Below are 55448 nucleotides of genomic sequence, written 5' to 3' on the forward strand. Positions count from 1 at the left end.
CAGGGCAGCTTTGCAATGGCGACGAGCAACGACCGCACGGGGCGAATTCCATCAATCAATCCCTCGCGGACCAGGGAGGCCCTGCTCGGTGGTTTGCGTTTCTGGGTTTCGGTGATCAAGGCTTCAAGACGGGCACGCAACTCAGCATCTGGCACCGCACCTTGCGCGCTCAAGGCAACAAGTTCGCCGAGCAGCGTTTTGTACATTGCGGCCCAATTGACGGTAGCGGGGACATCGGCGGCAGCCTGACGCCACAGATCGGCGATCCGGCGCTGCACCATAAGGATCAACTGGTCTGTGGTGGTGAACAGGCAATACCGAAGAAAGCATGCGACCTCCACGGTGCGCGCTGGCTCTTTGATCTTGGCTCCGGCTGAGGGCGGCCTGGAGACAAGTCGGCGCGCGTAGCGGCGCAAGATGAGATCGGGGATGTCTGCCAGGTGCTTATGAACGTCCAGCGTGTAAAGCAGGTCGATGCGCTCCAGTACCTCGCTGATTTGGCGGGTTGAGTGTTTCGCCGGTGCAGCCCATAGCCAACTCTGCTGGGTTTGTCCATCTGGGCGCAGCTCTGAAACTGAGGCTCGCCAGCGATCAAGTGTTGCTGGATCAACGCTGGCGGCGATGGCGGTGCCTGTTTCAACTTCAAGCTGGGCAAGTGCCGCCGCAATCAGTGTCCGAATTGCCCGCTCGTGCACGATCACCAGCTTGTTCTTGTACAGCCATTGACGCGCCCGCACGAGTAGCTGATCGCGGTCGGCGCAGCGCGCCACTTCGTCGCGCAGTTCACGTACCAGTGAGCGGCGCTGGTGCTCGCTCATCCACTGGAATCCAAGGACCGTGCAGGCTACTTGTTGGTGATCGAATAGCGTGCGCCCGCGTTCATACATGGCTCTCAGCGAGGCGACTTCTGGTGCTGCAATGCCAAGCTCGTTGCCAAGGTGGCGCCACAAGGCTACTGGAATTACCCGAAAGGCACCGAGCAAACGCCCACTCATGCGCAGGAAACCAATATGGAGCGCCAGACCAAGCTTGTGGGAATCACCTCGGCGTGCATTGATTGCGTCGCGCTCGGCACCATCGAAGGTGAAAAATGCCTTCATCTCGAAGTCGCTGATATCGCGGGGGAGCCCACGCATCCCCAAAAACGTTGTGTGCCAACCCTGCATCGTGAACCTCAAAAGTGGGAGGCCACCATACCCGTTTACAAAGCGAACAGGAAAGTCAATGAAATCAACGGTCTACCCAGACCACCCCCGCGCCAGTGCTAGCTTTGCGTACCGTCACTTATTGCACTGAAAACGAGGAGACCCCAAAGATCCGAGTTGGGGCACGGTGAGAGGTGAACCTGTCAGGCCCATGACCACGGTGAGGGGGGCATTGATCTCCCGGACGAGCGCTTCGATGGTCTTGGGGTCGGAAGCCCCCGGCACAAAGAGGCAATCCGCACCCGCCTCTCGGTACGCATTGCATCGCTCGACGGCCTCTGCAAAAACATTGCTCGCACCAGTCAGGTAGACATCGGATCGGGCCGTCAGAACAAAAGGAACTCCCGACGCGTCCGCGGCGCGTCTTGCTGCCCGAACGCGCGCGACAGCGTGCTCTCTGTCGAACAGGGCTTGCGCAGGATTGCCGCTGTAGTCCTCGATGTTCGCGCCCACCACACCAGCACGAATCGCAGCCGCGATGGTTTCTCCAACCTCTTCAGGGCTCGCACCGTAGCCCGACTGGAGATCGGCGGAGACAGGAAGTGGACTTGCCGCAGCAATGGACCCCACGCGATCCAGCATGGTCTCCCTGCTCACAGCAGCTTCTTGATCAGGGAATCCCAGCGAGAAAGCCACGCCTGCACTCGTAGTGGCGATAGCGGGAAAGCCGCAGGACGCGAGCATCAGCGCACTACCAACGTCCCAAGCGTTGGGCATCAGAAAGATGGCCTCGGCAGTGTGCAATTGCTGGAACCGTAGACCCCGTTGGATTTGGCTCATTATGGCCATCCTAGTCGCCGAAGTTGGTGGCGGGTACTTCAGTCGGTATCGTGCGTATGGGCAATCTCGCCCAGACACCGCATCAACTTGTCGTAAAGCGTGCGCCCTGTTGTCGGGGGAGGTATGCCACACACCCATGTACTTCCTGCCGTTTTTGCGATTTGGTAGAGCGCCTCACTTTTCGACCATAACCAGCGCATGCACAGATTCGTCGGTGTCGAAAAACGGCTCACGTTGCTTGCGTGGTTGCTTTAGGCAGCGCGTTCGAATCTCCTCGGGACGATTCAAGACAGGTTTACCGGGCAAACGCTCCGCAACTCCTATGTGGCCGTGTCAACCGCGCGTTGTTCCGGATCTGTTCACCTACTCGCCAAAACGGAGTAGATAGCTACCCCCAGATTCTGAGAGTGAAGTGGTGCAAGGCGATGTCTTCAACAAAGACGATTTGTACGAGGCATTAAGCAAGCACAGAGTGGGAATAGCGATCAATTCCAACGATCCTTCAACCCCGTCACCCGGTTGAACACCACTTTCCCGCCCACCCCGTGGTCCGCACGGTCGGCCACGAAGTAGCCGTGGCGCTCAAACTGGAATTTCTGGTCTGGCTTCGCTGCAGCCAGTGAAGGCTCCACAACCGCCGTCACCACCTTCAGGCTGTCGGGGTTCAGCGCGTCCAGGAAGTTCTTGCCGCCCGCGTCGGGTTGCGGGTCGGTGAACAGGCGGTCGTACAGGCGCACTTCGGCGCTCACCCCGTCGGCGTTGCCCACCCAGGTGATGGCGGCTTTGGCCTTGACGCTGTCGGCGCCGGGGGTGCCGCTCTTGGTGCCGGGGATGACCTTGGCGTGCACTTCGGTCACTTTGCCTTCGGCGTCTTTGGCGCAACCCGTGCATTCGATGACGTAGCCGCCTTTGAGGCGCACCACGTTGCCTGGGAACAGGCGCTTGTAGCCCTTGGGCGGCACTTCTTCAAAGTCTTCGCGTTCGATCCACACGTCCTTGCCGATCTTGAAGACGCGGTCAGGCGGCGGCGTCTGGCCTTCGGCAATGGTGCTGTGGGGCAGGGCGGGCTGGGTGCAGTCTTCGGTGTAGCCGTCAGAGCCGAACACTTCGGCCCAGTTGGTGAGCACCAGCTTGACGGGGTCAAGCACGGCCATGCCGCGGTGGGCCTTGTTTTCCAGGTCTTCGCGCAGGCAGCCGTCGAGCGTGCTGTAGTCGATCCAGGAGTCGCTCTTGGTCACGCCGATGCGTTCGGCAAACAGCTGGATGGCCTCGGGCGTGTAGCCGCGGCGGCGCAGGCCGACGATGGTGGGCATGCGCGGGTCGTCCCAGCCGCTGACTTTCTTCTCGTTCACCAGCTGCGCCAGCTTGCGCTTGCTGGTGATCACGTAGGTCAGGTTCAGGCGCGCAAATTCGTACTGCCGCGGCGGTGGGGCCTTGAGCAGGCCGCCTTCGCACAAACGCTCCAGCAACCAGTCGTAGAACGGGCGCTGGTCTTCAAATTCCAGCGTGGCGATGCTGTGGGTGATCTGCTCCAGCGCGTCCTCGATGGGGTGCGCGAAGGTGTACATGGGGTAGATGCACCAGGCGTCGCCCGTGTTGTGGTGCGTGGCGCGGCGGATGCGGTAGATGGCCGGGTCGCGCAGGTTGATGTTGGGCGAGGCCATGTCGATCTTGGCGCGCAGCACGGCGGCGCCGTCGGCCAGTTTGCCGTCGCGCATCTCGCGGAAGCGGGCCAGGTTCTCTTCCGGGCTGCGGCTGCGGAAGGGGCTGTCCACGCCGGGCTTGCCGAAGTCGCCGCGGTTGATGCGCATGTCTTCGGCTGTCTGCTCGTCCACATAGGCGTGGCCGGCGGTGATAAGGTATTCGGCCGCGCGGTACATGAAGTCGAAGTAGTTCGACGCGTAGTACAGGTGGCTTTCCTGCTTGCCGTTGAAGTTGGATTCCCAGTTGAAACCCAGCCACTGCACCGCGTCGAGGATGGAGTCCACGTACTCCTTTTCTTCCTTCTCGGGGTTGGTGTCGTCAAAGCGCATGTGGCAGACGCCGCCGTAGTCGCGCGCCAGGCCGAAGTTCAGGCAGATGCTCTTGGCGTGGCCCACGTGCAGGTAGCCGTTGGGTTCGGGCGGGAAGCGGGTGCGGATCTTGGCCGGGTCGGGCTGGCCGGCGTCGTGGAAGGCGGCATCACCCGGGCCGCCGCCCCATTGGCGCTGGGCGTAGGTGCCGGTGGCGAGGTCTTTTTCAATGACCTGGCGCAGGAAGTTTGACGTCCTGAGCGCCTGGCCCTCAATTTCTGCGGGAGCTTGGTGGTGTCGAGAGATGCTGGACGAAAGGGACGGGGGGGGCATGCAGTCATTCTAAGGAGAGGCGGAAGCTCCAAGATAATCAAGGTCTAACCCACAACAGGTGTCACGCGCTTGAACCAAAGCACTCCCTTGCCGAACGCCTCTCTGCTGAACCAGCTGTTACGGTTCACCCCCACGGCGCGCATGTTTTTCTCGGGAAATCTCTGTACCCTGACGCAGGGATCCGAGGCTGACGGCCTCAAGCAGGGGACGATGCACCTGCTGAGTCGCGGCGAGCTGCAACTGACGCGCAAGGGCTTTGCGCCGCTGAACGTGCGGGCGCCCAGCGTGCTGTTGCTTCCCCGCGCGTTGGAGCACTGGGTTCAGGGCTCAGGGCCGCAGGGGGTGGACCTGATGTGCGCCACCCTCAGTGAATTGGCGCCGCCGCTGGACATGATCTTGCCGGACGTCACGGTGATTGACTTGACCGCCACGTCATCGCTGCAGCGACCGGTAGAGCTGCTGTTCGAGGAGGCCGAGGCACGTGCTTTTGGTTATCGGGCAGCGATCGACCGCCTGCTGCAATACACCTTCGTGGTGCTTGTGCGTCACCTGATTGATCGGCAACTGCTGTCCGGCGGTGTGCTGGAGGCCATGGTCGACAGCCGTCTGGGTGTGGTGCTGTCCATGCTGCACGAATCGCCAGAGCACGACTGGACGCTTGACAGCATGGCGGAGCTGGCGCACCTGTCCCGGTCTGCCTTTGCCCTGCGCTTTGTCCAGGTGGTGGGCATACCGCCGTTGACCTACTTGACCCACTGGCGCATGGCGGTTGCCCGCAACCTACTCGCGCAAGGGCAGGCAGTGAAGGCGGTGGCCTCTCAGGTGGGCTACGGTAATGCCACCGCATTCGCGCGAGCGTTTCAACGGGCCTCGGGGCAATCGCCCAGCGCTTGGCAGATGGAGCATCTGAGTCAGCCGTAGGTCCATCGCGCCCTGGTTCTGGACGATCGGTGGCGTGATGCGGACGCCGAATGCCGTTGTGCTGTGCCGAACGGACCCGACTTCAGGTTCAATGCCTTGAGGCAGAACTTTGAAGGAGATCACGATGAACCCGAGCGAAAAAGCAGTCCTGGCCGGCGGTTGTTTCTGGGGCATGCAGGACCTGGTGCGCAAGCTGCCTGGCGTGTTGCGCACCCGTGTGGGCTACAGCGGCGGCGATGTGCCCAACGCCACCTACCGCAACCACGGCACCCACGCCGAGGCGTTGGAGGTGGAGTTCGACCCCACGCAGACGAGCTTTCGCGACCTGCTGGAGTTCTTCTTCCAGATCCACGATCCGAGCACCCCGGGGCGCCAGGGCAATGACCGCGGCAGTTCCTACCGGTCGGCCATTTTCTACACCTCGGACGAGCAGCTGGCCACGGCGCAGCAGACCATTGCCGATGTGAATGCCTCGGGTTTGTGGCCGGGCAAGGTGGTCACCGAGCTCGCGCCCGCGGGGCCGTTCTGGGAGGCCGAGCCCGAGCATCAGGACTACCTGGTCAAGCACCCCAACGGCTACACCTGCCACTACCCCCGTGCGGGCTGGAAGCTGCCGCGACGCGAGATCGGCTGACGGCCAACGCTCAAGAACGGTGGGGGTCGGCGCGCCAGTGGGCGGGCCGACCCGGTGTGTCTGTTTTTTTCCTGAGGAGATGGTGATGCAATCCCGGTGCATTCAACAGGCGCCCGAGCTGCGGGTGCCGTGGTGGATCGACGGCGAAGGGCGCAGCATGGCACCGCTGAAGCTGTCCGATCTGGGCGACGGGTTCAAAGTGATCTTCTGCTTCCAGCACTGGTGTCCGGGCTGCCACAGCCATGGCTTTCCGACCCTGCAGAAGCTGATCAAGGCGTTGGGCGATCGCGGCTTCGCGTTTGCCGCGGTGCAGACCGTGTTCGAGGGCGCCGAGTCCAACACCTTCGAGCGCCTGCGCGAGACGCAGTTGCGCTACGGCTTGAACATTCCGTTCGGACACGACCCTGCGATCGGACGCGCGTCGTCGCTCATGGCGGACTACGGGACGCGCGGCACGCCGTGGTTTTTGGTGATCGATCCGCTGGACGAGGTGCTCTACAGCGACTTCGAGCTCGACGAGCGGCAGCTGATCGGGGCGTTCGGCGCTTCGAACGATGGTCTCAAGGCGGCCTGAAGTCATGCGTGCGTCCACACCAAAGGCCGTGTCGGAGCCGAAGACGCCGGGGACGGGCCCGGCGTTTCGGCTGCCGTTTGACAACAGCTTCTTCCGGGACATGCAGGGGTTCTATGTGCCTTGGAAGCCCGAGCCGTCCCCGGCCCCGGCCTGGGTGCAGTTCAACGACGCCCTGGCGCTGGAGCTGGGGCTGGAGCCGGCGACGCTGAAGTCTGCGACCGGTCTGGCGTGGCTGTCCGGCGTGGAAATGCCGGCTGAGGCGGCGCCGCTGGCGCAGGCCTACGCGGGACACCAGTTCGGCCAGTTCTCGCCACACTTGGGGGATGGCCGCGCCTTGCTGCTCGGGGAACTCATCGACACGGCAGGACAGCGTCGGGACCTGGCCCTCAAGGGGTCGGGCCGTACGCCGTTTTCGCGCCGTGGCGATGGCAAGGCGGCACTGGGCCCGGCGCTGCGCGAGTACCTCATGGGCGAGGCCATGCACGCGTTGGGCATTCCCACGACGCGTGCGCTGGCGGTGATCCGGACCGGTGAGCGGGTGAACCGCGAGGGCTCGCCCCCCGGGGCGATCTTGGTGCGCGTGGCGGCCAGCCACTTGCGGGTGGGCACTTTTGAGTTCTTCGCGGCGCGGGAGGAGGAGGTGATGCTTCGGCGGCTGCTCGACTATGCCGTGGCGCGGCATGACCCCGCCCTCGCCAAGCTTTCCGACAAGCCCATTCCGATGCTGGAGGCCGTCTGTGAGCGGCAGGCGCAGCTGATTGCACGCTGGATGGGCGTGGGCTTCATCCACGGGGTGATGAACACCGACAACATGAGCATTTCGGGCGAGACCATCGACTATGGTCCGTGTGCGTTCATGGAGGGTTTCGATCCGGCCACGGTGTTCAGCTCGATCGACCGTCAGGGGCGATATGCCTACGGCCAGCAGCCGGCCATGGCGCAATGGAACCTGGCCCGTCTGGCCGAAGCGTTGCTGCCGGTTCTGGACGCCCGCGATATCGACGTCGTGGAACGGGTGGAACAGGTGGTGGCCGGGTTTGCCGTGCGCTTTGACCGGCATTGGACCGGGCAGCTGCGCGCCAAGCTGGGCTTGGCCGCTGAAGAGCCGGACGACCGCGCCCTGGCGGACGACTTCCTGCAGCTGCTGCAGCGGGAAAAGGTGGACTTCACGCTGGCGTTCCGCCTCCTGTCCGACGCCATCACGGGGCCGGATGCCGCACTGCACGACCTGTTCGGACGGGAGCGCCCGGCGCTCTCGGACTGGCTGGCGCGCTGGCGCCAGCGCATGGCCCGGGAGGGAAGGACCTTGCAGGACTGCGCCGCAACGGCGTGGTCGGTCAATCCCTTCGTGATCCCGCGCAATCACCAGGTGGAGGCGGCGCTGTCGAGTGCCGTGGACGAGGCCGACCTCGGTCCGTTCGAGCGCCTGCTGGCGGTGCTGGGGCGGCCGTACGAGACGGTGGAGTCCGCGCGGCCATTCACGCTGCCGGCCTCGCCCGAAGTGGCCGCAGCCCACCGCACCTTCTGCGGCACCTGATTGGGGTACCCAACGATTTCTGAAAGGAGACTTCGCATGACCACAACGAAACAGGAACCCGGTGTCCTTGGCGAAGCGGCCGCTCCCCTGGGTGTGACCCGGTGGGTGGACGCGTCGGGCCAGGCGCTGGAACACTTCGACCTGGACCGCATGCCCGGCCGGTTCAAGCTCATCTTCTGTTTTCAGGACGCCTGCCCGGGGTGCCATGCGACCGGCTTTCCGGCGCTTGCCCGGGTGGTCGACGCGTTTCGGGGGAGCGACTTCGTCGGGTTCGCCGCAGTCCAGACCGTGTTCGAGGACTTCGGTTCGAACACCTGGGAGCGCATGCTGGCCAATCACTCCCGCTACGCGCTGGGCATTCCCTTCGGGCACGACGCCGGTGACGAACAGGACGGCGCGGGTTCGGAGCTGATGCGCCGCTACCGCAACGGCGGCACACCCTGGTTCATCCTGATCGATCCCGATGGCAGAGTGGTCTACAACCATTTCCGAATCGACGCCGACAAGCTCGTCACCTTTCTCAAGCGGCTGGAAAACGAACCGGCGGCACCGGAGCCTGGGCCCGACATGTTGACTTGGAAAGGAGTGATTCAACTGGTGGAAACGGGCAACCCGACGCCACCGCGCCGAGTTGAGCGCAGCGAAGCCGAGTGGGCCCAACAGCTGACGCCCGAGCAGTTCCGAATCACGCGGCTCAAGGGCACCGAACGGGCGCACAGCTCCTCGATGTGTACGCTGTTTTCGCCCGGGATCTACCGGTGCGTGTGCTGCGGCACTGAACTATTCGATGCGTCGACCAAATATGACAGCCGCAGCGGCTGGCCCAGCTTCACGCAGGCCATTGCCCCGGGTCTGGTGGGCTATCACGGAGACAACAGCCACGGCATGGTGCGGGTGGAGACGACGTGCAACGTCTGCGACGCCCACCTGGGTCACGTGTTTCCCGACGGACCCAAGCCCAGCGGTCTGCGCTACTGCATCAACGCCCTGGCACTGGAGAAAGCATGAGCAGCGAAAAGGTAGGCTTCGCTGGCAGCAGCCAGGGTCTGCTGGTGGGTGTCTTGGAACGCCCGGACCATGCACCGTTACAAGCCCTGGCGGTGTTTGCCCACTGCTTTACCTGCGGAAAGAACTCTCTCGCCGCGACCCGCATCAGCCGGGCGCTGGCTCAGCAGGGCATCGCCACGCTGCGCTTTGATTTCACCGGTCTGGGCGAGAGCGAAGGCGACTTCGGGCGCGGTGGCTTTTCGTCCAGCGTGGCGGACATTGTGGCGGCGGTGCACTGGATGCAGAGCACGATCGGCATGCCTGCACTGTTGGTCGGACACAGCCTGGGGGGGACGGCGGCCATCGCGGCGGCTGCCCGCCTCGACGGCATACGGGCGGTTTGCACGCTGGGCGCACCCGCGACGGCCGACCATGTGCTTCGTCACTTCGGTCCGACCAAGTCCGAAGAGGATGGGCAGATCCAGGTCGACCTGGGCGGCCGGGCGTTCAGGATCGCGCCGGCCTTCATTGAAGAGCTCCAGGCCCAAGCCCACGAGAACCCGGTCAAGGGGCTTCGCGCGGCCTTGCTGGTTATGCACGCGCCAAGTGACGCGGTGGTGGACATCGGCGAGGCACAGGACCTGTTCAAGGCGGCCAGACATCCTAAGAGTTTCATCAGCCTGGACGATGCGGACCATCTGCTCACGCGCCCGGCCGATGCGCAGTATGCGGCTGACCTGATTGGCGCCTGGGCCTCGCGGTTTCTGCCGATGCGAGCCGAGCGAAACGATGCGCCGTCGGACCTTCGTGCGGGCGAGGTGTGGGTGGGGGAGCACGATCACGCCTTCTGGCGATCGATGCGAGCAGGTCCGCACCACCTCGACGCCGATGAGCCCAAGGAAGTGGGTGGTGGCGAACGCGGGCCCGATCCTTATGAACTTCTGCTGATGTCGCTGGGCGCCTGCACGTCCATGACATTGCGCCAGTACGCCAAGCGAAAAGGCTATGCGCTCAAGGATGTCCAGGTCAGGTTGCGTCATGAGCGCGCGCACGCGACCGATTGCCAGGAGTGCGGGGATCGCTCGGGACAGGTTGACCACGTCACGCGGCAGCTCCTGCTGAGCGGACCGTTGAGTGAAAGCCAGCGACAGGACCTGTTGCGCATCGCCGATCGTTGCCCCGTGCATCGAACGCTGGAGAACCATCCGGTGATCACCACCACACTGATTCGGGACTGATCCCAACCACACACAAACGAAGGAGACGGAGCATGAGAGCCATCTGGAAAGGCACCACCATCGCTGAGAGCGATGACATCGTGGAAGTTGAAGGCAACGCCTATTTCCCACACGACGCGTTGCGCCCGGAACATTTCAAACCAAGCGATACGCACACCACCTGTCCATGGAAGGGGCGGGCCAGCTACTACGACGTCGTGGTCGGCGAAGACGTGAACGCTGACGCGGCGTGGTACTACCCGTCGCCCAAGGCTGGTGCGGAGGCGGTGACCGGCAGGGTGGCGTTCTGGCGCGGTGTCGAGGTGCGGCCATGAGCGGGGAACAGAGGTTCGACGCGATCGTGATCGGAGCCGGTCAGGCCGGTCCCTTTCTGGGCGCGACACTCGTTGCCCGGGGTATGAAGGTGGCGCTCATCGAGGAGCGTGACCTGGGTGGTACCTGTGTCAATCGGGGCTGCACCCCAACCAAGACCCTACGCAAGTCGGCTCGTGTGGCTCACATGGCGCGCCGGGCCAGCGAATTCGGTGTGCAAACCGGGTCGGTCCAGGTCAACTTCAGGGCAGCGATGGAGCGCATGCAACGCCGGGTGGAGGAGGCTCGCTCTGGCCTGCAGGCCTGGCTGGGCCAGTTGGAAGGACTCACCATCATCAAGGCGCGCGGTCGCCTGGCGGGCCGTGAAGGCGAACAGTTCGTGGTGCTGGCCGGCGAGCATCAGCTGGTGGCGCCCAAGGTGGTGCTGAACACCGGCACACGTCCCTTTGTTCCGCCGGTGCCTGGGCTGGACGAGCTGCCGTTCCTGGACAACGAACGGCTGTTGGCGCTGCGTGAATTACCGTCCAGGCTGGTGATCATCGGCGGTGGATACATCAGCCTGGAGATGGCTCAGATCTTTCGGCGGCTGGGAAGTGAGGTTGCCATTCTGGAAACAGGGCCCCGCCTCACGGCCCGCGAGGACGAGGACATTGCAGCCGCTGTGACCGGAATGCTGACAGCGGAAGGCATCGAAGTGAACACCGGCGTGCGCATTGAGCGGGTCGGCAAGGCGGACAACGACGCTGGCGTGCGGGTGCAGTTGGCTGGTGGCCGCAGCGTGGATGGCAGCCACCTGCTGGTGGCCACCGGGCGAATACCGAACACCGACTGTCTGGGCCTGGAAACGGTGGGCCTGGAGGTCAGTGCGCGAGGCTACCTGGTCACCAACGACCGGCTCGAAACCGCGGTTCCCGGCATCTGGGCGCTGGGTGACATCAATCAGCGCGGGGCCTTTACCCACACCAGCTACCACGATCAGGACATCGTGGCGGAGAACCTGGCCGGAGGGCAACGCAGCGCCGCCGCGCGCGTCGGCATTTATGCCATGTTTACCGATCCTCCGCTGGCCCACGTCGGTCTTTATGAGGCCGACGCGCGAAAACTCGTGACCGAAGGGCGACGCATTTCCCAGGCGGTTCACGCCATGAAGGACGTCAGTCGCGCGAAGGAAGAAGGCGAAACCGTGGGCAAGATCAAGCTCCTCATCGATGAGGACAGTGGTCATTTCCTCGGAGCGACCATGCTCGGGATCCAGTCGGACGAGATCATTCAGGCGATCGGTCTGGTGATGGCCAGTGGCGGCACCTGGAAGTTGGTCCGGGATGCATTGCCCGTTCACCCGACGGTCACCGAGTTCCTGCCCACCATCATTGATCGACGCAAGCCCTTGACCGCAAGTTCTGGGTGAGCCGGAGGACCCACACCATGCCCATCAACCGCTCATTCAGCGGCCGCAATCGCGATGTCCACAACCACGGCGGTCGACTTCCGCCAGGACAGTCCCTGACGGAAGGTTTTCCCGTGCTGACTGCGGGCCCCACCCCAAAAGCCTTGGCGCTTGGCGATTGGCGCTTGACCTTGAAGGTCGGTGTGCGGCCGGTTCGCGTTTGGACCTGGAGCGAATTCCAGGCCCTGCCCCAGACCGAGCAGGTGGTCGATATCCATTGCGTTACCACCTGGTCGAAATTCGACACCCGCTGGCGCGGTGTGACGTTGGACACCTTGTTGCAGGCGGCCGGACTGGAAGCGCCCACGCCTTGGGTGTTGGCGCATTCTCAGGACGGCTACTCCACCAACGTGCCGTTGGCCGATCTGACACAAGGGCGCGCAATGATCGCAACGCACTACGACGACCGACCGCTCGCGCCCGAGCACGGGGGACCGGCACGCCTGTTGGTGCCGCATCTCTACTTCTGGAAGTCGGCCAAGTGGGTCAATGCGCTGCAGTTCAACGAGCGCGACGAGGCCGGGTTCTGGGAACTGCGGGGCTATCACATGCGAGGCGACCCTTTCAAGGAAGAGCGCTATGGATGAGGCTGTTGGTCAACACCGGCTGAGCTGGCAGACCGCACGCATCGATGCGTTGCAGGCACTGACTCCACGCGTCATGCGGGTGGTGCTGCGTCCTGACAGATGGGTTCGCCCGAGGCCGGGCCAGCATTTGGATGTCCGACTGACAGCGGAAGACGGCTATCAGGCACAACGGAGCTATTCACTCCTCTCACCTCCTCAACGTACCGGGCTCTATGAGCTTGGCATTGAGCGTTTGGACGATGGCGAAGTATCCACCTGGTTTCACGACAAGGCCCAGCACGGCGAAACGATTGAAGTCCTCGGACCGGTTGGAGGTCATTTTGTGCTTGACGAGTCGAACACACGACCAGCCTTGCTGATTGGGGGAGGATCTGGCGTCGTTCCCCTTTTGTCCATGGCAGCGCAACGCGTGGGTGCATACAGCCAAGCGCATACAACGCTGTTGGTTGCCGCACGCCATCTTGACGAAGTGTTGCTCTGGCCCACCCTGCAGCGATGGGAAGCGTTTACGCCGCGGTTTCGCAGCCGACTGGCGCTCTCGCGGGATACCTGTGCCCCGCGCGCACAGGACCACGTTGGCCGCATTGATGGAGCCGATGTTGCTTGGGCATTGCAGCAATTGGGTGATGTGGCGACCGAATCTGCGCAGGTTTTCATCTGCGGGCGTAATGACTTTGTCGAGTCCATCGTTCATATGGTCACCGGGCTAAATGTGCCCGAGGTCTCCATCCGCACCGAGCGCTTCGGAAGTTGACTCTCTTTTTTCTCATCTGCCGTGACACCTGAAGACATCCGCCTAACCCGATACGTCTCTGTCCGTTCGCGCAGCGAACGTCTGTGTGCCCCTCTGAGTGCCGAGGACCATGTTCCCCAACCGGTTTCCGACGTCAGTCCGCCGAAGTGGCACTTGGCCCACACCACGTGGTTCTTCGAGACTTTTGTCCTCGCGAAACAACAGCCGGACTATCGACTGTTCCATCCTCTGTATGGCTACCTGTTCAACAGCTACTACGAATCGGAGGGCGCTCACCTGGCACGCCCGCAGCGAGGGAGCTTGAGTCGCCCGACGGTGGCTGAGGTGATGGCGTATCGCGCGCATGTGGACGAGTCCATGCGCCGTATGCTGAAGGAACCACTGGAGCCCGCGGTCGCGGCCTTGGTAGAGCTGGGCATGCAGCATGAACAACAGCATCAGGAGTTGCTGATCACAGACATCAAGTACATCCTGGGCCACAACCCATTGCATCCGGCGTATGACCCTCTGGGCATCGGTCCCCAAGATGTGACGGCCGAACATGATGGAACCTGCCCACCACTGGACGATTGGCTTAGCGTCGAAGGGCAGACGATTCGCATGGGCCACCAGGGGCCAGGGTTCGCCTTCGACAACGAGTCGCCATCGCATTTGGCGCTCATTCAAGGAGTAGACATCCGTGTGGCGCTAGTCACCAATGATGAATACCTTCAGTTCATGCGCGACGGAGGATATCAGCGCCATTCGCTCTGGCATGCGGAAGGCTGGGACTGGGTGCAAACGCTTAAATTCCGTGCGCCGATGTACTGGCAGCCCGACCCTAACCAGCCTGACGGATGGGGTCATTACACGCTCCAGGGGGTGATGCCGCTGACCAGTCAGGCACCAGTCACGCATGTCAGTTACTACGAGGCACACGCTTTCTGCGATTGGGCGGGGTGGCGATTGCCCACCGAGTTCGAGTGGGAAGCAGCGGCAAGCCGGTTCGACTGGGGGCGTCGATGGGAATGGACGCGCAGTGCCTATCAGCCCTATCCCGGTTTTGCCCGCAGCGAGGGCGCAGTGGGCGAATACAACGGGAAGTTCATGGTGAACCAGCAGGTCTTGCGCGGAGCGTCCTGGGCCACATCGCCGGGCCACGCCCGTTTGACATACCGGAACTTCTTTCACGCTCCGTTGCGTTGGCAGTTCACGGGCATCCGTCCTGTTCGCTCGCGGGAGTCCGCATGACTGATCGGGACAGACTGACGGAGCATGTTCTGCAAGGGTTGACGCGACCACAGAAGGCGCTCTCATCCGCTTGGTTCTACGACGATGAGGGCTCGCGCCTGTTTCAGCAGATCATGGCGCTGCCCGAGTACTACCTCACACGCCTTGAGCACGAGCTGCTGCGCTCACGCGCGGATGAGCTTTCCCGGTGGATAGATCCTCGGTGCAGCCCGATCGATCTGATTGAACTGGGCAGCGGCGACGGGGCCAAAACGCTGTCGCTGTGCCAGGCACTGGCGCAACGTGAAGTGGATTGCATCTACAGGCCTATGGATGTGTCCGCACACGCCCTAGCGGATCTGAGCCGCCGCTTTGACACGTACCTCCCCCGCATGGCCATCGAACCGGTGCTGGGAGACTATTTCGAGCATTGGCCTCAGATTGCCGAAGGGCGACGCCAGGTTGCAATGTTGCTGGGCAGCAATCTGGGCAACCTCGACGAACACGGTGCCGTCAAGCTGCTGCAGCGGGTGCATTCGCATTTGCGCCCGGGTGACCTTGTGCTGCTTGGTCTGGATCTGGTCAAGGACCCGGCCATGTTGCGCGCAGCATACGACGATTCACAGGGCGTGACCGCTGCGTTCAATTTGAATCTGCTGACGCGGTTGAATCGCGAGTTGGGCATGGACTTCGATCTGACGAAATTTCGGCACTACGCCAGCTACTGTCCGCTGGAACACGTGGCCAGAAGCTTTCTGGTGAGCCAAGTTGACCAGGTGGTCCACAGCAGAACCCTTGACCGAGGGTTTGTATTCCATGCCGGGGAGACCATCTATACAGAGCAATCCCAGAAATACTCCCTGGCTTCAATCGAACACCTCGCACGCCGAAGCGGGTTTGACAACACCTGCACCCTGACCGACCCCCGAGGCTGGTACGCCATCACCGTCTGGCACCGGCTACCGTTCACCCCAACGCAACAAACGTCGACCTGAAAAAGGAGTCCTAATGAGCAACAAGACCCATCTGCGCCAGACCATGCTGGACCTTGCCGAAGGGCGCCTGCGGTTTGCTGAACAGACCTATGCGCAATACCTGGTCGGTGCGGCGGGCCGCGGAGATGAACCCAGTGAAAGCGATGCGGCGTCGCGGGCCGTCAACAATGCCGCTCTGGCGCAGGCGTTCGAATGCCCCATTCACGATCATCAGGAGGCCCTGGAAGTCTTACGTCAGATCGATTTCGGTCCCCGGGATTCGGTGGAGACAGGCGCCGTGGTTCGCATCGACGGGCGTTGGTTCGTGATTGCGGTTGCTAGCGATGCCTTCCAGTGCGACGGCAACACCTACATGGGAATTTCCACCCAGGCGCCCATCTACGCAGCGATCGCAGATGCCCGAGCCGGTGATGTTGTCAGCTTCCGGCAACGCGAACTGCACATAGAGGAAGTCTTGTGATGCACCTCATTCGAGTCTGAACGATGGGCGGCACGCTGCGCGACTTGGTCCGGCGCTTTCATGGCACAGGTCGACTTGGTGCCATCGTTCTGCGCCCGGATCGCCTCAAGGACGCTGTGTCCGTGCAGGAGGCCAGGGCCGAACCGGGTCTCGGGCTGATTGGCGATCACCGCTCCCTGCGGCTTCGTCAGTCGGATGCGCAACGCCATCGCGAGCTGAGTCTGATCCAGGCTGAGCACCTCAGCTTGCTCGGGGTCTGGACGGGGCAAGCCCCAATTGCCCCGGAGCGTTTGCGGCGCAACCTCGTGATCTCGGGGATCAACATCGCCGCGATGCATTCACCTTTCCGGGAAGAGCGCTTTGTCTGGCGAATTGGCGGTTCGGTCCGCATTGAAATCACGGGGCCATGTCCTCCTTGTTCACGCATGGAGGACGAGCTCGGTGAAGGCGGTTACGCCGCGCTGCGTGGTCACGGGGGCGCCACGGCACGGATCGTCGTAGGTGGCGTGCTACGGGTTGGAGATACCGTTAACCTTGACGTTGAATCCACCGTGGGCTGAGAGCCATGATCGAAGCAGAGCGTACGCCTGGGTTCCTCCATCTTCTCCAGATGACCGGCGGTGCGTCGTGGTTGCACATGTGCATCCACCACCGCGAGACGGAAGGTTTTCTCTCGAGCGCGACCGGCCTGGACAAGCTGATCGCCGCAGCGATGGTCTCTGAAGATACCCGGTCGCGGTTGCGCGTCCACGGGCAGGGTGTGATGGTTCTGCTCAAAGCGATGCATCTGAGAGCTGATGGAGTGGGGCATCCAGAGGACATGGTGTCCATGCGAATCTGGATTGATGAGCGTCGGGTTATCACGACCCGCGAGGAGGATGTGGATCCCATCCTCGAACTTGCAGAAGACATCTCTCAGGGGCGCGGCCCTGCAACGCCAGGTGACTTCCTTTGCGATCTCATCGAAGAGCACCTCGCGGAAGTTTCCGAGCAGGTCGAGATGCTGGAGGATGGGGTGGATCTGATCGGCGGCCTTCTGGTTCAGCACCAGACGGAAGCGGCATGCCCGAGCATGGCCAATACCCAGACCGCGATCTCTGGCTTTCTTCGTCATCTTGGCCCCCAGCGAGCCGTTCTTCAAACGTTGACAACTCTCGTCGTCCCGCCGCTGAATATAAATCACCGAGGCCGACTGGAGGAGCACCTGAACCAGCTGTTGCGGTTGCTCGAAACGCTGGAGAATTTGCGTGACCGTATCGATATCCTCAGTGACCAGGCAAACCGCATTCAGGAGCGACAGCTGAATCAAAGCTCTTATGTTTTTGCCGTGGTATCCACAATCTTCTTGCCCTTGAACTTTGTCACTGGCCTGTTTGGCGCCAATCTTCTGGGACTGCCGTTCGCAGATGCCACCAATGGCTTCTGGGTGTTGGTAGGTCTTTGCTTACTAATGAGTGTTGGGTTGGTAGCGGTCTTTCGCTGGTTCAAATGGCTTTAGTAGACGGTTTGTGGACTGTTTGAGATGTATCTTCGGAGCCGTCCATCAAGGACGGGTGCGCTGTTAGGAAAAACGATACGTGCCTGTTGATTCATCAGCACAACTGAGCCAGTGATCACGTCGAATACTGAGCCACTGGGTTGATGGATGTTCTGGCTACTCGGTTGTGGATAAGTCTATCGGGTCTGCTGCTTTTCGATCTCCTTTCTGAGCTTTTGCACGTGGCTTGGACGGTGCCGCGCCAGCGGCACTGGAGTGCTTGAATCGCCAGCTCTCATTGCCTGTCTCCACGATGTGGCAGTGGTGCGTGAGGCGGTCGAGCAAGGCGGTTGTCATCTTGGCGTCGCCGAAGACGCTGCTCCATTCCGAGAAGGTGAGGTTGGTGGTGATCACCACGCTCGTTCGCTCGTAGAGCTTGGAGAGCAGGTGGAACAGCATCGCACCGCCCGACTGCGTGAACGGCAGGTAGCCCAGTTCATCCAGGATCACCAGATCGACGTACATCAGCCGGTGTGCCAACTGCCCGGACTTGTTGGGGTCTCCTCGTTTTCAGTGCAATAAGTGACGGTACGAAAAGCTAGCACTGGCGCGGAGGTGGTGTTGGTAGATCGTTGATTTCATTGACTTTCCTGTTCACTTTCAAATCTGCGATTCGTGGCGTCAAACCGTGGTCGGTTTCATCCATTGGTGCCAGTTATCGATGCATTTGGCCGCGAAGGCAGGATTTGGTCAGCATAGCGGTCAACCGGGAAGCGAAACACACCCCGCAAGTTGATGCTCTCCAGCCTGGTGGGCGCAATCTTCCCGATCAGTTCCGGTGGAATGACCTGGCGGCGGTTCGACCAGCGATCCAGGACCGCCTGCATCTGTGAGGTATTCCACGCCATCACGATGTTGGCCATCAGGCTCAACGCATCGGCCACAGCCTGCATTTCATCGACACGTTTGGCCTGCGCCGGGCTGATCCGGCCGGTATAAATGGCGCGCTTGAGGGCGTTAACAGCCTCGCCCCGATTGAGCACCCGGCGCAACTCGTTCCTGAAAGCGTCCTTGACAAAGTAGTCAGCCAAAAACGCCGTACGCAGCAACCGCCCCAATTGCACGCCAGCCTCATAGATTGGATCGCCCTGGGCGGCAGAACCGAACCGCGCAAGAGCTGCCACCGCACTGGCATGTCCGCTCATGACCGAGGCTGCCAGGTGCACCAGACTATCCCAATGCTTTTCGATCAAAGCGACGTCGACATTGGCTTCGCACACCGCAGCGATTTCTGCGGGCACTTTGGTGCCGCGTGGCACAAAGAGGTGGCGCTGTTTGAGTTCCTTCAACCGCGGGCAAAGATCAAAACCAAGCAAACGGGCATGTGACATGGCAAAGTCGGTGTAGCCATGGGTATCCACAGCAAGCTGGCTGGTCTCCAGCTTTTCTTGGCGGATGACACCTTCAATGGCCACGCCCGCCTGGCGCTCATTGAGCACAAAGGGCTGCGCATGGAAGATGCCCCACCGGTCTTTTACATGGGAGTAGATTCCAATGGAAGGTGTGTTGCGCCGAGGATCAAGCCGGGCTTGCCACACCCGTTTGGTGGTCTCCATGCTCATCATGTCAGAAGATGCCAAATCGGACCGCCCCCAGGTGGCGGCAATCGGGTGTCGCTGCATGAATTCCAGCACAGCCTGGCAGGCCTGGCTCAGACGCCGTTCGTCCCGCGCCCAGCGCATGGCCTGGCGAATGCTGGTGGCAGACAATTGCGGAATCATGCGCGCGCATTCGACCGCAGTCAGACTGGTGCCGTGGGCCATGATGCCGGCATAGACCATCAGCAGCTCGTCGGTAGAGCGCGGCTCACGTCCGAGCATGATCCAGCTAAAGCGCACCTGGGCGTCAACGGCCAGAATCACTTCCGGCAATTGAACCTCACCGATGCGGTGATCCAAAGCCGCGCGCAGCTTGGTCACTTCTGGGTCTTCGTCCTCTGCGGGCAATGGCGACAAATGGAGTTCATCATCCACGCGCAGTACGCCACTGCGGGCTGCAGCGGCCACCGCATCGACACCGGCAGTTACTCTGGCCAGCAAAGGCTTCAAGAAAGTGGCAGCCTTGCTGGGTAACGATAGACGGGCATAGTGTTTCTTGGACTCTGCCTGCCAACGCTCGTCCGTGAAGAACAAGCGCGCACGACCCCGAAAGCTCAGGCTGTGCTCAATCCAGACCGAGCCATTGCGCACCGCGCGGCGCAGGGCAAACAGGGTGGCCACCTCCAACGCCTGAAACGCCCGTTCCCGGTCTGGGCTGGAGATCGAAACCTGCCAGATCATTCCCAGACTTGGTGCCACCACTTCAACTGGCAGCTTTCTGGATCCTTTGAGATATAAAGCTTGCAGCTTGGCAAGGTACTCGATGGCAGGATGCTCGCCGGTGGCCTGCCAGGGCAGCTTTGCAATGGCGACGAGCAACGACCGCACGGGGCGAATTCCATCAATCAATCCCTCGCGGACCAGGGAGGCCCTGCTCGGTGGTTTGCGTTTCTGGGTTTCGGTGATCAAGGCTTCAAGACGGGCACGCAACTCAGCATCTGGCACCGCACCTTGCGCGCTCAAGGCAACAAGTTCGCCGAGCAGCGTTTTGTACATTGCGGCCCAATTGACGGTAGCGGGGACATCGGCGGCAGCCTGACGCCACAGATCGGCGATCCGGCGCTGCACCATAAGGATCAACTGGTCTGTGGTGGTGAACAGGCAATACCGAAGAAAGCATGCGACCTCCACGGTGCGCGCTGGCTCTTTGATCTTGGCTCCGGCTGAGGGCGGCCTGGAGACAAGTCGGCGCGCGTAGCGGCGCAAGATGAGATCGGGGATGTCTGCCAGGTGCTTATGAACGTCCAGCGTGTAAAGCAGGTCGATGCGCTCCAGTACCTCGCTGATTTGGCGGGTTGAGTGTTTCGCCGGTGCAGCCCATAGCCAACTCTGCTGGGTTTGTCCATCTGGGCGCAGCTCTGAAACTGAGGCTCGCCAGCGATCAAGTGTTGCTGGATCAACGCTGGCGGCGATGGCGGTGCCTGTTTCAACTTCAAGCTGGGCAAGTGCCGCCGCAATCAGTGTCCGAATTGCCCGCTCGTGCACGATCACCAGCTTGTTCTTGTACAGCCATTGACGCGCCCGCACGAGTAGCTGATCGCGGTCGGCGCAGCGCGCCACTTCGTCGCGCAGTTCACGTACCAGTGAGCGGCGCTGGTGCTCGCTCATCCACTGGAATCCAAGGACCGTGCAGGCTACTTGTTGGTGATCGAATAGCGTGCGCCCGCGTTCATACATGGCTCTCAGCGAGGCGACTTCTGGTGCTGCAATGCCAAGCTCGTTGCCAAGGTGGCGCCACAAGGCTACTGGAATTACCCGAAAGGCACCGAGCAAACGCCCACTCATGCGCAGGAAACCAATATGGAGCGCCAGACCAAGCTTGTGGGAATCACCTCGGCGTGCATTGATTGCGTCGCGCTCGGCACCATCGAAGGTGAAAAATGCCTTCATCTCGAAGTCGCTGATATCGCGGGGGAGCCCACGCATCCCCAAAAACGTTGTGTGCCAACCCTGCATCGTGAACCTCAAAAGTGGGAGGCCACCATACCCGTTTACAAAGCGAACAGGAAAGTCAATGAAATCAACGGTCTACCCAGACCACCCCCGCGCCAGTGCTAGCTTTGCGTACCGTCACTTATTGCACTGAAAACGAGGAGACCCCAACCAGCTTTGGGTTGCAGACTTTACCTATGTGTAGCGGCTTGCAATCGTGGCGGTCCCGGCTTGCAATCCAGGCCCGTTTCCGGCTCAGATTATCTGCAACTGACCAGGCCGCCGGGCTCACATTCCCTGCAACCCGGCCTGCAATCCATCCGGCGGGCTCACAATCCAGCGCCGCCGGCTCACGCTTTCTGCAATTGATCCCGACCGTTACTCAGGGGTCTGCCCCAACCGTTTGATGGCTGTGGCACTGAGCAAGGATCGCATCTGCGTGATGGCGATGCCGTTGAGCTGCGCCAGCCGCTCGGAGGCCGGTAGCCCCTGATGGATCAGAACCGCGTTGATACTCTCAAGGTTCGAGAGCACGACCAGTTGCTCCAGGGTGGCGGCATCGCGCATGTTGCCAGGCTGACCAGGATTAGCCTGCCGCCACTGCGCGGCGGTCATGCCGAACAACGCGACGTTGAGCAAGTCGGCTTCACTGGCGTAGACAGTGACGGTCTGGGCCTTGGTCAGTTGCGGCGGTATCAGCCGCTCCTTGATGGCGTCGGTGTGGATGCGGTAGTTGACCTTGGCCAGCGTGCGCTGGAAGTTCCATTCCAGTGACGTGGCGCGGGCCTCGTCGTCCTTGAGGCGCTGAAACTCCTTGATCAGGTACAGCTTGAACTCGGGGCTGAGCCAGGAGCCGAATTCGAATGCGATGTCGCGGTGCGCGTAGGTGCCGCCGTAGCGCCCGGCCTTGGCGTACAGCCCGATGGCGCCGGTCGCGTTGATCCACTTCTTGGCCGACAGGTAGAAGCTGTTGCGTCCGGCCTCATTCCTAATTCCCTCGAATTCGAGGGAATTGAAGCCGCGGTTGTTGATCTGCTCCCACACCCCCAGAAACAGCACCGTGTCCTTGTTCTTCAGCCACTGCTCGATGAGCGCACTGCCGCCGTCGAAGTTCTTCACCATGTCGGTGAGCGAGATGTAATCCTGCTCATGGCGCGAGGTGATGGCGACATCGGTGCCTTGCACGGTGATGCTGCGATTCTTCATGTCGATCCGATGGTGTCGGGAAACAGTTGTTTGGCGTTAGGTGGGTTATGGCCACCGATCCGACACACGCACCCCCCGAAATTCTGTGCGGAAAACCATACCGCAATGGTATAGGATACGAGAACCTTGATCCACCGGTTTTCCGCACATGCTCGTCGGCTACATGCGCATCTCCACCGACAATGATCGCCAGTCCACCGACCTGCAGCGTGATGCGTTGCTGGCAGCCGGCGTCGATGCGCGCCATCTGTTCGAGGACCACGCTTCTGGCACCAGGGATGACCGGCCCGGCCTGACAAAGGCGCTGGAATTCTTGCAGCCGGGCGACGTGCTGGTGGTCTGGAAGCTGGACCGGCTCGGTCGCTCGCTGTCGCACCTGCTCACCATCGTGAACGCCCTCAAGGAGAAGCGGGTAGCGTTCCGCTCGCTGACCGAGAACCTGGACACCACGACGCCCTCGGGCGAGTTTCTGTTCCAAGTGTTCGGTGCCCTCGCGCAGTATGAGCGCGCGCTCACGCGCGAGCGCGTCATGGCCGGGCTCGCTGCCGCCAAGCGGCGCGGCCGTCGCGGCGGTCGGCCGCCGGCGATCACCGGCGAGAAGCTCGATGCCATTCTCTCCGCGCTCGATGGCCGCATGTCCAAGGCGGCCGTGTGCCGCAACTTCGGCGTCAAGCGCACCACCTTGATCGAGACGCTAGCCCGGATCGGCTGGCCAGAGGGCCTCGCCAAGCAGCCACGTCGCGACACGACAGACAGTGGCAACCCGAAAGATTCGCGGCGGTTGTAGGACACCAACGATGGGGCGGAAGCAGATTCCCTACGACTCGCTCCTGCAGCTCCGCCAGCGGCTCGACCGCCTGCCGCACAAAAGTCCGGAGCGGGCTGCCCAGGTCGCTGCGATGGCCACGCTGTACGGTGTCTCCACCGATTCCGTCTACCGCGCGTTGCGCGAGTTCAATCGACCGAAGGCGGCGCATCGCGCCGATCAAGGCAGGCCGCGCGTGCTGCAGCAGGCCGAGTTGGAGCGCTACTGCGAGTTGGTGGCTGCACTCAAGCTGCGCACCACCAACAAGAACGGCCGCCACCTGTCCACGAAGCGCGCAATCGAGCTGCTGGAGGACTATGGCGTGGAAACGGCGCGGGGGTTGGTCAAGGCGCCGAAGGGGGTGCTGACCAAAGCCACGGTCAACCGCTATCTATCGCTCTGGCACGTGGACCAGACGCGCCTGCTGCGCGAGCCGCCGGCCGTGCGCTTCCAAGCGGAGCACAGCAACGACTGCTGGCAGTTCGACATTTCACCGTCCGACCTCAAGCATATCGACAAGCCCGACTGGATCGACCCGGCCAAGGGCGAGCCCACGCTGTCGCTGTTCAGCGTGGTGGATGATCGCAGCGGCGTCGCCTACCAGGAATACCGCTGCATTTACGGCGAGGACGCCGAATCGGCGCTGCGCTTCCTGTTCGATGCGATGGCGCCGAAAGCCGACCCGGCCTTCCCGTTCCAAGGCCGGCCCAAGATGATCTACCTGGACAATGGCCCGGTCGCCAAGAGCCGGGTGTTCCAGAACGTGATGCTCGCGCTGGGCATCGAGTGGCAAACCCACATTCCGGCCGGCAAGGACGGCACACGCACCACCGCGCGCGCCAAGGGCAAGGTGGAACGACCGTTTCGCACGGTCAAGGAGCTGCACGAGACGCTGTACCACTTCCACAGGCCGGAGACTGAGAAGCAGGCCAACGAATGGCTGCACCGCTTCCTGATCCACAAATACAACCAAGGTGACCACCGCAGCGAGCCCCATTCGCGCATCGAGGACTGGATCGCCAACCTGCCGGCCGACGGCGTGCGTGAGATGTGCTCCTGGCAGCAGTTCTGCCGCTTTGCGCGCGAGCCCGAGCGTCGCAAGGTCGGCATCGACGCGCGTTTCGGCATCGACGGCACGCAGTACGAAGTCGAGCCTTACATGGCCGGCGAGCACGTCATCTTGCTGTGGGGCCTGTTCGATGACGAGATGTTCGTCGAGTACGATGGCCAGCGCACTGGTCCCTACCACCCGGTGAATGGGCCGATTCCGCTGCATCGCTATCGTGCGTTCAAACGCAGCAAGGTGGATGAGCGCGCCGACCGCATCCGCGCCTTGGCCGACCAGCTCGGCCTACCGATCGCGGCGCTCGCCGGCGACAACCTGCAGTTCTCGGCCCCGCCGGTACTGGCGACCATCCCGCGCCAGCCGTTCGACGCCGAGGCCCTGGAGTTCAAATTCCCAACGGCGATCGCCGCGAAACTGGCCATCGCCGCAGACTTGGCGATGCCGCTGGCCAAGCTGCCGTCGGAAGACCGTGCCTTCATCGACCAGGTGCTCGCCGAGACGTTGATCCGGCGTGTGCTCCTGGAACGGATTCGTGGATATTTCAGACACAGGAAGGGGAAGGAACATGCGGGTTGAGGTGATGGACTATTACGGCTTGGTCAAGCCGCTGAACCAGGCGGGCTACTACGAAACCACCCATCATAAGGAACTGATGAAGGACGTGAGAGGGGCGATCATCGAAGGTCGCCTGATCGCCGTCTGTGGCGTGATCGGCAGTGGCAAGACGCTGATGCTGCGTCGGCTTGAGCAGCAACTCTCGGAGGAGAAGAAGGTCCTCGTCTCCAAGTCGGTCGCGGTCGAGAAGCACAGCATCCGCCTGGCCACGCTGATCGAGGCCCTGTTCTACGATCTGGTGCCCGACAAGCAGGTACAAATTCCCAAGAAGATCGAGCGGCGAGACCGCCAGCTGCGCGAGCTAATCCAGAAGAGCAAGCGCCCGATCGCGTTGTTCGTGGACGAGGCGCACGACCTGCACGGTAACACGCTGATCGGCCTCAAGCGCCTGTTGGAGCTGGCCGAGGACGGCGGCGGACGCCTGTCGGTCGTGCTCGCCGGCCATCCCAAGCTGCACAACGACCTGCGCCGGGAAACCATGGAGGAAATCGGCTACCGTACCGACGTGTTCTCGCTCGACGGCATTGCCGGCAGCCAGCGGGAGTACATCGAGTGGCTGCTGACCAATTGCACCGGTGGCAAGGCCCATCCCGCCGAAGTCCTGACGCCGGAATCCATCGACCTGCTGGCCGAGAGCCTGCGCACACCGCTGCAGATCCAGTTGCACCTGATGCTGGCCCTGGATGCCGGCTACCAGTCCGGTGCCAAACCGGTGACGGCCGACGTGGTGGAGTCGGTGCTGTCGCGCCACATCGACGATCTGGAGCCCACCCTGACCCGTCACGGTTACAGGCCGAAAGACCTGGTGGAGCAGTTCGGCGCGAAGCCGGCCGAGATCAAGGCACTGTTCAACAACACGCTCGACCCGGAGCGCACCACCGAACTGCGCGAGAAGATGCTGCGCGCGGGGCTTCCCATCTGAAGCCGATACAGTGACACATGGAACGATGACGATGAACGACTATTGAGGGTAGACCGATCAGTGGCCTGACCGGACGGCCAGCATCGGCTCGCCTTACTTCTTCGTCAAGTCCGCTTCGGCGCTGTGCGCCAGACGGCAGTCGACCCACAAGGGACAGATGACGTAGCCATCGCCATTGGCGACTAAGCAATTGCAAACCTGCTGTTCGAGATTCTGGGATAGCTGTCAATCTGGGACAGGCATGCAATCAAACGCACTCCGGTGTTGCTGCTGTCCATTCACGACAGATGCGAATAGTTTGCTCGGTGACGAGCGGCTCGTGAGTCAGTCCGCAGCGTGCGCCACTTTCCTCGGTCAGAAAGTGAGCGCACTGGTGACATAGGCCGAAGGCACGCTGTCCATTCACGCGCTGCATGGCTGAAAGCAGTTTGCGCAGCGTGCTTTCAAGTGCATCAGCCTCACGCGTTCGTTCGCAGAGTAACTGCTCCACACGCTCGACCCAACTCTCGCTTGATACAGACTCGCCGGCGGGGGTCAGTTTCAGGTGCACGCGCTTGCCGTGACGGGCGTCCGGTTCCTTGGTCAGCAATCCCTTGCGTTCAAGCACAGCGAGCGTCTGCGACACCGTCCCGCGGGTGATGCCGAAATACTCCGCAATGGCGATGGGCAGGTCGCTATACCGATTGGCCAGTTTGAGGTAGTGCAACACCTGAATGTGGATGGGCAGCAGCCCGTGCCGTGCCGCATCGTCGCGGACGGACTGCTGAACTAGTGCCCCTAGGCGCTCGAGTAGGAGAGAGGTTTGGTTCATGATTTCAATGTATCGCCTCGATGCATCTGTTGACAAGCATGATGTAGTGACTCTAATCTTGATATGCATCGAGTCGATGCATATATTCGTTAGTCCTGAGGAGTCAATCATGAGCGAAGCCTTGTTTTTCCATGCTGGTTGCCCAGTGTGCACATCTGCCGAGCAGCACTTCATCCAGGCACTCGATCCGAAGCGGTACGCGGTAGAGGTTGTCCATCTGGGCGAGCAAAAGGATCGTATCGCTCAGGCTGAGCGCTACGGCGTGACGTCGGTACCCGCGCTGGTCATCGACGGGCAGCCGTTCCACATCAACTTTGGCGCTGCGCTGGCCGATCTGAAATAGGAGGGGTCCAAGATGAAACGCATCCTGACTTTGCTATCTTCGATGGCGCTCGTTTTTCCGGCTGTCGCGGCCGATCCGCTGGTGCCATACCCGGAGGAGTATCGCGGCTGGCATCACGTCAAGACCATGGTCATCGATAAAGGCCATCCGCTCTATGAGGCCTTTGGTGGCATCCATCACCTCTACGCGAACCCAAAAGCAGTGGCGGGCTATCAGTCCGGGAAGTTCCCTGATGGCGCAATCATCGTGTTCGATCTTCTGGAAGCTATCTCAGCCGACAATGCCGTCACTGAGGGGACGCGAAAGATCGTCGGTGTGATGCACAAGGACGCGAGGGAGTATGCGGCGACAGGCGGTTGGGGGTTCGAGGGCTTTGGCGGTGGCGACAAAGCAAATCGGGTCGTGGGGGGCAACGCGGCCAGCGCCTGCTTTGCTTGCCACGAGCCGCAGAAGGACCACGACTACGTGTTCAGTCGCCTACGAGATTGAGGTGCCGTGTTGATGAAAGCTCCGATGGCACCCGAGTGTCTGGTAGAGGTCTGGTTGGACACTCGGGTGCCATTGGAGCTGCCGCAGCGTCGGGCAGTCGCGGCCGCACGAACTCGGGCGTATTGATTGGGCACGATCACGATTCTTGATGGTCTATTGGTCACGAAAGATAAGTTCCGTTCCATGCGTGATCCGGAAGTTCGACCACCTTGGGGCTCTGCCCCAAACCCCGCACTCGCCGCGGGGCAGCCGTCCGGGCCGTCGCGACCGCTGACCAGAAATAGAAATGGCGGCTGATGACACGAGTGTTGGGTCTACGCCCTGTTCAGAAAGAGCAAGTCTGGTCAGTTGCAGATAATCTGAGCCGGAAACGGGCCTGGATCGCGGGCCGGGACCGCTACGATGGCAAGCCGCTACATGTACCGGCACACGATCCACGGCCCGCGTCAAGGGCTCACTGCGACATTTGCCTCCATAGGCGTGGCTCAATCGACGCAGCGGCCATGAACCCGCCCATGAAGGCGCCCTGGATTCCTGGGCTGACTGCATCCTGGCCGGCCAACAACAACCCGGGCACCGGTGTGACGACTCGCAGCGCCCTGTGGCTCATATGTTCGGCGGACATCTCGAGCCCGTACATGGCGCCGTGATCCGCCAGAACGAACGACGCCTGCGACAGTGGTGTCGAGAGTTCATGGAAATCGATCAACGGGGCGAGTCTCGGAAAATGGCGTTTGAACTGCGCCAGTAAATTCTCGCTGATCCAAGCCTTGGTTGCCTCATAGTCCTCGGGGCGGCGTCCCGCCTTACTGGCTGACCAGGCGGCGAAGGGCTCCCAGCGGCAGATCGCCACAACTTCGGCCGTGTGGTGTGCGGGGTCCTGGTGTGCCGAATCCTTAAGGGAAGGAAACGATACGAAGAGGGAGGGGGCGTCTTCGTCGGTCGGGCGCTCCCACATCCGACCGATGTCGTCGCTTTCGTACACCCAAACGTTCGCGGTCGTTGCGCCGTGCGCGCGAATGTCGCCGCGGAAGCCCAAATACAGCGTCACGTAGGACACACCGGACCTGAGCGCCTGGATGTCCCGGCGCCATTCAGGCGACACTTCTCCGGGGAGCGCGGCGATCGTATTGCACGCGCCCATTGCCGAGATGACGACAGGTGCAGCGATCGCCTCGCCGTCTTCGAGGCGCACGCCACATACGCGCCCGCCAACAACGCGGATCTCAGAAACGGTGGCTCGTGTGCGTAATTCGCCACCGGCAGCACAGATCGTTTCCCCAAGCGCCATGGCGAACTGCGCCGGACCGCCAATCGGGTAATAGGCACCGCTGAAATAACTCCCTGTGACCAAGGCGTGGATCCCGAAAGGTGACCGCGCGGGGGGAACGCCGTAATCGCCCCAGCGCGCGGCAAGGACAGCGGCAAGGAGGACATCGCGGACATCACGCACTGCCTCCTCGGTAGTCGTGCCGAGCGCGCGGCGAATGCGTTTCGCGTTGAACCAGCGCACGAGCGCTGCAATCGGCGCGGGGGCAGCCTTCGCTGCAAACAGGGCCAAGATCGCCTTCTGTGTGTCGTCGCAGGCGGTGAAGTACCGGTCGATCACGCCGGTCTCTTCTGGAAAGGCAGTCTTAAGCCGTTCGACGTAGGCAGCGCGCGGCGACTCGATGGGGAACTCGAACCCTGGCAGCCGCACGATATCGTACGGCGAACCGAGAGAGGCAAAACGCAATCGCCCCTCGGTCAGCCATCGAAGCATCCGCCCGAACTGGTTCTCGGCCCCCGGCGCTTCGCCGACACCCCCGATGTAATGCAAGCCCGTCGCAAACACGTATTCGCGTCGGCGAAAAGTCTGGGTGAGGCCACCAAGTTGAAAATGCTGCTCAAGGACTAGAACGCGGCGTCCGCATTTTGCAAGCGCCGCGGCTGCGGTAAGCCCGCCTATCCCTGAGCCGATGACGATCGTATCGAATCCGCGCGCACCTGAACTCATCTCACTCCACGGCCGGCGATTCAAGCCTCCCAAGAACCGAGCTTAGACCGGAAATGGGACGAGAGCCATGATCTAAACGGGTACATAGGCATTCAGATGAGCGTCAAGCACATACGCCAGTCCATCGACGACAAGGCACCCGCCAGGCGCGTGCGCGTCCGCCAGGCGCGGCCATGCACGCGCGCGGGCGTCCGGGTGCCGACCATCGAACGCGCCGACGCGCACCGCAACGATCAGGTCGAACGGCGCCTCTCCGGGTGCCAAGACGAAGTCCTCGGCGGCGACCTGGCGGAAGGACACATGGCCTGCGGCAATCGCCTCGGCGGACGCCGCCATCGCCTGCGCAACGGCGCGGGCCGAGCGGTCGATGCCGAGCACCTGTCCGGGCGCCACGCGCATAGCGATCGCGCGCGCAAGCGCGCCTGGGCCGCAGCCGATTTCGAGTACGCGCAAACCGGGCTGCAGAGGCAGCGCGTCGAGTATCTTCTGCAGGCGAGGAGAAAGCGCGGGCATGGCGTGAGTGATGGTCACCGCTGCTCAAGGAATGCGATTACGTATCGCCGCGGTCAAACCCGTGCAGTCTTCCAGCGCCCACGGCTGAACAGCCACAGCGTGAACAGGCCGACCGCAGTCTCGGAGATGAACACGCCCCAGAACACGCCGGAGTGCGCCCAGCCCAGGGGCAGCGCAAGCGCCCAGGCGAGCGGGATCTGGATCAGCCAGAAGAACACCAGGTTGATCCAGGTTGGCGTCATCGTGTCGCCGGCGCCGTTGAAGGCCTGCACCGACACCATCCACCAGCCGTAGACGAAGTAGGAATACGACAGGATGGCGAGCCACTCGCCGCCGATGGCGATAACTTGCGCGTCGTCGGTGAACAGGGCGATGAGCTCGTCATGCAGGAAGAAGAACGCCACCGACACCGCCAGGGTGAAGGCCATGTTCATCCAGCCGATGCGCCACACGGCGGCCTCGGCCCGCTCGGGCTGGCTCGCGCCGAGGTTCTGCCCGACCAGCGTGGCGGCGGCGTTGGACATCCCCCAGGCGGGCATCAGCGTGAACATCATGATGCGTATCGTGATCGTCGCCCCGGCCACGGCTTCGGTCGACACGCTGGCGAGGATCCGCATCAGGAAGATCCAGGCGGTCATCGACACGATCATCTGGCCGATGCCGCCGAGCGAGGTACGCACAATCTGCAGCAGCGTCGCACCATGCCAGCGCAGGCTGGCGCGGCGGATCCGCAGGTGTTCGCTGCCGCGAACCAGGATCCAGACCTGCATCAGCACGCCCGCGCCGCGCCCGATGTTGGTCGCGATCGCCGCGCCCTCGATGCCGAGCGCCGGGATCGGCCCGAGGCCGAAGATCAGGATGGGATCGAGCACGATATTGAGCGCATTGGCGACCCATAGCACGCGCATCGCCGCCGCTGCGTCACCCGCGCCACGGAAGATGGCGTTGATGACGAAAAGCAGCAGGATCACCGCGTTGCCACCAAGCATCCACTGGGTGTAGCGGTAGCCGTGCTCGATGGCCCAGGCGTCTGCACCCATCAATCGCAGCAGGTCCTGCGCCCAGACGATGCCCGCCACGGTGAAGGGCAGCGAGACCAGCAGCGCCAGCACGATGGCCTGCACGGCCGACAGCGAGGCCTCCTCGCCGCGCTGCTCGCCGATGCGCCGGGCGACGATCGCGGTGACCGCCATTGCCAGGCCCATCGCGATCGAATACAGCAGGAACAGATAGGTTTCGGTCAGGCCGACAGTGGCCACCGCCGACGATCCGAGCTTGGCGACGAAGAAGATGTCGACCACCGCGAAGGTCGACTCGAGCACCAGCTCCAGCATCATCGGCACGGCGAGCAGAAACACCGCGCGCTTCAGTGGAATGCGCGTGTAGTCGGCGTTCGTGCCGCGCAGCGCGGCGCGCAGGTCGGCCCACAGGCCGGTGGAGGCATTGCCCGACGTCGCATGCGCATCCGCCACGGACGCCGTGTCGCGGACTGTCATGTCCCGACCCGCTGGACCACATCGACCCCGATCCACATCGCGCCCGCCTTCTGCGCAAGTACGCGATAGGCGTTCAGTTGGGCGCGGGGCATCGGTAAAACGAATCCATCAAAGTAGTCCATGAGGAACTGGTTAGTTGGGAATCTCGGGCTCCACCAGGCTGGCGAGCTGGAACAGAGATTCCTGCCAGCCGAGGTAGCACGCCTCGACAGGAATGGCCTCTGGAATGCCGGCCTGCTCGATGTGGACGTCGGTGCCACACGACACCTCGCGCAGCTTCACCGTCACGCGCATCTCGCCTGGCAGGTTGGGATCGTCGAAGCGGTCGGTGTACTCGACCACTTCGCCGGGTGTCAGCTTCACGTACTCGCCGCCGAAAGAATGGCGGTGGCCGGTCGAGAAGTTCTCGAACGACATCTTGAAAGTGCCCCCGACCTTGCCATCGAAATGGTGGACGTGGCAGATGAAGCCATGGGGCGGCAACCACTTGGCCAAGGCCGCGCCATGGGTGAAGGCTCGGTAGACCTTGTCGGGCGTGGTGCGCAGGACACGGTGCAGGTGGACGGTGCCGGTGGGCATGCTGGGCTCTCCAGTGGTGGGGGTTCTACTTTGGGGGGCGGCGTCTGGTCGACGGATTCAGGCCATCGAATGCAGGCCGATGCAGTTGCCCTCGGTGTCCGTCACCAGCGCGCAGTAGCCGTACTCGCCGATCGAGAACTTGGGCTTGAACACCTTGCCTCCGGCTATTTCGACACGCGCTTGTTCAACAGCGCAATCCTCGCAGCCAAAGTACACCAGCGTGCCACCGCCGCCAGAGGTCACCCCGTCCATCTTGGCCAACATGCCGCCGGCGCCCGGGCCTGACATGTCCATCGGAAAGGACAGCATCTGCATGTCCTGGGCTTCGCCCTCGGGCGACTTCAGCTCAGCGAGCTGGCACTGGAACACCGTTTCGTAGAACTTGCGCGCGCGCGACATGTCCTGCACGTAGATCTCAAACCAGACGACGGGATTGGGTTTCATGGGATGCTCCTCGGGGGTTGAGGCATGTGGGTTCCGACTGGAACAGGGTGGGTCAAGGGCAGTGTGCTCAGCGCCCCGCCAAGGCTGCCTCGATGGCGGCGACGTCGATCTTGCACATCGTCATCATGGCTACGAAGGCACGCCTGGCCTCCTCGCCCCCCCGCGGCCATCGCCTCGGTGAGCACGCGCGGGATGATCTGCCAGGAAACGCCCCAGCGGTCCTGGCACCAGCCGCAGGCGTTCTCGGCACCGCCGTTATCGACGATGGCGTTCCAGTAGCGGTCGGTCTCTGCCTGGTCGTCGGTCGCGATCTGGAACGAGAAGGCCGCGGTGTGCGGGTACGCCGGGCCACCGTTGAGGCCGAGGCAAGGGATGCCTGCGACCGTGAACTGCACGGTCAGCACGTCGCCGGCCTTGCCGGACGGGTGATCGGCGGGCGCGCGATGGACGGCGGTGACCCGGCTGTCGGGGAAGGTCGCAGCGTAGAAGCGGGCGGCCTCCTCGGCGTCCTTGTCGAACCAGAGGCAGATCGTGTTCTTGTGCATGGTCTCTCCTCGCGTCTCGGATCCGTAAGTGTGGGACAAGCCGGTCAAGCCTGCGCCGCGGGTTGCAGGATGGCCCACTTGAGGCCGAACGGGTCTTCCAGCAGCCCCCAGTCGTCACCCCAGAACTGGCGCTCGTAAGGAGCGAGAACCTTGCAGCCGGCGGCGACCGCCCGATCCCACCAGGCGTGGCCGTCGGCCACCACGAGTTGCAGGTGGCCGAAACCGCCGCGCTGCGCCGCCTGATTGCTACCGTCTGCGCATCCCGCGTGATCGGTCATCATCAGCGCGCCGCGATTGATCTCGACCTGCGCGTGGATCAGTCCCGGTTGGCCGTCGGGGAAGGGCATGCGGCCCAGTTCCTTCGCACCGAAGGCACGGGCGTAGAAATCACAGGCTTCGGCCGTACGGCCAGCCATGGTCATGTAGGGAATCACGCCGTTCATCACGGCGGGGTCGGTGGGGTGCGGTGCATCGCTCATGGTGCTCTTCTCCAGGTGAGTGAAACGGTTGCGTGTACCTGCTGGTCGATCGGCGGGTGGCCAGATCGACGGCTCACACCCAGCCTTCGATCTTGAGACCGGAGGCCTTCTCGGCCTCTTCGCGCGTCACCGCCTTCACCGTCTGCGCGAAGGTCCAGATGTGCCCTTCGGGATCGAGCGCGCGATAGGTCCGATCGCCGTAGAACTGGGTCTGGGGGGCCTGCAGGATGACGGCGCCGGCCGCCTTCGCTCGCGCGCAGTGCGTGTCGATATCCTCGGTCAAGTGAACGTGAGTGGTCTGCGTGTTCTTGCCGGCGATCGACGCCGGGCTTCTTTGGTCGGCCGTCCACTCGGTGCCGACCATGATGATGCCGTCGCCGAAGCGCATCTCCGAATGCTCGAGATTGCCCTCGGCGTCCATGATCACCATGACGGTCTCGAACCCGAACGCGGCTTCGAGCCATTTCAAGGCCGCCTTCGGATCGCGGTAACAGAGGGCAGACGACAGCGTCGGGCGCGGCGCGCTCATGGTCTGGGACCCTTCCTTGCTGCATGAGAAAGTTTGCACGGGGCGGCACTCACGGCAGGACTCCTTGGATCGGGACAAGAACGATGGACAGCACCAGCGCTGTCATTGCGGGGACGACTGTGGCTCGAGCGGATGCGGTGCCGAGTGATGTTCGTGAACGATAGACCAGCGCCCATGACGTCGTTGCAGCCCCAGCGTCAGGCGGCATACCGGCGCTGTCGAGCCGCCGATACGCAGCAACCCCGAAGCAAAGGCTACGTCGTCGCCAGCAGCGATGCGCAAGTCGTCAATGACGAACGCAGTCGGACCCGGCGGGTTGTAGCGAAAAAAGAGCTCCCACGTCTGGCGGTAAGCGCTCAGGCCGAGAGACTGCATCGGCTCGGGCACATCGAACATCAGCACGTCATCCGTGTGACGATCGAGAATGCCGGCCATGTCGCCGGACTGGATCGCACCCTCCCAGGCGCGAATCAGGTCGCGGACCTGCGCTTCGGGTGGGATCGTCGAGGTGATGCCGGTCATGGTGTTCTCCTCGGGCTGGACGGCGTCAGGGTTCCAGCCACAGCGCCTTGTCGCTCTGCGGGTCGAACGGGGCGGAGAAATGTTCGTGCACGACCCGCCACTTGCCGTGCTGCTTGCGGAAGCAGGCGGTCATCCGCATCCAGCCGGACATCTCCTTGCCGTCCGGTCCGGTGCCGCCGCAACGGTTGAGGCCGTGGACGAAGGCCAGTTCGTCGCCCGCGCTGACCTGCAGCTCGTGGAGTTCGAAGATCATCGGACCGGAGCACATCGTCATGCAGGTTTCCCAGTGCTTGCGATAGGCGTCGGCGCCCTTGAACTGCAGTTGCGCGATGGCATCGAAGGCGACAATGTCCGGCGCGTAGTGGGCAACGATGCGGTCGATGTCCCTGGCGCGAACCGCGTGCGCCCAGTCTTCCAGTTGGCTGCGAAGCTCGGTTTCAGTGCGTGCGAGGGTGGATGGGGTGTCCATGATGGGGCTCCTTGGTGTGGGTGAAACGGTTGTGTGTACGTGCTAGTCGATTGGCAGGCGGCCAGATCGACATCGGTTCGCCGGTTCAGCGGGCGGCGTCCGGCACAACGAAACCCAGCGCCTGCAGCGTCTGCAGATCCTCGGCGACCGGCCGCACCTCGACGCAGCCGAACTTCGCTCCGGGGATGCGGGACGCCACCTGGATCGCCTCGTTCAGATCGCGGGCCTCGATGAGGTAGTAGCCGCCGAGCTGGTCCTTGGTCTCGATCCAGGGCCCGTCGGTGACCGAAACCCGGCCGTTGCGCACCCGGACGGTGGTGGCCGCATCGGGCGGCAGCAGGCGGTTGCAGCCGAGGTAATGCCCGCTTTGCCGGATCGCGTCGGTGAACTCGCGGTACTCCTCGAAGTGCTTGTCCGCATCGGCGCGGGGCATCTGCTCCATCACCTTCTCGGCACAGATCAGGCAGAGGTATTTCATGACCAGTTCTCCTTTTAAGTCGTAGATGAGGGCCGATATCGGCCCCGCGACGCTCAACAGTCTTCAGGGTTCGCGTTCCGCAGCGCGTCGCCGCTGGCGACGATCTCGCGGATCGGCCGGATCGGCCGCACTTCGATGCTGCCGACACGCGCAGGCGGGCTCCCTGCCGCGATATGGATCGCCTCGTCGATGTTCTTTGCCTCAATCATGTAGAACCCGGCAAGCTGCTCCTTGGTCTCGGCGAAGGGGCCATCGGTCACCGACACCTTGCCGCTGCGCACGCGCACGGTGGTGGCGGTATGGACCGATTGCAGCGCTTCCGAGGCGAGACAGTGACCGCTTGACCGGATCGCCGTGTCGTAGACGACGCAATCCTCATCGGGCAATTCGTCGAGGCGTTGTTCATCGAGATAGACGAGGCACAGGTATTTCATTGCTTTGCTCCATCGAGGGTCGTCTTCATTGCGGCTTCCGTACCCCTAGTCGAACGGCGCGCGGCGAGATCGACATGGGGTCGGCGATATCACGCTGGCGACCTCACGCCGGCAGTTCCGCGAGCCGCCGCTCGAGAAAGCGCCGTTCGGGCGCCTGGCGGACCAGCTCGAGCGCGCGCCGGTAGGCCGCCCGCGCCTCCTCGGTTCGGCCCAGGCGCCGGCACAAATCGGCGCGGGCGGCATGCGCGAAGTGGTAGTCGGGGAGTTCGCCGCGCGATAGGATCGCGTCGACCGCGGCCAGCCCGGCCCCGGGCCCGTCGCGCATCGCCACCGCAACGGCACGGTTCAGTTCCACCACTGGCGACGGGTCGAGACGCAGCAACACGTCGTAGAGACCGACGATCTGGGCCCAGTCGGTCGCGGCGGCAGTGGGCGCCTCGGCATGCACCGCGGCGATGGCCGCCTGCAACGCATAGGGGCCGGCGCGGCCCGCAACCAGTGCGTGCTCGACCAGCGCAGTGCCTTCGGCGATCAGCGTCCGGTTCCAACGCGAGCGGTCCTGTTCGTCGAGCAGCACCAGATCGCCTTCTGCGGTCGTGCGTGTTTCGCGGCGCGACTCCTGCAACAACATCAGCGCGAGCAACCCGATCGACTCCGGCTCGGGGAGCAGTTGGGCGAGCAACCGGCCAAGCCGGATCGCCTCGCCCGACAGCTCTGCGCGTGTCAGCGACTCACCAGCCGATGCCGAGTAGCCTTCGTTGAACACCAGATAGATCACCCGCAGGACACTGTCGAGGCGGCCCGGAAGCTCGGCCTGAGACGGCACTTCATTGGGGACGCGCGCGTCGCGGATCTTGCCCTTGGCGCGCACGATGCGTTGCGCGAGCGCGGGCGGGGCGACGAGGAAGGCGCGCGCGATCTCCTCGGTGGTGAGGGCGCACACCTCGCGCAGCGTCAGCGCCACCTGCGCCTCCGGCGACAGCACGGGGTGGCAGCACGTGAAGATCAGCCGCAGGCGATCGTCCTCGACGCTGTCCTCGTCGATCGCCCCTTCGGCCGCGTCTACGCTCGCCGGGTCGAGCCGGTCATCGAGGTCGTCGACGAAATCGAACCGTGCCCGCCGCCGCAGGCCGTCGATCGCCTTGAAGCGGCCGGTGGACACCAGCCAGGCGCGCGGGTTGTCCGGCACGCCCTCGCTCGGCCAGTGCTCGAGCGCGGCGCGAAAGGCATCGTGCAGCGCTTCTTCGGCGACGTCGAAGTCGCCGAGCAGCCGAACCAGCGTCGCGAACATCCGGCGCGAGTCGGTACGGTAGAGCAACTCCAGCCGCTCACGCACGTCCGTGGTCGCTCCAGCAGGTGCGTCCGGAACGAGCTGGTGAGATTGGTCCGATGAAACGTTGCGCTCGCCCATTCGCGTCTCCCGTGAGCGTCTCGGCATTCAGAGACGACCGTGCGCCAGACAGTCGGCGTGTCCGGTGCGCCTGCAAACGGTTGTTCCTTCTCAACCTGTTGGCGGTGGCCCTTGTGTTGTGGAACACCGTCTAACTGGAGCGGGTTTCCACGCCCTGCGCAGCAGCGCCGAGATCGGCGCAGGTAAGTTCATGCCGCAACGGCCGCTGAATGCAGCTTAGCGTACGATTCTTTCCGTTTTCTGAGACGACCCAGGTGGGGATGTGCCGCCAGATCGAACAAAGATGCACCTCCTTGTCTGATTGATGTCCTGGGGAGGCCTCGGCAACAGCGCGGCCTTGCGTCCCTTCGTCGCACTCTCCTCCAGACACAACGGCGCCGAACAACCCGAATGGCAACAGTCTACGTGAAGTCGCCATTCGATCCGCCTGCCTGCGGACAGAACGGCGGGTTGTGATCAGCTCATCGCCCTGAGCTTCGTTGCCGTCACCTGCCGTTCTCGGCTGGGTTGCAGTCGGGGCAGCCATCCGCTCTGGGACGAACGCTGGCAAGAGATTGAAATGGCGGCTGGTGCCACGAATGCTGAATCTATCCAGCGTTGATGCTCAGAAGGGACACGTTTGTTCAATTGCAGAAAGCGTGAGCCGGCGGCGCTGGATTGCGAGCCCGCCGAATGGATTGCAAGCCGGGTTGCAAGGAATGTGAGCCCGGCGGTCTGGTCAGTTGCAGATAATCTGAGCCGGAAACGGGCCTGGATTGCGAGCCGGGGCCGCTACGATTGCAAGCCGCTACACATAGACGTCCTCGCGAAACCCCATCAGGCGTTCGAACCAATCCATCGGCGTCACCTTGTCACGACCCAGCGCCGCGTCGGCGCGGCAGGTTCAGGACATATTGTTCCTGTTCAGCAGTCTCGATCGCCCCGGGTCGCGCCGACCGGACGCGCCCGATCGCTTCGACCGCTGGCATTCCCAGTTCGACCAGGAGACGGGCCGCGACCGTCCCCGCACGCCCGAGTCCGCCCCGGCAGTGCACCAGCACCCGGTGCCCGGCGAGCAACGCATTGCACAGCACCGGGCCGCTCGTCTGCCAGCCCGCCTCGAATTGCGCACCGGGCGGCTGAACGTCCGGGATCGGCAGGTGGTGCCAATCGAGGCCGCGAGAACGGACCTGGGCACCGAGCTCGGGCACACCAAGCAGCGCAAGTTCATGCTCCTCGAGAAGAGTCACCACCGCGCGCGCGCCCCACCCGACGATCACACCCAGGTCGACCGCGAGATCCCGCTCCCAGCGGAAGTCGTACAGGCTGGGGCCGGTCTTGCCCGGGCAAAACGTGATCCCGATGCGGCCGCCTTGCTCGCCGGCAATCACCTCGTCAATGTGAAGCGGATCGCTGCGGCTCGTCCGCACGGGGGCGGCCTTTTCCTTCATGCGCTCACCATACGCTCACCAAATGCCTGTCGGTCAGCACGGACTCGCCGTCTCAGCGGTACGCGACCAGCGGGCCCCGTTGCCGGCCGACCAATCGACGCACGCCGCGTGCGCCCGCGAAAACCGCGATGCGCCCTGGATGGTGCCAGCCGGCGACGGTGTGCCGATAGCCGACCCTGGCCAGCAGGGCGTCGAGCTTGTCCGCCTGCCCGCGGATGTCGCCGATGACGTAGTAGCCCATGGTGTCGACCAGTGAAACGTTGCGTCTTCCACTACACGATGCCTGCGTCGAACGGCTCGCCCGCGCGCGTTTTCGGGAAGGTTGTGGTGAGAAAGCATGCCATGCCAGTGCGGCGCTTGCAGGGCCCGTTGCCTACCACCACCCGCCGATCGGGCCGCCAGGATGACCGGGTCTCTCGAGCGCAGCCCAGACGCGGCTTGCCGCGGCAACGCCCTCTGCACCGCCGCGCCGCAGCGGAATCGATCATCACCTGACATCCCTGAAGCCCCGCGGCCGGAATCGCCCCGGATCACGCACCGCCCGCGCCCCGGGCGCCCATCGCCTCGAGCAGCGCCGCGTTCTGCGCCTGCAGCGCCTCGAGCTGACCGGCGAGCCGGGCGGTGTGCTCCCGGGCGGCCGCAGCGTCTTTCGCCTGCTCGTCGCGCGCCTTCTCCACCGCGACCACCTTGTCCGCGCAGCGCTGCGCTTCCCGGGCCGCGTCCTTTCGGTGCTCCTGGTGTGATTTCTCCGCGGCCTCGGCCGTCGCCTTCACCGTCACCAGTTCGGCGCGCAGACCCTCCGCAGTCACCGTCGCCCGCTTGAGTTCCTGGCGAACCTCGTCGAGTTGGGCGCCGGCCGCCTTCAACGCCTCGGCGTGCTGTTCCGCCTCGGCCTGCGCCGCCCTCTCCGCCGCCGTCAGACGCTCGCGCAACTGAGCGAGTTCGACCTTGTGCCGCTGGGACTCAGCCGACACCTGGTCAAGGCGCTGCTGCAGCGCCTCGCGCTCGGCTCTGCAGGTTTCGAGCCGGTCCTCGAGGTCGTCGACCGTTTGCGCCGCGTCGGCGAGTTCGCGCTCGGCCTGTTCGCGCTGTTCGCCGGCGGCACGAACGATCTCCGCCACCCGGCGCTCGGCCGCCTTCACAGCCTTGTCATTGAGCTCGACTGCCAGCGCGGCGATCCGCTCGGTCAGCGCCCTGGTGACCTGAGCGACGGTCTCGGCGACTTCGACCGGCAGCTCGGCGACGGGCTCCGCCTGTGCGACCTGCTTGCTCGCCAGATGCTCTTCCCACACCTGGCGCAGGCGCGACGGGTTGCCGCCACCGACCCTCTGACGGAGAGCGAAACCGGTGACATTGCGGCCGGCAGCCTGGATGGCCTCGCCGGCGGCGACGATCTCTTCGGCGGTGTATTCGGCTGGACGCATGACGGGGCCTCCTCAACAGGGGCTCGATTATAAAAGAAACAAAGTAATAAACAAACAAACTGCTTAAATAGAGCTCTCGACCGGCGGCGATCCAGCGCCGCGCCGCGGCGAGAATCAGCAGAAAAGAGGGGGGTTTCGCCCGAGAAATCGGACGCCGTGCCGCAAACTGACGTTCGAAGCGGGGAGAGATGGGTAGGCGAGGCCCGGAAAACCGCTCAGATCGCCTGGATCAGCGTCGGCGAGTCGTTCCGCACGCTCCCCACCGCCCGCGAAACCGGATACGCCGCGAGCCCTGCCTCCGGACACGGCCTCATTAGCCCCTGCACCTGGTCGGCCGGCGTGGCCCCGCTCAACCACGCCGCGTAATCCCCCGGCGCCAGGATCACCGGCATCCGATCGTGCAGCGGCCGCATCGCCGCATTGGCCTCGGTGGTGACGATCGTGAACGTGTCGAGCTCCTCGCCGTCGGCCGGGCGCGTCCAGCGCTCCCACAGCCCTGCCAGCCCGAAGAACTCGCCCTCGACCGGGTGGATGTAGAACGGCTGCTTTTCGCCGGCGATCTGCTGCCACTCGTAGAAGCCGTTGGCCGGCACGATGCAGCGGCGGCGGCGAAACGCCGCCCGAAAGGACGGCTTCTCGGCAACCGACTCGCCGCGCGCGTTGATCAGCTTGGTCGCGATCGCCTCATCCTTCGCCCACGACGGCACCAGCCCCCAGCGCAACAAATGGATCACCCGCTCGCCGCTCGGGCGCTGGCGCACCACCGGCAGCCACTGCATCGGAGCCGCGTTGTAACGCGGCTCGAACTCGAAGTCTTCGGGATCGGCCTCGAAGCGTTCGCGCAGGCGCGAGACCGGACCATAGAGCGCGTAACGACCGCACATTGCTGAAGCCTCCTGCCGACGGGCTCGAGCAGCGCCCCAAACCCGACACAATGAGCGAAAATAGACTGTATTTTTTTACAGTCTTTCCATGTACGTCAGAGTCGTCCAACTGATGGCCGAAGGAGTACGCCGCCCGCGCGACACGTGCCTGGCCGACCCCGGCATCACCGGCACCCTCAGCATAGGCGACATCCCGATCGGCACCGCGGAGAAGCGCCCGCTGCGCGCCGCGCAGCTCTGGGAACAGTGGGGCTCGGCGGCCAAGCGCCCACTGCTGCCGCCACTCTTCGACGTCCAGGTGCTGCGCATCACCCCGCGCGGGCTGCTGCTGCGCGGCTTCCAGATCGACAGCCGCAACCTCAAGGCCATCGCGCAGCACGCGCAGGAATGGTGGGCCGTGCCGATCCGCGACCGGGAATGAAACCTAGTGCAGCGTCCCGGAAGGCCCGCCCTCGCCTTCCTTCACCGGCAGCAGATCCGTGAACCGCCCCTGCACCTCGGTGTAATGCCGGAACTCCGGCACCCCGATCGTGCGCTTCTTCTTGCTGATGCCTTTCGGCTTGATCGGCACCTGGGCGACCCACACGCCGTGGCGCGTCTCGAGCGCCAGGCTCACCACCTCGATCCGCCAGCTCGCCGGGCAGTCGGCGAGCGACCCGTACTCGTCGAGGATCTCCTCGTAGCGGGCGACCTTGTCCGCCCGCAGGCTGTAGGCCTCCATCAGCACGAAGACGAAGTCGGCGTCGAGCTGCTCGGCGAGCATCTTCACCGCGTGCGCCGCGACATCCTTGTCAGCCGGCGCGCGCCCGAAGAGCGGCGTCGGGATCGTGGCGCCGGTGGTGAAGTTGCCGACGAAGGCCATCGCTGCGAGTTCCTCGCCCTTCTCGAGAAACTCGCGCGCCTTGTCGATCAGCGGCGCGATCGCCGTCCGGTAGCGTTCGGGAAGCTGGCTCATGTCGGGATCCTCGCCGGGCTCAGCGCTTGCGCTGCATCTTCACCGCAGCCTCGTACTCGCGATCGAGCCCGGTCCCAGCGTCGCCCTTGGGGTCGAACATGCGGAACCCCACGTGCATGTATGCCAGCAGGGCAAGCCCCGAGAACTCGCCTTCGAGGTTCTGCAGCGTGTAGCGCACCGCCGGCTTGTTGATCTCGAGCCCGTTGCGCCCGAGCAGTGCGATCTCCATCACGATCTGCCCGACCTTCGCCTGCTCGAGCTTGGCGAAGCGATCGAGCGCAGCCTGCATGTACATCACCGCGTCCATGCGCAGGCCGCCGTCGACTGCCGAGCGCAGCTCGTCCTGCCCGATGCGCGTGAGCGCCTCCTCGGCCATCTCTCCCGCCTGGTGATCGGGGAAGCGCTTCACCACCGCCTTGTACTGCTCGGAAGCCTCCTTCCGATACTCCGGCCCGAGCGCCTCCAGGCACTGCGCGAGCCCGAGCTGCGCCCCGGGATCCGCCGGCGCCAAACTCGCCGCCTGACGGAAGTACGGCAGCGCCTCAGCCGCCCGACCGGACCGCATCAGCACCGCCGCCAGGTTGCGCTTGGCGAAGGCGTTCCCGGGCTCAAGCTTCACCGCATCGGTCAGCACCCGGGCCGCCTCGTCGGGGCGCCCGGTACGCTCGAACGCCACGCCGAGCGCGATCATCGCGTTCGCATTCGCCGGGTCGAGCGCCACCGCCCGCTGCAGCGGCGCCACCGCGTCGCCCGCCTGGCCCAGCTCGGACAGACACAAGCCGTGGTTGTAGGCGATCTCGGCGTCGTCGAGCATCCCGTCGAGCGCCTCGAGCACCGGCAGCGCATCCGCGAGGAAGCCGTGCTCCAGCAGCCCCAGCACATAGGCCTTCGGCTCGACCCCACGCTCGGGCACGGCGACCACGCGCACGAACGCATCGTCGACCGTCACGACGGCCTGCCAGCCCCGCGCCGCGTAGTCGAGCGCATAGCGCCCGATCACCGCCTGCTCGAATTCTGGCGTGCCGCGCGGGGACAGGCCTGCCGGATCGAGGTCGTCGAGCGGGATCTAGAAGATTTCCGGGGCTTGGTGCGTAGTCATTCGGGGCGGTTCCGATCGCTGAAACGGAGGCCAGATTGTCGCACAGCCGATCCCCCCACCTGACGCCGCCCGCGCGTGCATCAAGCCGCCTCGAGGTGCTGAACAGGATCCCAGATGTCCGATGACATCCGTCCTGAGGTCGGGCCCGAGGCCCGTGGTGTCGCCTTCGCGTGCCCGCTGCGAACCACGGACACGCCTTCGTCGTGATCGCCATGCAACCGAGCCCCGACTCGAGGAGAGGTTATCCACAAAAACTGTGGATAAGTCCTGGGGTGAGGGCGCCAGCGAGCTGATTTTTCAGGGGCTTAAGGACCGAGCAGTCCTTGAGCAGATTCCCTTGCATCCTTGAGGGACGCCAGACTCATCGGTTCCTCGACGCCACCCAGGCGCAGGAGACGGCGGGGCTTCGCGCTCCCGGTCAACAAGACATCAAGCCTTTGGGCGTTGTCCGAGAAATCACCGGGAGGCCCCCGCGGGCGGGTATTCGGCTGCGCGGCACCCGCGCCGCTGGTGGGCCGGCTGGCCCACTGCGGGGTGTGCACGCGAAACAGCGTGGTTCCGGGCGGCAGGTCGTGGAGGATCATCCGACGAACCCGGCGCCGATCGACTCCAGGTAGTCGATCGCATCCTCAGTCCGTCCTTCCTGCACCAACTGCAGAAGGGTCTTGTGACGGAACGCAGGGATCGGTTCGTTCTTGATCAGGAAGATGGCGCGCTGGGTGTCGGGTTGCACCGCTGTGGCGGCCGACAGCACCCGCATCAGGTCGCGTAGTGCGGCTTGCAGCCGGGGCGATTGGGGGTGGGTACGCAGGGTGTTGCGATGCACCCCCGCCAGTACGGCCAGATCCTGCTGCTGCAGGCCAAGGACGTCGGCGACGCCCGAGGCGGAAAGACGCGACGTGCCAGGCTCGCGTGCGGAATGCAGTACGTCGGAGAAGACCGTCGCAGTCATGGTCGTGCTCCTGAAGCAACAAGATAATACGCACACTATATGCACACTTATTGCACAGTTCAAGGCCGGCGCGTCCAGGGTGAGGGTCGGCCTCGCCCGATGGATCACCCCAGATTCATCCTCGGTGAGGGGTAACCCTCCCACGTCCGCCTGCTTGCGCTCGCCGGCTGACATGCGCGCCTGCCAAACCGGAGACGATGACCCGCCGGGCGCTTCTGCTGACGCCTCTTACACCACTCCCGGGACACGATCGGAGGCAAACCCCGCGGCAGCCGTGGGGGGCGGGACCGACGCGCAAAGCGCCACCCATGTCTTCCCCCGTGACCCTGGGTCACCCTGCGTGGCATCATGCTCCACTTTCGTCATACCACGACCCCCGGCCGCCCGAATGAAAGACTTCGACGAACTTACCCTCCCGCAACTCAGGCAGCTTCACGTGCGGATTTCGAAGGAAATCGACAAGCGCGCTTCAGCTACGAAGGCCGACCTCCTCAAGCGGATGCGCAAGCTCGCCGAACAGGAAGGCGTCACCCTCGAAGACCTGCTCGGCAGAGCCACCATCGACGCGCCCGCCCAGGCCCGGGGCGCACGCCGGCGCACTGAAGCTGCCCCGACGCCGAATCAGAAGGCGCCGTTGCCCTTGAAGTACCGGAACCCGGACAATCCCGCGCAAGGCTGGTCCGGCCGCGGCCGCAAGCCCGGTTGGGTGGTAGCGTGGCTCGCCAACGGCGGCGCCTTGTCGGCGCTCGAGCACACCGGCGCGCTGAAAAAGTCCCGACGTCATGCGCCGGCGCCTGCAGAGATCGCGCCAGCCATCATGGCCTCGGACATCGACGCCGCTCCGGCCACCGCGTCCTCCGACGCATCCGCCGAGGCCACCTGACGGAACGTCCCGGCTCGCTTGCCCACCGCGCAAGTGTGCTTGTCGAGCGCCGGGAGCCCAAGGCTTTCCATGCAGGCCTCCGCCATCGCGCCCAAGGGCCACGCGTCCTCGAATTCGGCTTCCGCGTAAGCCTCGGGTCAGCCTGCGAGGGCCCCGTCGAAGTCAGCCTGCGTCTGGCAGTTGCCGTCATCGCGCAGACAGGCGAGATCGGCCAGTAGCGCACGCTGGCGTGGCCGGGGCGCGCCTGTCGGCGTGCCAGCGGATCAGGGGTTCGACCAGGCAGGCACTGCGCCTGGCCTTACGCCTTCTCGCGCGATCAGCGGCCCATTCAGGTCCGCCCGCCCCGCGTGTCGGCGGCAGGCCGCGCAGTGCGCAGCACCAGGATGTTGCCGCGCTGGGCGAAATCCAGATGCTTCAGGACACTCATCCCCAGCAGCACTTCGTCATCTTTCATGCCGGGGTTCAGGTGGCCGCGGACGCCCGTCAGCCGGAACGGACCAAAGGCAAGTTCGCCGATTGAGGTTTCGCGCACGGCGACTGGGCCGTTTGCGGTCATCGCTGTGCCGCAGGCACCGGGCACCAACTGCAGCGCTTCAACGAGGTGCGCGGGCACCGCGACGTGCGTGGCGCCGGTGTCGAGCAGGAAACGCACTGGCCGACCATTGATCAGGCCCGGAAAGCGGTAATGCCCGGCACGATCGCGCCTGAGCACCAGCTCCGTGGCGCCGGGATCGACCACCAGGTTCCGATTGGGGTGATCGCGCCGCTCGAGCACGCCGTGGAAACTGACCCAGCCCAGCCCCAGAAAAGCCACTGTGGCCAGCAAGCCCATCGTTCGGCCCAGGCGGCGGGTGTCGGCATCGTGTCGGCTGGTCATCGGGGGTGGATCTCCTCGTCGTCGGCCGGGGCCACGCAGGTCAGGGGCGCGAGGTGCTTTGGCTCAGCCGGCGCCGGTTTCGTTCCGGAATCCGAATTTCACCAGGATCTGGACCGTCCGGAGGCAACACAGGGACAGCCATCACGGTGCCAACCCACAGCAGCCATTCGATGATGAATGGGTGCGTTGTGCCGCGCCGGGCACAACACGCGCACGATTCTTTCCGCTTCGCGAGCTGACCCCAACGCCAGCGTCCAGACTTTCAAGCCTTTGCGCCGTTCAACCGCAGCATCAGCGTCATCGTGTGCTGTGGCGATTCCTGAAAGCCGTAGTACTCGTAGAACTGCTTTGCGCGCTCGTGCAAGGCGTGAACGAGCAAGGCTCGTACGCCCGCGCTCTGTGACACGGTCACCGCCCGTTTGACTGCGTCCTGAAGCAGGGCAGCCCCAAGCTTCATCCCTTGGGCGCGACGATCAACCGCGAGTCGGGGCAGCACCATCACCGGGATCGGGTCGGGCATGTTTCGTCGAACGCTGCTCGTGGCCATCTGGTGCGAAACCGCACCCGCTGCCATCGCGTAGTAGCCGAATACGCGGCCCTGGCTGTCTGCGACGACGAAAGTTCGGCTGACGCCGCTCAACTGGTTTGCCATTGCCCGGCGCTTGAGCCACTCATCGAGACTGGTCTCCCCGCAGGCGAATTCGTCCAGAAGATTGGCGGCTTCGAGAGTTCGCGGCGCGTTCAGCGCCAAGCTCATGCGGCGCCAGTACTCCAGGGTGCCTCGACGGCCATCAGGCGTTCAAGTCCGGGGTTGGGGCCAGGCGGAGCGTCAAGCATCGCGGTGAACTGCTTGAACTTGCCGGCATCCAGGCTAAAAAAAACCTGATCCAGCACCACGGACCGGGCACGGTCGCAGGCCGCTTCGAGCATGAAGTCCGAGCGGTTCTTACCCAGCAGGCTGGCAGCGTGATCGATCAGGTCACGCTGCTCGGGCAGTGCCCGCAGGTTGATGGCGGCATCACGCATGGAGATGCTCCTTGTTTGCATATACGTTAGATACACGATTTCTGCGCAATTGTATATCTTCCGTCAATACATTGGATGTCCTGGGCTGACGCCAACTCTGTGCCAATTTCGTGCGCAGCCGAGCCGGCCTGGTCGGATCCAAAACCGGCATTCTTCTTGCGCTCCGACCGAAATTGGGTTTATACGGGGGTGTCTTTGGGAGGAGACGCCCCCATGTACGCCGCTGACGACCTCGACGTTCAGATCGAACGCATTGACAAGGAGATCGAGCTCGCGCGCAAGCGGCAGGAGCTGGCCGAACTCCTCGTAAACGCCGGGTTCTCGGACATGGAGCACGACAGCATGTCGTCGCTTCAGGACATGCTCCACGTTGCGCTTGAGGCGCAGATCAAGAAGATCCGCGGCGTGCAACCCACTGACCCGTCAGCAAGCGACTTCGCGCGTGACTGGATTACCGACAACTGGCGCAGTCGCTTCCGTCACATGGAGGTAGTGGCGGGCGTCTTTCCGCATGCTGTCGTTCAGGAAGCGCTACATGATCTGTACGCTCTGAATGCGCACAACATCGAAAAGCGTGGCGCAATCGCCGAGCTGAACGACAGCTTGCGCTGGGCGGTCGAGCGGACGACCCATCCATGGTGGCGCCGGTGGCCCGCCGGGTTGCAGCGACTGCTGAGGCGGCCAGCCGGCGTGGGCAAGAAGGCAAGCGAGTTGCGCACCGAACGCCGTCAGGACGGGATCCAGCGCTGGTTCTCGGCGCTCGCGGTCGTGTTCACGCTGACGACGGCGCTGTTCATGACGGCAATGCTCGTCGTCGGCATGCTGCAACTCTACAACGCGGTCGCGCAGGGTATCGGGATCCCGTTACAGGTGGCAGTGCTGCATCCAGTCAGCGACAACCACACCGTCACCCCATCTCATACGGCCGAGTCTCAACCCCCCGCAGGCCACTGGATGGTGCGCGAGGACGCGGTCACGGCCGACCCGCACAAGGCGATGCAGACTAGCCTTCTCGCCCTCGAGATCATCCTAGTGGCACCGCTGCCCTACCTTCTGGTGCTGGGCCTGACGCGCTACATCAAGGCACTGGCCTACCAGGAACGCGCCGATGAGTTTCGGCGTGAACTGCTCGAGTTCAAGGCATTCGAGGTGGCGTTATTCATCGCAATCATTGCCGCGGCCGTCGTTGAGCGCGTGCTGCGCACCGACCTAACCTACGAGTTTTCAATCTCCGTGGCGCTGGTGATGGGCGTGCTGGCGGCCTACTATTTCCTCATTGAGCATGCGAGCAAGGCCGCCGGCGAAAAATCAACATCCTGAATTGTGGGAGCAGTCATGCCACACATTGTTCTACGCCCGTGGGTGATCGATGCTCGTGACAATGAGACCGGGGTCGCTGGTGTGTTTGTGCGCGGCTCTGAGGCGCAAGAGTTCGAGACAGATCCCGGCAAGAACATCGTGGTCGGTGCCAAGGGAATGGGTAAGTCGCTGCTGCTGCAGAAAAAATATCTGCACCTTGTATCGACGATCCAGGACAAAACCAACCACGTCTTTCTGCCAGGTGGAGGCGACAAAATCGAGCTTATGAGCCGCGTGGCCTTCTCGTTTTCACATCGGTCGCTGCGCGAACGCGCCCACATACTCGACTCGTCGGACTGGTGGGAACTCGTCTGGACGGTGGCGATTGCAGCGGTCGTGGTCTACCACGTTATTGAGCGGCACGTAGTGAGTGACATTTGGCAGGTTCTTGACCTGCCTGATGATCTTCGCAAGCGTCCGTTGGACAAAAGGGCTCCGCTTTACGTACATAAAGCCGTACAAGCGCTAGTAAGGGCCCAGATCAGTGCCGAGGCGCTGGCTGTAGCGTTTTCACAGCTGCGTCCCGCGCTTGGCAACATGAGCAAGACGGTCATCGTGTTCCTCGACAACGTCGACGAAGCATTCCAGTCGGCCACGATTACCACGAATGGCAACGCGTGTCTCGACACCACCGTGTTAGAGGCAGGAGACGATACGAGCGAATTCGAGTTCCTGGGGCCTGAGTTCTCGCTCACCGCGCAGATCGGCCTGCTCGCTGCGGTCCGCGTCTTGCGCTCATGCAAGCGGCTGCAAGTCTATGCCTCGCTACGGATTGAGGCGCTCGATAAACGACAAGCCCACCCCATGTGGCAACAAGAGCGCGCGCTGTGCGTTGAGCTTACTTGCACGAAGGACTTCGCGCGCGAGATCTTCGAGGCCAACATCGACGCGACACCAGATGAAAACTGTGCGCGGCCTGACGTTCGGGACGACCGTTACGTGCGCTTTCTCGGCTTCAACACGATTCCATTCCTCACTGATCACGGCGTGCCGGAGCCGGCATTCGATTTCTTCTATCGCCACACGCTGGGCCGGCCACGTGACCTGATGCAACTTGGTGCGGACGTGCTGAAGCTCGACGTCAAGGACCGCACCCCCGAGGCCGTGCGTACTGCGACCCTGCGCTGCGCAGGAAAGTGCCTAAAGGCCTACGAAGGGGCAATCCTGCCCGCTTGGGATTGGCGCTGGAAATCGGCTTTTGGTGAGTTCGACACCAACGTGCTGAGCGAGGGCGACATTGTCGCAATCTCTGACCGCATCGTGAGCCGTCATCATATTCCAGAGCCGATCACCTACCTTGTCGACCGCGGACTACTCGGCACCTTGCAAGGCGCCGACGGCAAGGGCAAGCGTTTGATCCATTTTCGCGAACCTTCACGGTACATTCGAAAAGGTAATGTTCGCTACAAACACAGTCCCTATTACTTTCTGCACCCCGTTGTGCTCGGCGACGTGCGCAAGGCCAACCAGTCGTTCCAGGTCGACCGGGTCACGATTGTTGGAAATGGATACGCGTTCGACCGGCCTATCGACGAGCCGGTCGTAAGAATCGACGGGCTTGAAGAATCAGGCATTACGGTTCTGATCGACAGCCGCACAGTGCTCGCACTACGCAATGAGCACAGCATCTCGCCGCCGGTGTTCGCTGCAATCACGTCGGCAGCGTGGCGGCTGGGCCAGCAGCGGGTCGAATACGATGCCTTCGCACGCGAACTCAAGCGCATCCTCGCTGCACGCATCTGCGCCGTGAACGTGCACGACCGCGCACTACAGGACATCGTCGACGACTGGCCCAACGACGAGGCTCTGCGCAGCGATATCGAGGAGGTCATCGCCGATCTCAACTGGATTATCAGCAAGCACCTGCGCGACCAACCATTGCGTACTGACTACCTTCACTGGGACGGCATCGCGTTCACGCTCGCGCTACCGGGCAAGGTCGACTGCAGCCCCCTCGCGGACGAGCTGGCGAGACTGTGCCCCGACCCCTAGCAGGCTGTTGATCTGAATGGGAAGGTATCAGGCGTAAATGCCTCACCGCTGCTTGGATCTGCGTAAAGCAACACCCCGCTAGCACGGTTGGCGGCGACCGCCCTGCGCAACCCTCGGGGCCGCAGTTCTAGGCCGAGATGCCGCTCCTGTGCCGGGCTGGCTGCTCGTTTCTTACCTGATAACTCTTATTATCAGGCAAGGATTTTTCACCTAATATCCGGGAAAAGGCGGTTTCCGGGAGGCGGTATGGCGCAGAACACGGTAGTCGAACGGGCGCTGCCGCGCTACACGCGGGCGGACTTCGCGGCGCTGCGTGGGTGGCTGAACAAGCTGCCGGTGGAGCGCCTCGCCGCGCTCTATTACACCGAGGACGATCTCGAGGCGCTCGGCTGCACCGCGCCAGGTGCGCTCGAGGCGCGCCTCGCGCTGATGCGCGATCACCTCATCGAACGGGCGAGTCTCACCAATCCGCGTCTTGCAGAAGGGCTGCGCGAAGCGCGGCGCTCGGCGCGCTGGAGTGCGGTGGCGATGCGCTATCTGTTCGATGCGGCCGAGTTCGCCTCGCGCGAACCGCAGTCCACCGATGCCCTCACCGCGTGGCTGAAACCGCGCATCAGCCGGCATCTGGCGCATGAGGGCGTGCGCGCGGTGAGCGAGCTCAAGAACCTGATCGAGGTGCGCGGCCCTGGCTGGTGGCGGCCCGTCCCGCGGCTGGGGGCGGGCAAGGCCGCGGCGCTCGAGCGCTGGCTGCGCCACCACGAAAAAACGCTCGGCCCCCTGGCCGTGCCCGTGGCTCCTACCCGGGCTCAGCCGCCCATCGTACTGCGCCCGGACGAGCCGATCCTCGTGCCGCTCGAGCGCATGGCCCTCGCGCACGAGCTCGACGGCCGCCATGGGGTCAATCGGGCCGCAGCCCTGAGCCTCATCGCTGCCGACAACGACCTGGAGGCGGTGCAGGCCTTCCTGGTGAAGTACCGCGGCCAGGCGAAAACACAGCGCGCCTACCAGAAGGAGCTCGAGCGGTTTCTGCTGTGGTGCCTCTACGCCCGGCACAAACCGCTCTCGAGCGTGCTGGTCGACGATTGCGAAGCCTACAAGACGTTCCTCGCCGCACCCGATCCCGCCTGGTGCGGCAAGAAGGCGGGCCGCCATACCGTCTACTGGCGGCCCTTCGGCGGGCCACTCTCACCCGAATCCCAGCGCTACGCGATCACCGTGCTGAAGACGTTTTTCGCCTGGCTCATCGATGTGCGTTACCTCGGCGGCAATCCATGGGTGGCCGTGGGCGCGCCGCTCGTGGAGCAGCGCTCGGTGGCATTGCGCCTGGACAAGGCGTTGCCCGAAGATCTTTGGACCCGGTGCGCACGCGAGGGCGGGCTCCTCGATGAGGCGTGCGAGATGGGCCCCGACGAGGACGCGCGGCGCCAGGCGCGGCTCGTGCGCGCGGCGCTGCTGCTGATCGGGCACGCCGGCATCCGGCGCGAGGAAGCGGCCCGCGCGCAGCGCCGCCACCTGAAGCCCCTGCCGGGTCAGGCCGGCGCGCTGTGGGAGCTGGAGGTGCTGGGCAAGCGCCGGAAGTGGCGCACCGTATTCCTGCCCGTGCGGGCGATTGAAGCGCTCGCCGCGCACTGGGCCGACCGCGAGGAGGATTTTGCGGCGGCCGATCACGCCGGCGCACTGCTCTCGCCGCTCATCATCCCCTCGACCCCGGCCGCCCGCGACAAGCACCTCGACAAGCTCGATGCGCCCGGCGCCGGTTTTTCGCCCGACGGGCTCTACCGGTGCCTGAAGACGGGGCTGACGCGGATCGCGGCAGATACGCGGCTCACGCTCGACGACTCGGAGCGCGCGCTATTGAAGCGCGCCGGCCCGCACGCCTTTCGGCACACCTTCGGCACCCTCGCCGCCGCACACGCGCTGCCGCTCGATGTGCTGCAACGCGTCATGGGGCACGCAAGCCTGCAGACCACCTCGATCTATGTACAGGCGGAGCGCCGGCGCAGCATCGAGGAGATGGGGAAGTTCTTCAGATGAAACATTCCCGCCCAACGCAGGAATCCAATCTCCATGCCGCAACCGGGTAGGTTTCGGCGTTGCGCGAGACTGCCGGCGAACGCGAGGACAACGCGTCGCCGACGAGGTGGTCGATGCCTCGCGCGTCTGTGTGGCGGGACGGCGTTGTCGCGCAGTGCCGAAGCGGCCTGCTTTCGAGGACAGTACGGTCTCAGGATGAGCCAGCCTTTCTCCAGGCCATCCGCTCCTGGGCGTCCTTGAGATCGAGCAGCGCATCGATCATCGGGTTGAGGACGCTGGCTTCGAGATAGACGCTCAGCTTGAGAGCCGTCTTGTCTGGTGACGTGATCGTAAACCGGAAGCCGCCTCCATCTTCGGCATCCTGGTGGCGATGTACTCCATTGTTCCCACGGTGTGCTGATAGGCGATCAGACGCACAAACGCGTCGCCTTCCATGTGCTTCATGACTGGCCTCGCTGGTGAAGTGGGCGGACCGCTTCGGCGGTCCAGGTGATCCCATTGAGGTGGCCCGCACTCATCCATGCGAGCGCTGTGGTGGCCGAAGGCGAAAGGCCTGGTGACTCCGCCATTCGCCGACGTGCCCGCATCGTCGCAGCCCAAATGCGCGGAGAGTCCCCGGTTGCACGCCACTTCATCCTGCGTGTGAGGATGCGCCTCACCGTGGTCTCGACGCGCGTCAACACCGCTTTGCTGACGTCGCATCGAACGCGTGCGTCTCGTGCAGTGCGGTCTGGTCGGCCGCTTCCAGTCGCTGCCCGATGATGGGCAGTAGTCGGGCCAGGCTGTCGGCTACGGGCCGCGGGCGGTTCGTTCTCCCTGGCAGTGCAGTCATGACCAACACCATCGCGCGCAAGGGCGTGACCGCGGCACCGAAAGTTCCTGCGCGGACCCGCCCGATTCACGGGACACCCACGGCCATCGGAACGAGCCGTCCCTCGTCGATGGCATCAAGGAACGCGACATCCATCGGCCTAAAGCCCCGACGATCGGGCCCGATCTGCTCAACAAAGCCGTTTGCCCTCACGAAGACCTGGATCCGGCCGTCTCGGGTGCGGTAAGCGCGGCCTTCGAGCTCCGCCGCCTTGCGGGCCACGCGTGCCTTGTCGAGCCCGGCTTGGTGCGCCTGCGTCTCGTGCTGCACAACGGCGCGGTAGTCCTTGTCCTGCAGCACCAGTTTGCGGAGGTAGGCGAAGAGCCCTCGATCGGTGAGCCCCTCGAGGTACTTGCGCGAGGCCTGCACGATGTCCGAGAGCCGCTGCTTGCGGCTGCTGGCCAGCTTCATCAGCGCGAGCACCCCGGTGGGTTTCATGTCGTTGCGGGCGACGAGCCAGGCAAGTTCCGTGGGCAGCGCGCAGCCTTCGATTTTGACAAAAGGCGCCGGCTTCGCCGGTTGATTTTCTTTAGATTGTTTTTGATGGGTTGATTTAGAGGCGTCAGCCGGGACGGGTGATGCCGCGGCGGGGCTGTGGATAACCGGGGTTGAGGACGCATCGGGCGCCGGAGCGGCTTCGCCGGTGAGGGTCAGCGCCTCGAGCAGGCGCTCGGTCGGCGTGATGGGCGACGAGGAGCCTTTGAGGCCTTTTCGGGCGATTTGCTCGCGTTCGATCAAACCGCGCTCTTCCAGCCATTTCACGACGCGACCGACGGTTTCGACCGATTTGCCCGATTCTCGGGCAAGGGTGGCGCGTGCGGCATAAATGGGCGATTTCAGGCACGCGAGCCGGATCTTTTTGACGATGCGCACGACAACGCGAAGGTAGCCGTCCGGGAGGTCCCGGAAGACGGCGGCTTCATCGATCGCGGCGCAGGCGCGCGCGATCGACGAGGGGTAGGCAATGGCAGACATTCAAAACCTCAAGGCGTAAAGGTTCCTTGACGTTTCAGGCCGTTTTGGTAGCATTGCCTCGTTGCGGGAGGGTTTGACCGGTTGGCGCCGGTTGCTTCCAAAGTGGTCCGAAACACCAGTTCCAGATAAACCCCGTTGAGTTGGCGCTCAGCGGGGTTTTTCTTTGGCAGGAAGGGTTTTGATCGGGTCAGGTCATCGTGATCTCCTGGGCTGAAACCTGATGCTCGAAATCGGACGCCCAGATGTGCGAAACCCCGCGGAGGGCGGGGTTTCTGTGTGTTGCGTCGTGGGCTGGCAGGCGGTGTTTATACGTATAAACACGCCATACCCGATGGGATCGGGGAGGCTTTCGTTTTGGATCGGGCAGTTCCTGAGAGGAGACCATGGATGGCTTGCGGCCTCCATGATGTTTATACGTATAAACAACTCCGGCGCCGGCTTGGGCGGACGTGTTTATACGTATAAACATCTCTTGGGCTTTCCGATGCGCGGCGATGTTCGCGTCGCCGCGCGGGCGTGAGTAGTGAGCACCTCCGCAAGCCGGCTGTCTGGTGTTTATACGTATAAACAGCCTGATCATGCTAGTCCCGCGCCTCCTCGTTCTCGGCTGGAGCACTACCCTTCGACGTGTCATCCTCATTGAACTCTTCGGCGACCGTTGCCAGCAGCTCCTCGAGCGCCATCGCAAACTTGACGCGCTTCGACGGCTCGACGCTGATGTTGACTTCGAACGCGTCGCCGCGCCGCTTGTAGTAGCCGTTCTTGTAGCGAACCTGTTTTGAGGCCGTCGGTGTCTTGCTCGTCTTCGGTTCAAGCAAAGCCTGGGTCTGATTCACAAGCCAGGCATGGGTGTGATTCTCTTCTGCAAACTTCACTGCAAGCCGGACGGCCTGTCGGAGGCCGACCTTGTCGGCAACTTTGCTCAATTGGTATGCGGCGTTGGCGCCAAAACGTGTTGGTGCGCCTTTGATAATCTCGACGACATCGGGGGGCAGCTTCGAAAACGCCCGATAAAATGTCATCTGCGATCGAGAAACGCCCGCTCTGCGCGCGACATCGGCCGACGTCTCGCCAGCGGCAATGAGCTTCTCGTAGAACAGTGCCCGATCAAGGTCGCAGTGTTGCTCGCGCTCTTCGTTCTGTTGATAGCCGAACCAGGCTGATTCTTCGAGTGTCAGGTTGTCGTGAACTTCTGCGAGAAGTTCTTCGAGAACCTTATGCTCCAGGCACGATTGAACGCGTGTCCAGCCGTCCGCGATAATGAATCGGCCGTCCTGATCCGGGTTCGGGATGACGTGGATTGGGTCGTGCTGCCCTTGCGTGCGGAGCGCCTCTGCGCGATCCCGGATCATTTCGGGGGTGTAAACCTCACGCGGAGCAAGGGGGTTCGGATCGATGAGTCGTACATCGATCATCATTAGGTTCCGGCCTGATCCGTTCGTGGAAATCGGGACGGCTTTGGGTGGCAGCGCAGATGTGACCT

At 63.5% G+C, this 55448-nt stretch carries 57 protein-coding genes and 3 pseudogenes (2 of these 60 running past the window's edge); 25 read left to right on the forward strand and 35 right to left on the reverse strand.

Going from position 1 to position 55448, the window contains the following annotated elements:
* The 3 genes from GH664_RS23520 to GH664_RS23530 form a co-directional block, all read right to left on the reverse strand.
* Positions 1-1166 carry the beginning of a Tn3-like element IS1071 family transposase gene (locus tag GH664_RS23520; RefSeq protein ID WP_003049965.1) on the reverse strand. It extends 1750 nt beyond the left edge of the window, so the window shows 1166 of its 2916 coding nt (coding positions 1-1166); it begins with the start codon at positions 1164-1166; its stop codon lies off the left edge, out of view.
* Between the two features lie 114 nt (positions 1167-1280).
* A complete protein-coding gene (locus GH664_RS23525) occupies positions 1281-1985 on the reverse strand; it encodes an isocitrate lyase/phosphoenolpyruvate mutase family protein (protein WP_079385910.1) in 705 nt (234 codons plus the stop codon).
* Between the two features lie 485 nt (positions 1986-2470).
* A complete protein-coding gene (locus GH664_RS23530; protein ID WP_197970338.1) occupies positions 2471-4330 on the reverse strand; it encodes a glutamine--tRNA ligase/YqeY domain fusion protein in 1860 nt (619 codons plus the stop codon).
* Positions 4331-4399: 69 nt separating this feature from the next.
* On the opposite strand from GH664_RS23530, the gene GH664_RS23535 reads away from it, so the two are divergent.
* The 15 genes from GH664_RS23535 to GH664_RS23605 all read left to right on the forward strand — a co-directional run bounded on the left by GH664_RS23535 (position 4400) and on the right by GH664_RS23605 (position 17483).
* The gene (locus GH664_RS23535) at positions 4400-5251 is read left to right on the forward strand and encodes an AraC family transcriptional regulator (RefSeq protein ID WP_052157284.1); all 852 of its coding nucleotides are present in this window, start codon (positions 4400-4402) and stop codon (positions 5249-5251) included.
* 124 nt (positions 5252-5375) lie between these two features.
* Positions 5376-5885, forward strand: coding sequence for a peptide-methionine (S)-S-oxide reductase MsrA (gene msrA, locus GH664_RS23540; RefSeq protein WP_008652077.1), 510 nt, complete (start codon positions 5376-5378; stop codon positions 5883-5885).
* Positions 5886-5970: 85 nt separating this feature from the next.
* Positions 5971-6459 (forward strand): peroxiredoxin, encoded by a 489-nt coding sequence (locus GH664_RS23545; RefSeq protein ID WP_034053978.1) that lies wholly within the window; start codon positions 5971-5973, stop codon positions 6457-6459.
* A 4-nt stretch (positions 6460-6463) separates the two neighbouring features.
* Positions 6464-7996, forward strand: coding sequence for a YdiU family protein (locus GH664_RS23550; protein ID WP_074423286.1), 1533 nt, complete (start codon positions 6464-6466; stop codon positions 7994-7996).
* Positions 7997-8563: 567 nt separating this feature from the next.
* Positions 8564-9004: a peptide-methionine (R)-S-oxide reductase MsrB gene (gene msrB / locus GH664_RS23555; protein ID WP_034054008.1), complete on the forward strand. Its 441-nt coding sequence runs from the start codon at positions 8564-8566 to the stop codon at positions 9002-9004.
* A complete protein-coding gene (locus GH664_RS23560) occupies positions 9001-10221 on the forward strand; it encodes a bifunctional alpha/beta hydrolase/OsmC family protein (RefSeq protein WP_008647313.1) in 1221 nt (406 codons plus the stop codon). The genes msrB and GH664_RS23560 overlap by 4 nt, the downstream gene beginning before the upstream one ends.
* Before the next feature lie 32 nt (positions 10222-10253).
* A complete protein-coding gene (locus GH664_RS23565; protein WP_034053981.1) occupies positions 10254-10535 on the forward strand; it encodes a DUF427 domain-containing protein in 282 nt (93 codons plus the stop codon).
* Positions 10532-11941 carry a mercuric reductase gene (locus GH664_RS23570; protein WP_034053982.1) on the forward strand — a complete coding sequence of 470 codons (1410 nt, stop codon included), beginning with the start codon at positions 10532-10534 and terminating at the stop codon, positions 11939-11941. Before GH664_RS23565 ends, GH664_RS23570 begins: the two co-directional genes overlap by 4 nt.
* Positions 11942-11958: 17 nt before the next feature.
* Positions 11959-12567, forward strand: a complete 609-nt coding sequence (locus GH664_RS23575; protein ID WP_008647302.1) for a sulfite oxidase-like oxidoreductase — start codon at positions 11959-11961, stop codon at positions 12565-12567.
* A complete protein-coding gene (locus GH664_RS23580) occupies positions 12560-13321 on the forward strand; it encodes an FAD-binding oxidoreductase (RefSeq protein ID WP_042797684.1) in 762 nt (253 codons plus the stop codon). The genes GH664_RS23575 and GH664_RS23580 overlap by 8 nt, the downstream gene beginning before the upstream one ends.
* Positions 13322-13357: 36 nt before the next feature.
* Positions 13358-14551, forward strand: a complete 1194-nt coding sequence (gene egtB / locus GH664_RS23585) for an ergothioneine biosynthesis protein EgtB (RefSeq protein WP_034054010.1) — start codon at positions 13358-13360, stop codon at positions 14549-14551.
* Entirely contained in the window at positions 14548-15525 is a 978-nt protein-coding gene (egtD, locus tag GH664_RS23590) for an L-histidine N(alpha)-methyltransferase (RefSeq protein ID WP_034053995.1), read from the forward strand. The genes egtB and egtD overlap by 4 nt, the downstream gene beginning before the upstream one ends.
* 13 nt (positions 15526-15538) lie before the next feature.
* The gene (locus tag GH664_RS23595; protein ID WP_008647292.1) at positions 15539-15985 is read left to right on the forward strand and encodes a hypothetical protein; all 447 of its coding nucleotides are present in this window, start codon (positions 15539-15541) and stop codon (positions 15983-15985) included.
* 23 nt (positions 15986-16008) lie between these two features.
* Positions 16009-16545 (forward strand): MOSC domain-containing protein, encoded by a 537-nt coding sequence (locus tag GH664_RS23600; RefSeq protein ID WP_034054001.1) that lies wholly within the window; start codon positions 16009-16011, stop codon positions 16543-16545.
* Between the two features lie 5 nt (positions 16546-16550).
* Positions 16551-17483, forward strand: a complete 933-nt coding sequence (locus GH664_RS23605; RefSeq protein WP_042797683.1) for a CorA family divalent cation transporter — start codon at positions 16551-16553, stop codon at positions 17481-17483.
* 156 nt (positions 17484-17639) lie between these two features.
* Here GH664_RS23605 and GH664_RS23610 read toward each other — a convergent pair.
* The 3 genes and pseudogenes from GH664_RS23610 to GH664_RS23620 all read right to left on the reverse strand — a co-directional run.
* A pseudogene (locus GH664_RS23610) lies at positions 17640-18014 on the reverse strand (ATP-binding protein); the annotation flags it as partial.
* Between the two features lie 146 nt (positions 18015-18160).
* Positions 18161-21076, reverse strand: coding sequence for a Tn3-like element IS1071 family transposase (locus GH664_RS23615; RefSeq protein WP_003049965.1), 2916 nt, complete (start codon positions 21074-21076; stop codon positions 18161-18163).
* A 354-nt stretch (positions 21077-21430) separates the two neighbouring features.
* The gene (locus GH664_RS23620) at positions 21431-22258 is read right to left on the reverse strand and encodes a KilA-N domain-containing protein (RefSeq protein ID WP_153167908.1); all 828 of its coding nucleotides are present in this window, start codon (positions 22256-22258) and stop codon (positions 21431-21433) included.
* A 148-nt stretch (positions 22259-22406) separates the two neighbouring features.
* On the opposite strand from GH664_RS23620, the gene GH664_RS23625 reads away from it, so the two are divergent.
* Genes GH664_RS23625 through GH664_RS23635 form a run of 3 tightly spaced genes read left to right on the forward strand, consistent with a single transcriptional unit; the run spans position 22407 to position 25666 of the window.
* Positions 22407-23045 (forward strand): recombinase family protein, encoded by a 639-nt coding sequence (locus GH664_RS23625; RefSeq protein ID WP_153167909.1) that lies wholly within the window; start codon positions 22407-22409, stop codon positions 23043-23045.
* A gap of 25 nt (positions 23046-23070) precedes the next feature.
* Positions 23071-24705 (forward strand): IS481 family transposase, encoded by a 1635-nt coding sequence (locus GH664_RS23630; RefSeq protein ID WP_228111458.1) that lies wholly within the window; start codon positions 23071-23073, stop codon positions 24703-24705.
* Entirely contained in the window at positions 24695-25666 is a 972-nt protein-coding gene (locus tag GH664_RS23635) for an ExeA family protein (RefSeq protein ID WP_153167911.1), read from the forward strand. Before GH664_RS23630 ends, GH664_RS23635 begins: the two co-directional genes overlap by 11 nt.
* A gap of 247 nt (positions 25667-25913) precedes the next feature.
* On the opposite strand, the gene GH664_RS23640 is transcribed toward GH664_RS23635, so the two are convergent.
* Positions 25914-26477 carry a MarR family winged helix-turn-helix transcriptional regulator gene (locus tag GH664_RS23640; protein ID WP_153167912.1) on the reverse strand — a complete coding sequence of 188 codons (564 nt, stop codon included), beginning with the start codon at positions 26475-26477 and terminating at the stop codon, positions 25914-25916.
* A gap of 109 nt (positions 26478-26586) precedes the next feature.
* Between GH664_RS23640 and GH664_RS23645 the strand changes: the two genes are divergently transcribed.
* Positions 26587-26820, forward strand: coding sequence for a thioredoxin family protein (locus tag GH664_RS23645; protein WP_153167913.1), 234 nt, complete (start codon positions 26587-26589; stop codon positions 26818-26820).
* 12 nt (positions 26821-26832) lie between these two features.
* Positions 26833-27309, forward strand: a complete 477-nt coding sequence (locus tag GH664_RS23650; RefSeq protein WP_153167914.1) for a cytochrome P460 family protein — start codon at positions 26833-26835, stop codon at positions 27307-27309.
* A gap of 454 nt (positions 27310-27763) precedes the next feature.
* Here the strand turns inward: GH664_RS23650 and GH664_RS23655 are convergent, their stop codons facing one another.
* From GH664_RS23655 to GH664_RS23740, 18 genes and pseudogenes are all read right to left on the reverse strand, one after another.
* On the reverse strand, positions 27764-29305 hold the full coding sequence (locus GH664_RS23655; RefSeq protein ID WP_153167915.1) for an NAD(P)/FAD-dependent oxidoreductase: 1542 nt from the start codon (positions 29303-29305) through the stop codon (positions 27764-27766).
* Positions 29306-29377: 72 nt separating this feature from the next.
* On the reverse strand, positions 29378-29818 hold the full coding sequence (locus GH664_RS23660; protein WP_153167916.1) for a cyclopropane-fatty-acyl-phospholipid synthase family protein: 441 nt from the start codon (positions 29816-29818) through the stop codon (positions 29378-29380).
* Between the two features lie 53 nt (positions 29819-29871).
* On the reverse strand, positions 29872-31314 hold the full coding sequence (locus tag GH664_RS23665; protein WP_153167917.1) for an MATE family efflux transporter: 1443 nt from the start codon (positions 31312-31314) through the stop codon (positions 29872-29874).
* On the reverse strand, positions 31311-31436 hold the full coding sequence (locus GH664_RS23670) for a DUF1428 family protein (RefSeq protein ID WP_153167918.1): 126 nt from the start codon (positions 31434-31436) through the stop codon (positions 31311-31313). The genes GH664_RS23665 and GH664_RS23670 overlap by 4 nt, the downstream gene beginning before the upstream one ends.
* A gap of 10 nt (positions 31437-31446) precedes the next feature.
* On the reverse strand, positions 31447-31893 hold the full coding sequence (locus tag GH664_RS23675; protein WP_153167919.1) for an SRPBCC family protein: 447 nt from the start codon (positions 31891-31893) through the stop codon (positions 31447-31449).
* Between the two features lie 57 nt (positions 31894-31950).
* Complete coding sequence (locus GH664_RS23680) at positions 31951-32337, reverse strand: VOC family protein (RefSeq protein ID WP_153167920.1); 387 nt, start codon at positions 32335-32337, stop codon at positions 31951-31953.
* Positions 32338-32404: 67 nt separating this feature from the next.
* Positions 32405-32882, reverse strand: a pseudogene (locus GH664_RS23685) (VOC family protein).
* A gap of 44 nt (positions 32883-32926) precedes the next feature.
* Positions 32927-33361: a glyoxalase/bleomycin resistance/extradiol dioxygenase family protein gene (locus tag GH664_RS23690; RefSeq protein ID WP_153167921.1), complete on the reverse strand. Its 435-nt coding sequence runs from the start codon at positions 33359-33361 to the stop codon at positions 32927-32929.
* Between the two features lie 73 nt (positions 33362-33434).
* On the reverse strand, positions 33435-33890 hold the full coding sequence (locus GH664_RS23695; protein WP_153167922.1) for a VOC family protein: 456 nt from the start codon (positions 33888-33890) through the stop codon (positions 33435-33437).
* Between the two features lie 102 nt (positions 33891-33992).
* Positions 33993-34412: a nuclear transport factor 2 family protein gene (locus GH664_RS23700; RefSeq protein WP_153167923.1), complete on the reverse strand. Its 420-nt coding sequence runs from the start codon at positions 34410-34412 to the stop codon at positions 33993-33995.
* 25 nt (positions 34413-34437) lie between these two features.
* Entirely contained in the window at positions 34438-34881 is a 444-nt protein-coding gene (locus GH664_RS23705; protein WP_153167924.1) for a nuclear transport factor 2 family protein, read from the reverse strand.
* 85 nt (positions 34882-34966) lie between these two features.
* Positions 34967-35359: a YciI family protein gene (locus tag GH664_RS23710; RefSeq protein ID WP_153167925.1), complete on the reverse strand. Its 393-nt coding sequence runs from the start codon at positions 35357-35359 to the stop codon at positions 34967-34969.
* Between the two features lie 53 nt (positions 35360-35412).
* Complete coding sequence (locus tag GH664_RS23715) at positions 35413-35793, reverse strand: YciI family protein (RefSeq protein ID WP_153167926.1); 381 nt, start codon at positions 35791-35793, stop codon at positions 35413-35415.
* 103 nt (positions 35794-35896) lie between these two features.
* Entirely contained in the window at positions 35897-37231 is a 1335-nt protein-coding gene (locus tag GH664_RS23720) for an RNA polymerase sigma factor (RefSeq protein WP_256219466.1), read from the reverse strand.
* An 824-nt stretch (positions 37232-38055) separates the two neighbouring features.
* Entirely contained in the window at positions 38056-38634 is a 579-nt protein-coding gene (locus tag GH664_RS23725) for a cyclin-dependent kinase inhibitor 3 family protein (RefSeq protein ID WP_153167928.1), read from the reverse strand.
* A gap of 52 nt (positions 38635-38686) precedes the next feature.
* Positions 38687-38875, reverse strand: coding sequence for a hypothetical protein (locus GH664_RS23730; RefSeq protein WP_153167929.1), 189 nt, complete (start codon positions 38873-38875; stop codon positions 38687-38689).
* A 289-nt stretch (positions 38876-39164) separates the two neighbouring features.
* Complete coding sequence (locus tag GH664_RS23735; protein ID WP_153167930.1) at positions 39165-40058, reverse strand: DNA-binding protein; 894 nt, start codon at positions 40056-40058, stop codon at positions 39165-39167.
* Between the two features lie 215 nt (positions 40059-40273).
* Positions 40274-40942: an SOS response-associated peptidase gene (locus tag GH664_RS23740; RefSeq protein WP_153167931.1), complete on the reverse strand. Its 669-nt coding sequence runs from the start codon at positions 40940-40942 to the stop codon at positions 40274-40276.
* Between the two features lie 88 nt (positions 40943-41030).
* On the opposite strand from GH664_RS23740, the gene GH664_RS23745 reads away from it, so the two are divergent.
* Positions 41031-41363 carry a hypothetical protein gene (locus GH664_RS23745; RefSeq protein WP_153167932.1) on the forward strand — a complete coding sequence of 111 codons (333 nt, stop codon included), beginning with the start codon at positions 41031-41033 and terminating at the stop codon, positions 41361-41363.
* 3 nt (positions 41364-41366) lie between these two features.
* Here the strand turns inward: GH664_RS23745 and GH664_RS23750 are convergent, their stop codons facing one another.
* The 4 genes and pseudogenes from GH664_RS23750 to GH664_RS23765 all read right to left on the reverse strand — a co-directional run bounded on the left by GH664_RS23750 (position 41367) and on the right by GH664_RS23765 (position 43948).
* Complete coding sequence (locus GH664_RS23750; RefSeq protein WP_153167933.1) at positions 41367-41897, reverse strand: hypothetical protein; 531 nt, start codon at positions 41895-41897, stop codon at positions 41367-41369.
* Positions 41898-41916: 19 nt separating this feature from the next.
* On the reverse strand, positions 41917-42897 hold the full coding sequence (locus GH664_RS23755) for a tetratricopeptide repeat protein (RefSeq protein ID WP_228111456.1): 981 nt from the start codon (positions 42895-42897) through the stop codon (positions 41917-41919).
* Positions 42898-43487: 590 nt separating this feature from the next.
* Positions 43488-43580 (reverse strand): annotated as a pseudogene (locus tag GH664_RS23760) (RES domain-containing protein); the annotation flags it as partial.
* Positions 43577-43948 carry a DNA-binding protein gene (locus GH664_RS23765; RefSeq protein WP_153167934.1) on the reverse strand — a complete coding sequence of 124 codons (372 nt, stop codon included), beginning with the start codon at positions 43946-43948 and terminating at the stop codon, positions 43577-43579. The pseudogene GH664_RS23760 and the gene GH664_RS23765, both read right to left, overlap by 4 nt.
* 388 nt (positions 43949-44336) lie before the next feature.
* Here GH664_RS23765 and GH664_RS23770 point away from each other — a divergent pair, with 388 nt between their 5' ends.
* On the forward strand, positions 44337-44831 hold the full coding sequence (locus GH664_RS23770) for an H-NS family nucleoid-associated regulatory protein (protein ID WP_153167935.1): 495 nt from the start codon (positions 44337-44339) through the stop codon (positions 44829-44831).
* A gap of 328 nt (positions 44832-45159) precedes the next feature.
* Here the strand turns inward: GH664_RS23770 and GH664_RS23775 are convergent, their stop codons facing one another.
* The 3 genes from GH664_RS23775 to GH664_RS23785 form a co-directional block, all read right to left on the reverse strand.
* A complete protein-coding gene (locus GH664_RS23775) occupies positions 45160-45708 on the reverse strand; it encodes a TIGR02281 family clan AA aspartic protease (protein WP_153167936.1) in 549 nt (182 codons plus the stop codon).
* Positions 45709-45970: 262 nt separating this feature from the next.
* The gene (locus tag GH664_RS23780) at positions 45971-46465 is read right to left on the reverse strand and encodes a GNAT family N-acetyltransferase (RefSeq protein WP_153167937.1); all 495 of its coding nucleotides are present in this window, start codon (positions 46463-46465) and stop codon (positions 45971-45973) included.
* Positions 46462-46734: a DUF1778 domain-containing protein gene (locus GH664_RS23785; RefSeq protein ID WP_153167938.1), complete on the reverse strand. Its 273-nt coding sequence runs from the start codon at positions 46732-46734 to the stop codon at positions 46462-46464. Before GH664_RS23785 ends, GH664_RS23780 begins: the two co-directional genes overlap by 4 nt.
* Before the next feature lie 213 nt (positions 46735-46947).
* On the opposite strand from GH664_RS23785, the gene GH664_RS23790 reads away from it, so the two are divergent.
* The 3 genes from GH664_RS23790 (at position 46948) to GH664_RS23800 (ending at position 52119) form a co-directional block, all read left to right on the forward strand.
* Positions 46948-48054, forward strand: a complete 1107-nt coding sequence (locus GH664_RS23790) for a hypothetical protein (RefSeq protein WP_153167939.1) — start codon at positions 46948-46950, stop codon at positions 48052-48054.
* 15 nt (positions 48055-48069) lie between these two features.
* Positions 48070-50085, forward strand: coding sequence for a hypothetical protein (locus GH664_RS23795; protein WP_153167940.1), 2016 nt, complete (start codon positions 48070-48072; stop codon positions 50083-50085).
* Between the two features lie 246 nt (positions 50086-50331).
* A complete protein-coding gene (locus GH664_RS23800; protein ID WP_153167941.1) occupies positions 50332-52119 on the forward strand; it encodes a phage integrase family protein in 1788 nt (595 codons plus the stop codon).
* A 294-nt stretch (positions 52120-52413) separates the two neighbouring features.
* Here the strand turns inward: GH664_RS23800 and GH664_RS23805 are convergent, their stop codons facing one another.
* The 3 genes from GH664_RS23805 to GH664_RS23815 all read right to left on the reverse strand — a co-directional run.
* Positions 52414-52563: a hypothetical protein gene (locus tag GH664_RS23805; protein WP_153167942.1), complete on the reverse strand. Its 150-nt coding sequence runs from the start codon at positions 52561-52563 to the stop codon at positions 52414-52416.
* Positions 52564-53017: 454 nt separating this feature from the next.
* On the reverse strand, positions 53018-53965 hold the full coding sequence (locus tag GH664_RS23810) for a hypothetical protein (RefSeq protein WP_096453061.1): 948 nt from the start codon (positions 53963-53965) through the stop codon (positions 53018-53020).
* A 581-nt stretch (positions 53966-54546) separates the two neighbouring features.
* Positions 54547-55448, reverse strand: the 3' portion of a protein-coding gene (locus GH664_RS23815; protein ID WP_153167943.1) for a ParB/RepB/Spo0J family partition protein. The gene runs 157 nt beyond the window's last position; only the last 902 of its 1059 coding nucleotides appear in the window; its start codon lies beyond the right edge, outside the window; it ends in the stop codon at positions 54547-54549.

This window comes from Thauera sp. 2A1, assembly GCF_009469595.2.
In the GTDB taxonomy this organism is placed as follows: Bacteria; Pseudomonadota; Gammaproteobacteria; order Burkholderiales; family Rhodocyclaceae; genus Thauera.

Excerpts from the sequence above, each read along its gene's own strand:
- GH664_RS23525 (WP_079385910.1), bottom strand. The coding sequence starts at position 1,985 with ATGAGCCAAATCCAACGGGGTCTACGGTTCCAGCAATTGCACACTGCC.
- GH664_RS23530 (WP_197970338.1), bottom strand. The coding sequence starts at position 4,330 with ATGCCCCCCCCGTCCCTTTCGTCCAGCATCTCTCGACACCACCAAGCT.
- msrA (WP_008652077.1), top strand. The coding sequence starts at position 5,376 with ATGAACCCGAGCGAAAAAGCAGTCCTGGCCGGCGGTTGTTTCTGGGGC.
- GH664_RS23545 (WP_034053978.1), top strand. The coding sequence starts at position 5,971 with ATGCAATCCCGGTGCATTCAACAGGCGCCCGAGCTGCGGGTGCCGTGG.
- GH664_RS23550 (WP_074423286.1), top strand. The coding sequence starts at position 6,464 with ATGCGTGCGTCCACACCAAAGGCCGTGTCGGAGCCGAAGACGCCGGGG.
- msrB (WP_034054008.1), top strand. The coding sequence starts at position 8,564 with ATGTTGACTTGGAAAGGAGTGATTCAACTGGTGGAAACGGGCAACCCG.
- GH664_RS23560 (WP_008647313.1), top strand. The coding sequence starts at position 9,001 with ATGAGCAGCGAAAAGGTAGGCTTCGCTGGCAGCAGCCAGGGTCTGCTG.
- GH664_RS23565 (WP_034053981.1), top strand. The coding sequence starts at position 10,254 with ATGAGAGCCATCTGGAAAGGCACCACCATCGCTGAGAGCGATGACATC.
- GH664_RS23570 (WP_034053982.1), top strand. The coding sequence starts at position 10,532 with ATGAGCGGGGAACAGAGGTTCGACGCGATCGTGATCGGAGCCGGTCAG.
- GH664_RS23575 (WP_008647302.1), top strand. The coding sequence starts at position 11,959 with ATGCCCATCAACCGCTCATTCAGCGGCCGCAATCGCGATGTCCACAAC.
- GH664_RS23580 (WP_042797684.1), top strand. The coding sequence starts at position 12,560 with ATGGATGAGGCTGTTGGTCAACACCGGCTGAGCTGGCAGACCGCACGC.
- egtD (WP_034053995.1), top strand. The coding sequence starts at position 14,548 with ATGACTGATCGGGACAGACTGACGGAGCATGTTCTGCAAGGGTTGACG.
- GH664_RS23595 (WP_008647292.1), top strand. The coding sequence starts at position 15,539 with ATGAGCAACAAGACCCATCTGCGCCAGACCATGCTGGACCTTGCCGAA.
- GH664_RS23600 (WP_034054001.1), top strand. The coding sequence starts at position 16,009 with ATGGGCGGCACGCTGCGCGACTTGGTCCGGCGCTTTCATGGCACAGGT.
- GH664_RS23605 (WP_042797683.1), top strand. The coding sequence starts at position 16,551 with ATGATCGAAGCAGAGCGTACGCCTGGGTTCCTCCATCTTCTCCAGATG.
- GH664_RS23615 (WP_003049965.1), bottom strand. The coding sequence starts at position 21,076 with ATGCAGGGTTGGCACACAACGTTTTTGGGGATGCGTGGGCTCCCCCGC.
- GH664_RS23620 (WP_153167908.1), bottom strand. The coding sequence starts at position 22,258 with ATGAAGAATCGCAGCATCACCGTGCAAGGCACCGATGTCGCCATCACC.
- GH664_RS23625 (WP_153167909.1), top strand. The coding sequence starts at position 22,407 with ATGCTCGTCGGCTACATGCGCATCTCCACCGACAATGATCGCCAGTCC.
- GH664_RS23635 (WP_153167911.1), top strand. The coding sequence starts at position 24,695 with ATGCGGGTTGAGGTGATGGACTATTACGGCTTGGTCAAGCCGCTGAAC.
- GH664_RS23640 (WP_153167912.1), bottom strand. The coding sequence starts at position 26,477 with ATGAACCAAACCTCTCTCCTACTCGAGCGCCTAGGGGCACTAGTTCAG.
- GH664_RS23645 (WP_153167913.1), top strand. The coding sequence starts at position 26,587 with ATGAGCGAAGCCTTGTTTTTCCATGCTGGTTGCCCAGTGTGCACATCT.
- GH664_RS23650 (WP_153167914.1), top strand. The coding sequence starts at position 26,833 with ATGAAACGCATCCTGACTTTGCTATCTTCGATGGCGCTCGTTTTTCCG.
- GH664_RS23655 (WP_153167915.1), bottom strand. The coding sequence starts at position 29,305 with ATGAGTTCAGGTGCGCGCGGATTCGATACGATCGTCATCGGCTCAGGG.
- GH664_RS23660 (WP_153167916.1), bottom strand. The coding sequence starts at position 29,818 with ATGCCCGCGCTTTCTCCTCGCCTGCAGAAGATACTCGACGCGCTGCCT.
- GH664_RS23665 (WP_153167917.1), bottom strand. The coding sequence starts at position 31,314 with ATGACAGTCCGCGACACGGCGTCCGTGGCGGATGCGCATGCGACGTCG.
- GH664_RS23670 (WP_153167918.1), bottom strand. The coding sequence starts at position 31,436 with ATGGACTACTTTGATGGATTCGTTTTACCGATGCCCCGCGCCCAACTG.
- GH664_RS23675 (WP_153167919.1), bottom strand. The coding sequence starts at position 31,893 with ATGCCCACCGGCACCGTCCACCTGCACCGTGTCCTGCGCACCACGCCC.
- GH664_RS23680 (WP_153167920.1), bottom strand. The coding sequence starts at position 32,337 with ATGAAACCCAATCCCGTCGTCTGGTTTGAGATCTACGTGCAGGACATG.
- GH664_RS23690 (WP_153167921.1), bottom strand. The coding sequence starts at position 33,361 with ATGAGCGATGCACCGCACCCCACCGACCCCGCCGTGATGAACGGCGTG.
- GH664_RS23695 (WP_153167922.1), bottom strand. The coding sequence starts at position 33,890 with ATGAGCGCGCCGCGCCCGACGCTGTCGTCTGCCCTCTGTTACCGCGAT.
- GH664_RS23700 (WP_153167923.1), bottom strand. The coding sequence starts at position 34,412 with ATGACCGGCATCACCTCGACGATCCCACCCGAAGCGCAGGTCCGCGAC.
- GH664_RS23705 (WP_153167924.1), bottom strand. The coding sequence starts at position 34,881 with ATGGACACCCCATCCACCCTCGCACGCACTGAAACCGAGCTTCGCAGC.
- GH664_RS23710 (WP_153167925.1), bottom strand. The coding sequence starts at position 35,359 with ATGAAATACCTCTGCCTGATCTGTGCCGAGAAGGTGATGGAGCAGATG.
- GH664_RS23715 (WP_153167926.1), bottom strand. The coding sequence starts at position 35,793 with ATGAAATACCTGTGCCTCGTCTATCTCGATGAACAACGCCTCGACGAA.
- GH664_RS23720 (WP_256219466.1), bottom strand. The coding sequence starts at position 37,231 with ATGCCGAGACGCTCACGGGAGACGCGAATGGGCGAGCGCAACGTTTCA.
- GH664_RS23725 (WP_153167928.1), bottom strand. The coding sequence starts at position 38,634 with ATGAAGGAAAAGGCCGCCCCCGTGCGGACGAGCCGCAGCGATCCGCTT.
- GH664_RS23730 (WP_153167929.1), bottom strand. The coding sequence starts at position 38,875 with ATGGGCTACTACGTCATCGGCGACATCCGCGGGCAGGCGGACAAGCTC.
- GH664_RS23735 (WP_153167930.1), bottom strand. The coding sequence starts at position 40,058 with ATGCGTCCAGCCGAATACACCGCCGAAGAGATCGTCGCCGCCGGCGAG.
- GH664_RS23740 (WP_153167931.1), bottom strand. The coding sequence starts at position 40,942 with ATGTGCGGTCGTTACGCGCTCTATGGTCCGGTCTCGCGCCTGCGCGAA.
- GH664_RS23745 (WP_153167932.1), top strand. The coding sequence starts at position 41,031 with ATGTACGTCAGAGTCGTCCAACTGATGGCCGAAGGAGTACGCCGCCCG.
- GH664_RS23750 (WP_153167933.1), bottom strand. The coding sequence starts at position 41,897 with ATGAGCCAGCTTCCCGAACGCTACCGGACGGCGATCGCGCCGCTGATC.
- GH664_RS23765 (WP_153167934.1), bottom strand. The coding sequence starts at position 43,948 with ATGACTGCGACGGTCTTCTCCGACGTACTGCATTCCGCACGCGAGCCT.
- GH664_RS23770 (WP_153167935.1), top strand. The coding sequence starts at position 44,337 with ATGAAAGACTTCGACGAACTTACCCTCCCGCAACTCAGGCAGCTTCAC.
- GH664_RS23775 (WP_153167936.1), bottom strand. The coding sequence starts at position 45,708 with ATGACCAGCCGACACGATGCCGACACCCGCCGCCTGGGCCGAACGATG.
- GH664_RS23780 (WP_153167937.1), bottom strand. The coding sequence starts at position 46,465 with ATGAGCTTGGCGCTGAACGCGCCGCGAACTCTCGAAGCCGCCAATCTT.
- GH664_RS23785 (WP_153167938.1), bottom strand. The coding sequence starts at position 46,734 with ATGCGTGATGCCGCCATCAACCTGCGGGCACTGCCCGAGCAGCGTGAC.
- GH664_RS23790 (WP_153167939.1), top strand. The coding sequence starts at position 46,948 with ATGTACGCCGCTGACGACCTCGACGTTCAGATCGAACGCATTGACAAG.
- GH664_RS23795 (WP_153167940.1), top strand. The coding sequence starts at position 48,070 with ATGCCACACATTGTTCTACGCCCGTGGGTGATCGATGCTCGTGACAAT.
- GH664_RS23800 (WP_153167941.1), top strand. The coding sequence starts at position 50,332 with ATGGCGCAGAACACGGTAGTCGAACGGGCGCTGCCGCGCTACACGCGG.
- GH664_RS23805 (WP_153167942.1), bottom strand. The coding sequence starts at position 52,563 with ATGAAGCACATGGAAGGCGACGCGTTTGTGCGTCTGATCGCCTATCAG.
- GH664_RS23810 (WP_096453061.1), bottom strand. The coding sequence starts at position 53,965 with ATGTCTGCCATTGCCTACCCCTCGTCGATCGCGCGCGCCTGCGCCGCG.